Origin of the sequence: Phaeobacter sp. JH20_02, assembly GCF_048056915.1 — a bacterium.
GTDB classification, from domain to species: domain Bacteria; phylum Pseudomonadota; class Alphaproteobacteria; order Rhodobacterales; family Rhodobacteraceae; genus Phaeobacter; species Phaeobacter bryozoorum.
On record NZ_JAYMVP010000001.1, the window covers coordinates 1 to 55,881 of the forward strand.

General features: G+C 59.5%; 56 protein-coding genes. 26 read left to right on the top strand and 30 right to left on the bottom strand.

Features of this window, described 5'->3' with window-relative positions:
• Positions 1 to 93 precede the first annotated feature (93 nt).
• From xylF to VWY34_RS00020, 4 genes are all read left to right on the top strand, one after another.
• A complete protein-coding gene (gene xylF / locus VWY34_RS00005; RefSeq protein ID WP_340547579.1) occupies positions 94 to 1,119 on the top strand; it encodes a D-xylose ABC transporter substrate-binding protein in 1,026 nt (341 codons plus the stop codon).
• Between the two features lie 117 nt (positions 1,120 to 1,236).
• The gene (locus VWY34_RS00010) at positions 1,237 to 2,538 is read left to right on the top strand and encodes a sugar ABC transporter permease (RefSeq protein ID WP_340547580.1); all 1,302 of its coding nucleotides are present in this window, start codon (positions 1,237 to 1,239) and stop codon (positions 2,536 to 2,538) included.
• Positions 2,535 to 3,317 (top strand): ATP-binding cassette domain-containing protein, encoded by a 783-nt coding sequence (locus VWY34_RS00015; protein WP_416535398.1) that lies wholly within the window; start codon positions 2,535 to 2,537, stop codon positions 3,315 to 3,317. Before VWY34_RS00010 ends, VWY34_RS00015 begins: the two co-directional genes overlap by 4 nt.
• A gap of 123 nt (positions 3,318 to 3,440) precedes the next feature.
• The gene (locus VWY34_RS00020) at positions 3,441 to 3,869 is read left to right on the top strand and encodes a MerR family transcriptional regulator (protein WP_416548965.1); all 429 of its coding nucleotides are present in this window, start codon (positions 3,441 to 3,443) and stop codon (positions 3,867 to 3,869) included.
• On the opposite strand, the gene VWY34_RS00025 is transcribed toward VWY34_RS00020, so the two are convergent.
• The 5 genes from VWY34_RS00025 to VWY34_RS00045 all read right to left on the bottom strand — a co-directional run bounded on the left by VWY34_RS00025 (position 3,870) and on the right by VWY34_RS00045 (position 7,906).
• Positions 3,870 to 4,238: a type II toxin-antitoxin system RelE/ParE family toxin gene (locus VWY34_RS00025; protein ID WP_416535400.1), complete on the bottom strand. Its 369-nt coding sequence runs from the start codon at positions 4,236 to 4,238 to the stop codon at positions 3,870 to 3,872.
• The gene (locus VWY34_RS00030; protein WP_416548967.1) at positions 4,222 to 4,497 is read right to left on the bottom strand and encodes a ribbon-helix-helix domain-containing protein; all 276 of its coding nucleotides are present in this window, start codon (positions 4,495 to 4,497) and stop codon (positions 4,222 to 4,224) included. The genes VWY34_RS00025 and VWY34_RS00030 overlap by 17 nt, the downstream gene beginning before the upstream one ends.
• Positions 4,498 to 4,537: 40 nt before the next feature.
• Positions 4,538 to 5,260: a tryptophan-rich sensory protein gene (locus VWY34_RS00035; protein ID WP_416548969.1), complete on the bottom strand. Its 723-nt coding sequence runs from the start codon at positions 5,258 to 5,260 to the stop codon at positions 4,538 to 4,540.
• A 76-nt stretch (positions 5,261 to 5,336) separates the two neighbouring features.
• A complete protein-coding gene (locus VWY34_RS00040) occupies positions 5,337 to 6,893 on the bottom strand; it encodes a cisplatin damage response ATP-dependent DNA ligase (protein ID WP_416544916.1) in 1,557 nt (518 codons plus the stop codon).
• Positions 6,893 to 7,906 carry a ligase-associated DNA damage response exonuclease gene (locus VWY34_RS00045; RefSeq protein WP_416544918.1) on the bottom strand — a complete coding sequence of 338 codons (1,014 nt, stop codon included), beginning with the start codon at positions 7,904 to 7,906 and terminating at the stop codon, positions 6,893 to 6,895. The genes VWY34_RS00040 and VWY34_RS00045 overlap by 1 nt, the downstream gene beginning before the upstream one ends.
• A gap of 203 nt (positions 7,907 to 8,109) precedes the next feature.
• Here VWY34_RS00045 and VWY34_RS00050 point away from each other — a divergent pair, with 203 nt between their 5' ends.
• Positions 8,110 to 9,444, top strand: coding sequence for an MATE family efflux transporter (locus VWY34_RS00050; RefSeq protein WP_416548971.1), 1,335 nt, complete (start codon positions 8,110 to 8,112; stop codon positions 9,442 to 9,444).
• 11 nt (positions 9,445 to 9,455) lie between these two features.
• On the opposite strand, the gene VWY34_RS00055 is transcribed toward VWY34_RS00050, so the two are convergent.
• Together VWY34_RS00055 and VWY34_RS00060 are read right to left on the bottom strand one after the other, a co-directional pair.
• Positions 9,456 to 10,433 (bottom strand): DNA topoisomerase IB, encoded by a 978-nt coding sequence (locus tag VWY34_RS00055; protein ID WP_416544922.1) that lies wholly within the window; start codon positions 10,431 to 10,433, stop codon positions 9,456 to 9,458.
• Positions 10,434 to 10,509: 76 nt separating this feature from the next.
• On the bottom strand, positions 10,510 to 11,889 hold the full coding sequence (locus VWY34_RS00060; RefSeq protein ID WP_416544924.1) for an NAD-dependent succinate-semialdehyde dehydrogenase: 1,380 nt from the start codon (positions 11,887 to 11,889) through the stop codon (positions 10,510 to 10,512).
• Between the two features lie 188 nt (positions 11,890 to 12,077).
• Between VWY34_RS00060 and VWY34_RS00065 the strand changes: the two genes are divergently transcribed.
• On the top strand, positions 12,078 to 13,313 hold the full coding sequence (locus VWY34_RS00065; RefSeq protein WP_416544926.1) for a putative DNA modification/repair radical SAM protein: 1,236 nt from the start codon (positions 12,078 to 12,080) through the stop codon (positions 13,311 to 13,313).
• Positions 13,313 to 14,761 (top strand): UdgX family uracil-DNA binding protein, encoded by a 1,449-nt coding sequence (locus tag VWY34_RS00070; RefSeq protein WP_416544928.1) that lies wholly within the window; start codon positions 13,313 to 13,315, stop codon positions 14,759 to 14,761. The genes VWY34_RS00065 and VWY34_RS00070 overlap by 1 nt, the downstream gene beginning before the upstream one ends.
• Here VWY34_RS00070 and VWY34_RS00075 read toward each other — a convergent pair.
• The 4 genes from VWY34_RS00075 to VWY34_RS00090 are packed head-to-tail and all read right to left on the bottom strand — an operon-like array spanning position 14,758 to position 19,259.
• Positions 14,758 to 15,006 (bottom strand): hypothetical protein, encoded by a 249-nt coding sequence (locus tag VWY34_RS00075; RefSeq protein ID WP_416544930.1) that lies wholly within the window; start codon positions 15,004 to 15,006, stop codon positions 14,758 to 14,760. The two genes, VWY34_RS00070 and VWY34_RS00075, sit on opposite strands and share 4 nt — an antisense overlap.
• A 35-nt stretch (positions 15,007 to 15,041) precedes the next feature.
• On the bottom strand, positions 15,042 to 16,415 hold the full coding sequence (locus VWY34_RS00080; protein WP_416537948.1) for a polysaccharide biosynthesis/export family protein: 1,374 nt from the start codon (positions 16,413 to 16,415) through the stop codon (positions 15,042 to 15,044).
• 58 nt (positions 16,416 to 16,473) lie between these two features.
• Positions 16,474 to 17,133: a YjbF family lipoprotein gene (locus VWY34_RS00085; protein WP_416544932.1), complete on the bottom strand. Its 660-nt coding sequence runs from the start codon at positions 17,131 to 17,133 to the stop codon at positions 16,474 to 16,476.
• Positions 17,130 to 19,259 (bottom strand): YjbH domain-containing protein, encoded by a 2,130-nt coding sequence (locus VWY34_RS00090; protein ID WP_416544934.1) that lies wholly within the window; start codon positions 19,257 to 19,259, stop codon positions 17,130 to 17,132. Before VWY34_RS00090 ends, VWY34_RS00085 begins: the two co-directional genes overlap by 4 nt.
• Positions 19,260 to 19,386: 127 nt before the next feature.
• Here VWY34_RS00090 and VWY34_RS00095 point away from each other — a divergent pair, with 127 nt between their 5' ends.
• The 3 genes from VWY34_RS00095 (at position 19,387) to VWY34_RS00105 (ending at position 21,206) form a co-directional block, all read left to right on the top strand.
• On the top strand, positions 19,387 to 20,115 hold the full coding sequence (locus VWY34_RS00095) for a metallophosphoesterase (RefSeq protein ID WP_416545078.1): 729 nt from the start codon (positions 19,387 to 19,389) through the stop codon (positions 20,113 to 20,115).
• Between the two features lie 75 nt (positions 20,116 to 20,190).
• Complete coding sequence (locus VWY34_RS00100) at positions 20,191 to 20,538, top strand: DUF3140 domain-containing protein (protein WP_416544936.1); 348 nt, start codon at positions 20,191 to 20,193, stop codon at positions 20,536 to 20,538.
• Between the two features lie 14 nt (positions 20,539 to 20,552).
• The gene (locus VWY34_RS00105; RefSeq protein ID WP_340547599.1) at positions 20,553 to 21,206 is read left to right on the top strand and encodes an aspartate-semialdehyde dehydrogenase; all 654 of its coding nucleotides are present in this window, start codon (positions 20,553 to 20,555) and stop codon (positions 21,204 to 21,206) included.
• A gap of 35 nt (positions 21,207 to 21,241) precedes the next feature.
• Here the strand turns inward: VWY34_RS00105 and VWY34_RS00110 are convergent, their stop codons facing one another.
• Positions 21,242 to 22,423: a DUF418 domain-containing protein gene (locus tag VWY34_RS00110; RefSeq protein ID WP_416544938.1), complete on the bottom strand. Its 1,182-nt coding sequence runs from the start codon at positions 22,421 to 22,423 to the stop codon at positions 21,242 to 21,244.
• Positions 22,424 to 22,621: 198 nt separating this feature from the next.
• Between VWY34_RS00110 and VWY34_RS00115 the strand changes: the two genes are divergently transcribed.
• Positions 22,622 to 23,701 (top strand): calcium-binding protein, encoded by a 1,080-nt coding sequence (locus VWY34_RS00115; protein ID WP_416544940.1) that lies wholly within the window; start codon positions 22,622 to 22,624, stop codon positions 23,699 to 23,701.
• 87 nt (positions 23,702 to 23,788) lie between these two features.
• Here the strand turns inward: VWY34_RS00115 and VWY34_RS00120 are convergent, their stop codons facing one another.
• The 4 genes from VWY34_RS00120 to VWY34_RS00135 form a co-directional block, all read right to left on the bottom strand.
• The gene (locus VWY34_RS00120) at positions 23,789 to 24,937 is read right to left on the bottom strand and encodes a lytic murein transglycosylase (RefSeq protein ID WP_416544942.1); all 1,149 of its coding nucleotides are present in this window, start codon (positions 24,935 to 24,937) and stop codon (positions 23,789 to 23,791) included.
• A gap of 108 nt (positions 24,938 to 25,045) precedes the next feature.
• A complete protein-coding gene (locus VWY34_RS00125) occupies positions 25,046 to 25,813 on the bottom strand; it encodes an ATP-dependent Clp protease proteolytic subunit (RefSeq protein WP_416539551.1) in 768 nt (255 codons plus the stop codon).
• Positions 25,814 to 25,859: 46 nt separating this feature from the next.
• Positions 25,860 to 27,230 carry a hypothetical protein gene (locus VWY34_RS00130; RefSeq protein ID WP_416539552.1) on the bottom strand — a complete coding sequence of 457 codons (1,371 nt, stop codon included), beginning with the start codon at positions 27,228 to 27,230 and terminating at the stop codon, positions 25,860 to 25,862.
• Between the two features lie 115 nt (positions 27,231 to 27,345).
• Entirely contained in the window at positions 27,346 to 27,843 is a 498-nt protein-coding gene (locus tag VWY34_RS00135; protein ID WP_340547605.1) for an MgtC/SapB family protein, read from the bottom strand.
• Positions 27,844 to 28,059: 216 nt separating this feature from the next.
• On the opposite strand from VWY34_RS00135, the gene VWY34_RS00140 reads away from it, so the two are divergent.
• The 5 genes from VWY34_RS00140 to VWY34_RS00160 are packed head-to-tail and all read left to right on the top strand — an operon-like array spanning position 28,060 to position 31,881.
• Positions 28,060 to 28,935, top strand: coding sequence for an STAS domain-containing protein (locus VWY34_RS00140; protein WP_340547606.1), 876 nt, complete (start codon positions 28,060 to 28,062; stop codon positions 28,933 to 28,935).
• Between the two features lies 1 nt (position 28,936).
• The gene (locus VWY34_RS00145) at positions 28,937 to 29,299 is read left to right on the top strand and encodes an STAS domain-containing protein (RefSeq protein ID WP_416535420.1); all 363 of its coding nucleotides are present in this window, start codon (positions 28,937 to 28,939) and stop codon (positions 29,297 to 29,299) included.
• Entirely contained in the window at positions 29,296 to 29,703 is a 408-nt protein-coding gene (locus VWY34_RS00150) for an ATP-binding protein (RefSeq protein ID WP_416535421.1), read from the top strand. Before VWY34_RS00145 ends, VWY34_RS00150 begins: the two co-directional genes overlap by 4 nt.
• Positions 29,700 to 30,713 carry an ATP-binding protein gene (locus VWY34_RS00155; protein WP_416548975.1) on the top strand — a complete coding sequence of 338 codons (1,014 nt, stop codon included), beginning with the start codon at positions 29,700 to 29,702 and terminating at the stop codon, positions 30,711 to 30,713. Before VWY34_RS00150 ends, VWY34_RS00155 begins: the two co-directional genes overlap by 4 nt.
• 4 nt (positions 30,714 to 30,717) lie before the next feature.
• On the top strand, positions 30,718 to 31,881 hold the full coding sequence (locus VWY34_RS00160) for a sensor histidine kinase (protein WP_416544946.1): 1,164 nt from the start codon (positions 30,718 to 30,720) through the stop codon (positions 31,879 to 31,881).
• Here the strand turns inward: VWY34_RS00160 and VWY34_RS00165 are convergent.
• Both VWY34_RS00165 and VWY34_RS00170 read right to left on the bottom strand, forming a co-directional pair.
• Complete coding sequence (locus VWY34_RS00165; RefSeq protein WP_416544948.1) at positions 31,873 to 33,000, bottom strand: amidohydrolase; 1,128 nt, start codon at positions 32,998 to 33,000, stop codon at positions 31,873 to 31,875. The two genes, VWY34_RS00160 and VWY34_RS00165, sit on opposite strands and share 9 nt — an antisense overlap.
• The gene (locus VWY34_RS00170; RefSeq protein WP_416544950.1) at positions 32,993 to 34,018 is read right to left on the bottom strand and encodes a pyridoxal-phosphate dependent enzyme; all 1,026 of its coding nucleotides are present in this window, start codon (positions 34,016 to 34,018) and stop codon (positions 32,993 to 32,995) included. Before VWY34_RS00170 ends, VWY34_RS00165 begins: the two co-directional genes overlap by 8 nt.
• A gap of 84 nt (positions 34,019 to 34,102) precedes the next feature.
• On the opposite strand from VWY34_RS00170, the gene VWY34_RS00175 reads away from it, so the two are divergent.
• The gene (locus VWY34_RS00175) at positions 34,103 to 34,576 is read left to right on the top strand and encodes an Lrp/AsnC family transcriptional regulator (protein WP_340547613.1); all 474 of its coding nucleotides are present in this window, start codon (positions 34,103 to 34,105) and stop codon (positions 34,574 to 34,576) included.
• A gap of 94 nt (positions 34,577 to 34,670) precedes the next feature.
• Positions 34,671 to 35,912 (top strand): lytic murein transglycosylase, encoded by a 1,242-nt coding sequence (locus VWY34_RS00180; RefSeq protein ID WP_416544952.1) that lies wholly within the window; start codon positions 34,671 to 34,673, stop codon positions 35,910 to 35,912.
• A gap of 6 nt (positions 35,913 to 35,918) precedes the next feature.
• On the opposite strand, the gene VWY34_RS00185 is transcribed toward VWY34_RS00180, so the two are convergent.
• Complete coding sequence (locus VWY34_RS00185; RefSeq protein ID WP_416544954.1) at positions 35,919 to 37,028, bottom strand: NAD-dependent epimerase/dehydratase family protein; 1,110 nt, start codon at positions 37,026 to 37,028, stop codon at positions 35,919 to 35,921.
• A gap of 330 nt (positions 37,029 to 37,358) precedes the next feature.
• Between VWY34_RS00185 and paaZ the strand changes: the two genes are divergently transcribed.
• Together paaZ and VWY34_RS00195 are read left to right on the top strand one after the other, a co-directional pair.
• A complete protein-coding gene (gene paaZ / locus VWY34_RS00190; RefSeq protein WP_416544956.1) occupies positions 37,359 to 39,482 on the top strand; it encodes a phenylacetic acid degradation bifunctional protein PaaZ in 2,124 nt (707 codons plus the stop codon).
• Positions 39,483 to 39,513: 31 nt separating this feature from the next.
• On the top strand, positions 39,514 to 40,095 hold the full coding sequence (locus tag VWY34_RS00195; RefSeq protein WP_416544958.1) for a flavoprotein: 582 nt from the start codon (positions 39,514 to 39,516) through the stop codon (positions 40,093 to 40,095).
• 59 nt (positions 40,096 to 40,154) lie between these two features.
• Here VWY34_RS00195 and VWY34_RS00200 read toward each other — a convergent pair whose 3' ends face one another.
• The 4 genes from VWY34_RS00200 to VWY34_RS00215 form a co-directional block, all read right to left on the bottom strand.
• Entirely contained in the window at positions 40,155 to 40,595 is a 441-nt protein-coding gene (locus VWY34_RS00200; protein WP_416539561.1) for a hypothetical protein, read from the bottom strand.
• Positions 40,596 to 40,601: 6 nt separating this feature from the next.
• A complete protein-coding gene (locus VWY34_RS00205; RefSeq protein ID WP_416539562.1) occupies positions 40,602 to 41,660 on the bottom strand; it encodes a hypothetical protein in 1,059 nt (352 codons plus the stop codon).
• 93 nt (positions 41,661 to 41,753) lie between these two features.
• The gene (locus tag VWY34_RS00210; RefSeq protein ID WP_416544962.1) at positions 41,754 to 42,947 is read right to left on the bottom strand and encodes a vanadium-dependent haloperoxidase; all 1,194 of its coding nucleotides are present in this window, start codon (positions 42,945 to 42,947) and stop codon (positions 41,754 to 41,756) included.
• Positions 42,948 to 43,212: 265 nt separating this feature from the next.
• Positions 43,213 to 44,670 (bottom strand): SLC13 family permease, encoded by a 1,458-nt coding sequence (locus VWY34_RS00215; protein ID WP_416544964.1) that lies wholly within the window; start codon positions 44,668 to 44,670, stop codon positions 43,213 to 43,215.
• 90 nt (positions 44,671 to 44,760) lie between these two features.
• Here VWY34_RS00215 and tsaA point away from each other — a divergent pair, with 90 nt between their 5' ends.
• The 5 genes from tsaA to VWY34_RS00240 all read left to right on the top strand — a co-directional run bounded on the left by tsaA (position 44,761) and on the right by VWY34_RS00240 (position 50,415).
• Positions 44,761 to 45,426, top strand: a complete 666-nt coding sequence (tsaA, locus tag VWY34_RS00220) for a tRNA (N6-threonylcarbamoyladenosine(37)-N6)-methyltransferase TrmO (RefSeq protein WP_416544966.1) — start codon at positions 44,761 to 44,763, stop codon at positions 45,424 to 45,426.
• 207 nt (positions 45,427 to 45,633) lie between these two features.
• The gene (locus VWY34_RS00225; RefSeq protein ID WP_416544968.1) at positions 45,634 to 47,064 is read left to right on the top strand and encodes an ABC transporter substrate-binding protein; all 1,431 of its coding nucleotides are present in this window, start codon (positions 45,634 to 45,636) and stop codon (positions 47,062 to 47,064) included.
• Between the two features lie 4 nt (positions 47,065 to 47,068).
• On the top strand, positions 47,069 to 48,109 hold the full coding sequence (locus VWY34_RS00230; RefSeq protein ID WP_416544970.1) for an ABC transporter permease: 1,041 nt from the start codon (positions 47,069 to 47,071) through the stop codon (positions 48,107 to 48,109).
• Positions 48,110 to 48,919 (top strand): ABC transporter permease, encoded by an 810-nt coding sequence (locus VWY34_RS00235; RefSeq protein WP_416544972.1) that lies wholly within the window; start codon positions 48,110 to 48,112, stop codon positions 48,917 to 48,919.
• The gene (locus tag VWY34_RS00240) at positions 48,916 to 50,415 is read left to right on the top strand and encodes an ABC transporter ATP-binding protein (protein ID WP_416544974.1); all 1,500 of its coding nucleotides are present in this window, start codon (positions 48,916 to 48,918) and stop codon (positions 50,413 to 50,415) included. Before VWY34_RS00235 ends, VWY34_RS00240 begins: the two co-directional genes overlap by 4 nt.
• Here the strand turns inward: VWY34_RS00240 and VWY34_RS00245 are convergent.
• The 6 genes from VWY34_RS00245 to VWY34_RS00270 all read right to left on the bottom strand — a co-directional run bounded on the left by VWY34_RS00245 (position 50,412) and on the right by VWY34_RS00270 (position 54,634).
• A complete protein-coding gene (locus tag VWY34_RS00245) occupies positions 50,412 to 50,969 on the bottom strand; it encodes a gamma-glutamylcyclotransferase (RefSeq protein WP_416544976.1) in 558 nt (185 codons plus the stop codon). The two genes, VWY34_RS00240 and VWY34_RS00245, sit on opposite strands and share 4 nt — an antisense overlap.
• An 86-nt stretch (positions 50,970 to 51,055) precedes the next feature.
• On the bottom strand, positions 51,056 to 51,742 hold the full coding sequence (locus VWY34_RS00250) for a M23 family metallopeptidase (protein ID WP_416535437.1): 687 nt from the start codon (positions 51,740 to 51,742) through the stop codon (positions 51,056 to 51,058).
• Positions 51,739 to 52,320, bottom strand: a complete 582-nt coding sequence (locus tag VWY34_RS00255) for a hypothetical protein (protein WP_340547630.1) — start codon at positions 52,318 to 52,320, stop codon at positions 51,739 to 51,741. Before VWY34_RS00255 ends, VWY34_RS00250 begins: the two co-directional genes overlap by 4 nt.
• Positions 52,321 to 52,361: 41 nt before the next feature.
• On the bottom strand, positions 52,362 to 53,555 hold the full coding sequence (locus VWY34_RS00260) for an acyl-CoA dehydrogenase family protein (protein ID WP_416537978.1): 1,194 nt from the start codon (positions 53,553 to 53,555) through the stop codon (positions 52,362 to 52,364).
• A 23-nt stretch (positions 53,556 to 53,578) separates the two neighbouring features.
• A complete protein-coding gene (locus VWY34_RS00265; RefSeq protein ID WP_416535439.1) occupies positions 53,579 to 53,995 on the bottom strand; it encodes an acyl-CoA thioesterase in 417 nt (138 codons plus the stop codon).
• Between the two features lie 36 nt (positions 53,996 to 54,031).
• Positions 54,032 to 54,634, bottom strand: a complete 603-nt coding sequence (locus VWY34_RS00270) for a prephenate dehydratase (RefSeq protein WP_416535440.1) — start codon at positions 54,632 to 54,634, stop codon at positions 54,032 to 54,034.
• Positions 54,635 to 54,738: 104 nt separating this feature from the next.
• Between VWY34_RS00270 and VWY34_RS00275 the strand changes: the two genes are divergently transcribed.
• A complete protein-coding gene (locus tag VWY34_RS00275) occupies positions 54,739 to 54,909 on the top strand; it encodes a hypothetical protein (RefSeq protein ID WP_416537979.1) in 171 nt (56 codons plus the stop codon).
• A 253-nt stretch (positions 54,910 to 55,162) separates the two neighbouring features.
• Here the strand turns inward: VWY34_RS00275 and VWY34_RS00280 are convergent, their stop codons facing one another.
• Entirely contained in the window at positions 55,163 to 55,855 is a 693-nt protein-coding gene (locus VWY34_RS00280) for a glutathione S-transferase family protein (RefSeq protein ID WP_416544978.1), read from the bottom strand.
• Positions 55,856 to 55,881 lie beyond the last annotated feature (26 nt).

The window sequence follows — 55,881 nt, forward strand, 5'->3', positions numbered from 1 at the left end:
AAAAAAAATAATGTTAGGGATATCAGGACGGGCATGTGGCGTGGGGGGACCCGATTGCCGCAGCAGCCCGCAACGACCCGAGGGAGGAAAACAATGAAATTCTTGAGTGGAGTCTCCGCACTTGCCTTTGCCGCCACCGCGAGCATGGCCCTTGCCGAAGATGTGACCGTTGGCGTCAGCTGGTCGAACTTCCAGGAAGAGCGCTGGAAAACCGACGAAGCGGCGATCAAGGCTGCGCTGGAAGCGAAAGGTGCGACCTATGTATCGGCAGATGCACAGTCGTCGTCGGCCAAGCAGCTTGCGGACATTGAAAGCCTGATTGCACAGGGCGTGGATGCGCTGATCGTTCTGGCCCAGGACGCTCAGGCGATTGGCCCGGCTGTTCAGGCGGCGGCGGACGAAGGTATCCCCGTTGTTGCCTATGATCGCCTGATTGAAGACAGCCGTGCCTTCTATCTCACTTTCGACAATGTCGAAGTGGGGCGGATGCAGGCCCGGGCCGTGCTTGAGGCCCAGCCGAGCGGCAACTATGTGATGATCAAGGGCTCGCCCACCGATCCCAACGCGGATTTCCTGCGCGGTGGCCAGCAAGAGGTCATTCAGGCGGCAATCGATAGCGGCGATATCAAGATCGTTGGCGAAGCCTATACCGATGGCTGGCTGCCGGCCAACGCTCAGCGCAATATGGAACAGATCCTGACCGCAAATGACAACAAGGTCGATGCCGTTGTTGCCTCCAATGACGGCACCGCCGGTGGTGTTGTCGCCGCGCTGACCGCGCAGGGCATGGAAGGTATCGCGGTGTCCGGTCAGGATGGCGACCACGCTGCGCTGAACCGTGTTGCCAAAGGCACGCAGACCGTTTCCGTCTGGAAAGACGCTCGTGATCTGGGCAAGGCCGCCGCTGAAATCGCGGTGGAAATGGCCGAGGGCGCTGCCATGGGTGATGTCGCGGGCGGTGCCGCCTGGACGTCCCCAGCGGGCACCGAGCTGACGGCGCGGTTCCTGGAGCCGATCCCGGTGACCGCTGACAACCTGTCGGTTGTTGTCGATGCCGGCTGGATCACCAAGGAGGCGCTGTGCCAGGGTGTGACCAACGGTCCTGCGCCCTGCAACTAAGCAGCTGCTGAGAGTTTCTCGGCTACTTCTTTCTAAACCGGCGCGCGCCCTCAGAGGGTCCCGATTGGATCGGGCGCGCGTCCCCCTTTCACTACCGCTGATCACTGGAGTTCGGATATGACCGAAACCACGTCTCAGCCGATCCCCGAACAAAACAAGCGTGGCCTGTTCCAGCAATTGGAACTGGACGTCCGCCTATTGGGAATGATCGGTGCCTTTGTCATCTTGTGCATTGGATTCAACATCCTGACGGATGGACGTTTCTTGACGCCGCGCAATATTTTCAACCTCACCATCCAGACGGTCTCTGTGGCGATCATGGCCACGGGCATGGTCTTTGTGATCGTGACACGCCACATCGACCTGAGCGTCGGTGCGTTGCTGGCGACCTGCTCGGCCGTGATGGCTGTCGTGCAGACCGATGTGCTACCGGATATGCTGGGGCTTGGACTCAACCACCCGGCAACCTGGATCATAACCGTGGTGGTTGGCCTGACGATCGGCACCCTGATTGGGGCTTTTCAGGGATGGATGGTAGGTTTCCTGACCATTCCCGCCTTTATCGTGACCCTGGGTGGTTTTCTGGTCTGGCGTAACGTTGCCTGGTATCTGACCGACGGGCAGACCATTGGCCCGCTTGACAGCAGGTTCCTAATCTTCGGGGGCACCTCGGGCACGCTGGGCACTACGCTCAGCTGGGCCGTCGGAATCGTAGCCACGGCTCTGGCGTTGGTTGCCCTGTGGAACAGCCGCCGCGGCAAACAGGGCCATGGTTTCCCGGTGAAACCCGCCTGGGCGGAAGCGGTGATCGCAGGTGCGATTGCGGCGTCGATCCTTGGCTTTGTGGCCGTGCTGAATGCCTATCAGATCCCGGCGCGCCGTCTGGCGCGAATGATGGAAGCAGAAGGCGAAACCATGCCTGAGGGGCTGGTTGTCGGTTATGGCTTGCCAATCTCGGTGCTGATCCTGATTGCAACTGCCGTGATTATGACGATTATCGCCCGGCGCACCCGGTTTGGCCGCTATATCTTTGCCACCGGTGGCAACCCGGATGCCGCCGAGCTGTCCGGCATCAACACCCGTCTGCTGACGGTCAAGATCTTTGCCCTGATGGGATTTCTCTGTGCGCTTTCAGCGGTTGTGGCCTCGGCCCGTCTTGCCAATCACTCCAATGATATCGGGACTCTGGATGAGTTGCGCGTTATTGCGGCGGCCGTGATTGGCGGCACTGCACTGTCCGGTGGGTTTGGCACGATTTATGGCGCCATCCTTGGGGCGTTGATTATGCAGAGCCTGCAGTCGGGGATGGCCATGGTCGGTGTCGACGCACCGTTCCAGAACATCGTCGTGGGCACCGTGCTGGTTGCAGCCGTCTGGATCGATATTCTTTACCGCAAACGCGTGGGGGCCCGGATATGAGCACTGCAAAAGAGTTGCGCGCCGCAGGCGCCACGCCGCTGGTCGAGATGAAAGATATTTCGATCTCCTTTGGCGGGATCAAGGCTGTGGATCACGTCAGCGTTGATCTCTATCCCGGCGAAGTTGTTGGATTGCTCGGCCATAATGGTGCCGGGAAATCCACCTTGATCAAAGTGCTGTCGGGTGCCTACCAGATGGATTCCGGCGAAATCCGGGTCAATGGCGATAAGGTTGAGATCACCAATCCGCGTGATGCACGGTCGCATAACATCGAGACGATCTATCAGACATTGGCGCTGGCGGATAATCTGGATGCGGCCTCCAACCTGTTCCTGGGTCGCGAGCTGGTTACCCCGTTTGGTCTGGTGGACGATTCCGCCATGGAGGCCGAATGTCGCAAGATCATGAACCGGTTGAACCCGAATTTTCAAAAATTCTCGGAACCGGTTTCGGCTCTCTCGGGCGGTCAGCGTCAGTCGGTTGCCATCGCGCGGGCGGTCTATTTCAACGCCAAGATCCTGATCATGGATGAACCGACAGCTGCCCTTGGGCCGCATGAAACGCAGATGGTTGCCGAGTTGATCCAGCAGCTGAAGGCGCAGGGTATCGGTATTTTCCTCATTGATCACGATGTGAATGCGGTGATGGAGCTTTGCGACCGGGCTTCGGTCATGAAGAACGGTCAGCTGGTTGGCACCGTCGATATTGATGATGTCACCGATGATGACCTGCTGAGCATGATCATTCTGGGCAAGCGGCCCGGCGAAGCGGCGGCCTAAGTCGCGACGTCGATAATATCGGTTTGGAAGGGGCTGCCATTGGTGGCCCCTTTTCCATATCAGAATGGTTGCCCAGCCTATCGCAAAAACCTACATAAGATGTAGATTTTAGAAGGGTGATAGATGCTGACAATTGGGACATTGGGCAAGCGGACAGGCACGAAGGTGCAGACCATTCGCTACTACGAAGAGATTGGCCTTATGCCGGAGGCGGGGCGCACAGCAGGCGGGCAGCGTCGCTATGGCGAGAGTGATATGGACCGGCTTTCGTTCATCCGTCACGCGCGACAACTTGGCTTTGGTCTGGAGGCAATCCGGGAGTTACTGAACCTCGCGGATCATCCGGGTCAGTCCTGTTCTCATGCAGATTCCATTGCGCAGAGACAGCTGAAAGACGTCGCTGATCGGATTGCCCGGCTGGAGGCCTTGCAGACTGAACTACAGCGCATGATCCGTGAGTGTGCCGGGGGAACCGTTGCCGAGTGCCGGGTGCTGGAGGTTTTGCGGGATCATTCCGAGTGCCTGACAAATCATGATCAGATTGGCGCCTGATCAGGGCATCGGGTTCGTTTGCTCGTGGCCGAGCGCACGGAGCAACATCCGGCGTTGATGATCCTGACCCCCAAAGAACACCGCCAATACGCGTAGCTGCTGTTCGGCTTCGTTCAGGTCAAAATATAGAATGGCGCGCCCCTTTGTCACGCTGCGCAGTCCCGGAGCGATATCGCTGCGCAGGGTGCCCTGGTGCGGAGCGTTGCCCAGTGCCTCAATGGCCGCGTCAATCTCGTTCAGGCGGGCGGCTGCCCTGCTGAATGCGGTGTCCGGATCCTCGCCAAAGCCGATTGCCGCATCAAAGAGAAAGTCGAATATGGCGTCAAGATCCTGATCAATCGCCTCGGCGCGATCAACCCGAAAGACCATGTTCTGCCCGTTTGCGCGCCAGAAGATCGGCGGTCCTTCGACGCCCCTCAGTACCGCTGACAAAAGAGCCGTCGCGGCGCTCGGCGATCAATGCACGCAGGGCGGATGTCTCGGCGCGGCGGGCTTCCGTTTCTTCGCGTAGCAATTCCAGACCCTGCTGCAACACCGCGCTGAGGCTTGCATATCGCCCTTCTGCCACCAATGTGCGGGCAAAGTCGTCCTGTGCTTCGGTCAGGGAGATGGAGGCTTTTACACTCATTTGCGCACCTGAGGCTCTTGTGGGTGACTATGAGATTATACTACTCAGTAGTATTTATCAACCCGGCACCGGACAGGCCGCGCAGTGCAAGAGCGATCCAGCCGAGACCTGCCAAAGCAATAATGAGCCAATTATCGCTTCCCCATTGGTTAATGATAATCCCGCCGATGGCCCAGCAGATTGCGACGGTGTATGTCCAGGCTGAGGGGCTGTCTGCCTGGACCAAAAGCCCGACCGCCAGCGCCGCCGTCAGGCAGATTACGCCCGCCAATTGCGGGTTCATCAACCCATATCCTGGAAGAATGATACTGATGGATACCGCCGATGCTGCGGTCAGCCATCCGGCATAGAGCCCTACAGGACCGCGTTTCCAGACCCGATTGTTGCGGCCTGCGCGGCGCATAGCCAGGATCGCGGTGACTGTCATCGCGATGATCAGGATTGTGGCAAGGATGGGTGAGCTGTTCGCAACCCAAAGCCAGCACACCCCGATGGCCAGGCTGATAGAGAGGGGTTTTCGCATCTCATGCCATGTTGAGCCCTCCGGCGCGCGAAACGCGCCAAATCCGGCCCCAACGATCAGCCAGATGTAGATCACGATCCAGATTGAAAAGGCCGGACCGATGGGTTGAATGACCGGGTCGGGCTGTGGATAGGGCAGTTGATCAGCTGTATAGCCGGTAAACGGGTCGGTTATCAGCGGCGCGGCGGCAAAGGCTAGGGCAAGGGCCAGTGTAAGATAGGCCATGGACTGCTTGCTCATGATATCGAACTCGCTTTCGTATGTAGGCGCCAACTGAGGGCGGCATCTGTGGCTATTCCGATTTGCTTATCTAGTCTTAAAGAAAGCTCCGAAGCTCCTCCAATGTTCCCGCTTCTAACGCTGGTTTATCGGTCCGAATGCGATTGATACGGGGAAACCGCATGGCCAGACCACTTTTGTGACGGCTGGATTCATTTAGACCTTCAAAGGCCACTTCCAGGACCAATTCGGGCTTCACCGCGCGGACTGGGCCGAACCGGTCCGTCGTGTTGTTGCGCACGAAGCGGTCCAATTCCTTCAGCTCGGAATCGGTGAACCCGAAATAGGCTTTGCCGACGGGCACCAGCTTATCGCCGTCCCAGACGCCGAAGGTGAAATCGGAATAGTAGCCTGAGCGTTTGCCGTGGCCGCGCTGTGCATAGAGCATGACGGCATCGACCAGCATAGGATCGCGTTTCCATTTGAACCAGTTTCCGCGTTTGCGCCCCGCGATGTAGGCGCTGTCGCGCCGTTTGATCATGACGCCTTCGATTACGCCTTCGGGTGGGTTGGCGCGAAGAACTGCCAGATCCTCCCATGTGCCAAAGGTGAGCGGGTGAGAGATGTCGATACGCGGATCGTTCAGGTCCGCAACACAGCGATGCAGCCGGGCCTGGCGTTCATCCAATGTCCAAGATCGCAGATCTTCACCCTCCCAGAACAGCAGGTCGTAGGCGCGCAGCGCGGCGGGATGGCTTGCCAGCATGGTTTTGCCCACCTTCTTGCGACCAAGCCGTTTCTGTAAATCACCAAAGGGCGCGATGATGGTGTCGCGCTTAACCAGCAATTCGCCATCGAGCGTGCCGGTGAAGTTCAGCGCTTCAATGACGTCGGGAAAAGCGCCTGAGATATCCTCTCCGGTGCGTGAATAGAGCCGCCGGGTGCCGCCGTCATTCACGGCCTGCACGCGGATACCGTCCCATTTCCATTCTGCAATGAAGTCGCCGGGAGAGAGGCTGGAAAGGTCGTTCAGATCTGTACCTGTGGACAGCATAACCGGTCGGAACGGCGCGGCGGCAAGGCTTTTTGGTTTGTCACCCCCTTCGAGCCAGGAAAACAGTGGCAGGTAGGGCGGCGTCAGCCCATGCCAGAGCTCCTCGATTTCCGCGACATCGACCTCGCCATATTGTGCCAGGGCGTTGCGGGCCAGTCGGGCGGAGACGCCAACGCGCAGCCCGCCGGTGGCCAGCTTCAGGTAGGCATAGCGCTGCGACGGTGTCATCTGCGACAGGCGGCGGATGATCAGTGCCGGAAGCTGGGCCTTTGCGGTTTCGGACAGCTCCGTCACAGCCTCGGTCAAGGACAGATATGCCTCGCCGTCTGAGCGCGGCCAGATCAGGGCAACGGTCTCCGCCAGATCGCCCACGAAATCATAGGAGAGGCGGAAAAGTTCTGGGTCAGTCTCTTCCGCCACCAGACCGCGCAAAAGCGAAGGCGTCACATTGCGGAGTGATAGATCACCCGTAATCGCTGCGAGCGCATATCCCCGTTCAGGGTCCGGCATGGCTTGAAAGGCATGGAGCAGATGCGCCGTCTTACCGTTGCGAGACGGGGTAAAGGCGAGCTGCTCCAGAAGGTCTGCGAAGGCTTGCATCAATCTGCCTCCTCCTCATAGCCGACCAGCCGCAGGGGACGGGCGGCAATCTGGTTCAGCTCACACCAGCGAACCAAAGCATCCTCGCGGCCATGGGTCACCCAGACCTGTTTCGGGGCGAGTTCTCTGATGGTTCGGGTGAGATCCGGCCAGTCGACATGGTCGCTCAGTATCAATGGCAGCTCCACGCCGCGCTGCCGCGCGCGGGCGCGGACCTGCATCCAGCCACTGGCAAAGCAGATCACCGGATCAGGAAACCGCTGCGCCCAGGCCGCGGCAAAGGCCGAAGGAGGGCCGAGGATTATCTGCCCCTTAAAGGCGGCCTTGCCCTCCTTGGTGGTGGCCGGGCGCAATTCGCCGAGATCAATGCCCTGGGCGATGTGGTAGTCGCACAGGCGCTGAAGTGCGCCATGGATATAGATCGGCCGATCCCAGCCTGCCTGGCGCAACAACGCGATGACACGCTGTGCTTTGCCGAGCGCATAGGCACCCACAAGATGGCATCGCTCCGGCTGAGCAGCAACGGAGCGGAGCAGTTTTTCGATCTCGGACCGGGGGTCCGGGTGATTGAACACTGGCAGCCCAAAGGTGGCTTCGGTCACGAAAACATCGCATGGCGCGAGCTGAAACGGTGCACAGGCAGGGTTATCGACCCGCGCGTAGTCGCCGGAGACGGTAATGGCCGTGTTGCCGTCCTCCACGGTAACCTGACAGGAGCCAAGGACATGGCCGGCCGGTGTGAATGTCGCGCCGACACCCGCGATCGTCGTGCGATCATCGACTGGAACCGATGTGTCGCAAAACGCGTCGCCATAGCGGATCGCCATGATGTCCAATGTCTGCGGGCTGGCCCAGACCGTGCCATGCCCCGCGCGGGCATGGTCAGCATGGCCGTGAGTGATCAGCGCGCGGGGCACCGGGCGGACCGGATCAATGTAGAAATCACCAGCAGGACAATAAAGCCCATCGGGGCGCGGATGCAGCAGCTCTTCCGGTAGGCGTGGTGCATTCACGGCGCAGGATCCTTCATATTACTTCTAGGCGGTGTTCCAGGAAAGTTAAGCCAAACAGGGGTTTGGGCAAGGGGAGACCGTGCCGACGCTGGCGAGCCGACGTCTTGCCATCCAGTGTGGAACCATCAAGAGGCTCAGGCGTTTTGCCTGCTATGGCGCAGTTTCCTGCGCTGCCGCTATTACCCAACCCGAGGAGAAGGCCCGTGGCGCAGAAGGATTTAACACAGGGCACTGTTTCGCGCGCTCTTGCTGCGGTCTCCGCTCCAATGTCCTTGGGGATTTTGGGCGTGTTGAGCGTTGGACTGGCAGACGCGTATTTCCTCGGGCAGCTGGGGGAGGCTCCGCTGGCGGCCGTCGGGTTCATTTACCCGGTGACCACGGCGGTGACGTCTTTGTCCATCGGCCTGTCCGCTGGAGCCAATGCGGCGATTTCCCAGAGCCTGGGCCGGGGCGACAGCGAGGCAGAGACCAACAGGCTCTCGGTGCATGCGATTGTTCTGGGTATGGTTGTGGCGGTGCTGGTCGCGATCCTGTTTTATCTTGGTGCTGCCTCGCTGTTCTCTCTCATGGGAGCAGGGGGCGCCGTCTTGGACGAGGCGCAATCCTATGTGCCATTCTGGGCCCTGTCGTTTCCTTTTCTGGTCGGCATGGCGCTGTTGAATGCGGTGTTTCGGGCCCATGGCGACGGGGCAACCTCGGCGGTGATCATGCTGGTTGCTGTGGTGCTCAATATCGCGCTGGACCCGATCCTGATCTACGGGCTCGGTCCTGTGCCTGAGATGTCCACGGCGGGCGCGGCGCTTGCGACGGCTCTGGCGCGCGTCCTGACCTTGGTGGGAGCCTTCACTTATGCGCTGCGGATTGGCGTTATTCGTCCTCCGCAGGAATTCGCCGATGGCATTGTCAGCTCAATACGCGAAGTCGTCAGGGTCGGACTGCCGGCGGCCTTCTCCAATGCGATCAACCCCGCCGGTATGGCGATGGTCACCGCAGCTGCTGCCACGCTGGGCGATACGGTTGTGGCTGGGCTGGGGGCGGCTCAGCGTGTGCAGTCGGTCGCGCTGGTACCCTTGCTGGCCCTTTCTGCGGGCATCGGACCGGTCGTCGGTCAGAACTGGGGTGCAGATGAACGGGATCGTGCGCGGCTGGCGGTCTGGCGGTCCTGGCAATTCTGTATCGGTTACGGCTTGGCTGTCGCGCTTCTCCTGACGGTTCTGGCGCCTTCAATCGCCGGGCTGATCGCCTCGGACGATGGAGCGGCGCAGAAGACCGCGCAATATCTCCGCGTCGTCAGCTGGAGTTTTCTGGGCTACGGCGTCCTGGTGACAGCAAATGCCGCGATGAATGCCCGGTCCAAGGCGCTCTGGTCCATGGGGCTGAGCTTGATGCGGATCTTTGCGGTCTATGTGCCGCTGGCCTGGCTGGGGGTCTGGCTGTTCGGCTATGCCGGAATTCTGGGCGCTGCGGTCATTGCGAATCTGGCGGCTGTGGCGGGCGCTTATTATGTCGGCCGCAAGACGGGGCTGGTGGGTCAGTGAGGGCAGCCCGATCAGTTTGTCGTCAGTAGTTCGAGTAGTCTGCCTTCACCCATGCGAAGTCCGTCGATACTATGCCGGGTGAGCGATTTGAGCCGTGCGGTGCGCGTGTCGTCGGGCAGTTCGGCCAATGCGATGACCTTTGGGTGAATGTAGCTGTTGCGCGCCATGGTCGGTGTATTGTGCAGCCGCTCCGCCGCTGCCTCCGCCATGGCTGAAATCGTGAGCCTGGGGGCACGCAGCGCCGTGCGAAAGGCTGCATGGGTACCGTTCCAAGTGCGCAGCGTTTTGGCGGAGACGCCGTCACCGCAGAGGTTGGTCAGAACCTCCTGTACCTGCTCTGACCGGACGGCGCGTACGCTGCCGCCATCATCGAGCCAAGAGATGAGTTCGCGTCCGGGCAGGTCCTGTGAACGCTCCAATATGCGTTGCAGGGCCGCGCCCCGGATCGACTTCTCAACTGTCTTGCCGCCTTTTGCGGTATAGCGCAGATGTATCGACTGACCGGAGAACTCGATGTGCCGTTGGCGCAGGGTCGTGGCGCCGTAACTGCCGTTGTCCTCTGTGTACTGCGGGTTCCCAATCCTGAGTGAGCCGCGATCCATCAGGGCAAGGACAGCAGCGACCGCCGTTTCCTCTTCGCCTATGGTGCCGCTCAGCCTGTCGCTGATCCACCTGCGCAACTGCGGCAGGCTCTCGGCGAAACTGACCAAATTGTCGAATTTCTGTTCTGCCCGCAACAACTGCCACGCGGGATGGTAGCGATATTGCTTGCGATTGCGCGCGTCGCGCCCGGTGGCCTGCAGGTGACCATTTGCCAATGGGCAGAGCCAGACATCGGTATAAGCAGGGGGCACGCCAAGCCCGTTGAGCCGGTCCACTTCGGTACGGTCCCCGATGTGGCTGCCATCAGGCATATGATAGGAAAACCCGCGACCGCGACGTCGGCGCGAGATCCCGGGCTGATCATCCTTGCAATAGACCAGTTTCATCAGGTCGATCCACGTTTGGCGGGACTTCGGACTCGCAATGTGCGGGCCGCCTGTCGAGCAGGCGGCCCGAGTGGCGTCAGCTCATCACCATGACGGATTTTACATTCACAAATTCCTTCATGCCAAAGCCTCCATGTTCGCGGCCATAGCCGGAGTCCTTGACGCCGCCGAAAGGCATGTTGGGGATTGCCAGGCCAAATCCGTTGATGAAGATCATGCCGGTGTCGAAATGATCGCGGGCGAGGGCAATCGCCTTGTCCGTATCTTTTGTCATGATGCCACCGCCGAGACCAAATCGGCTGTCGTTGGCAATGCGCATCGCATCCTCTGCGTCCTCGGCGCGGATCAATGCGGCCACCGGGCCGAAGAGCTCGTCGTCATAGGCAGGCTGGCCCGGGGTCACGTTTTCCAGAACGGTCGCCGGATAGTAGAAACCTTTGCCCTCTGGCATTTCGCCGCCGCAGAGGATCTTGGCACCACCTGCGACACTGTCCTTGACCTGCTGATGGAGGTCATCGCGCAGATCTTTCCGTGCCATCGGTCCAATGTCGGCATCGTCACCCATCGGGTCGCCCGGGGTCACGTCTTTCATGGCGGCAACATAGGCGTCGCGGAATTCGTCGTAAATTGCGTCGACGACGACGAAGCGCTTGGCAGCAATACAGGTTTCGCCATTGTTATAGGTCCGCCCCTGTACGCAGGTCTGGACAGCTGCGTCGATGTCCGCATCTTTCAGGACGATGTAGGCATCGTTGGATCCTAGTTCCAGCACGGTCTTTTTCACCGCTTCGGCCGCCTTTGCGCCCACTTTGCGGCCGGCGCCATCGCTGCCGGTCAGTGTCACGCCGCGCACCAGGTTGTGGCTGATCAGCGCGTCCGACTGATCGTGGGAAATCACCAGAGCCTGGAACAGGCCCTTTGGCAGGCCCGCGCTTTCGTAGATCTCCTGCAGCATCTGGCCCGAGCCGGTTACGTTGGAGGCGTGTTTCAGAAGTACGCCGTTACCGGCGATCAAGCTCGCGATTGAGTAGCGCACCACCTGGTAGGCTGGAAAATTCCAGGGCTGGATGCCGTAGACGACACCAATGGGGGAATAGAAGATATGCCCTGTCTCGCCACCTTGGATATCGCGCTCTTCGGGGGCGAATGCCGAGGGGGCCTCTCCTGCACTGTAGTCGCAGATGGCCGCGCAGAGCTCGACTTCCTGATGGCTCTGTTTCAGCAGCTTGCCCATTTCTTTTGTCATCAGTTCGGCAAGCTCATCCTTGCGCTCACGCAGGGCGGCCCCGATGGCTTTGATGACCTTCGCGCGCTCTTCTACCGGGGTCTGGCGCCAGCTGAGAAAGGCCTCATGGCAGCTTTGTACTGCAGTTTCCATCGCCTCGTCGCTCAGCAGGGAATAGCTGTTGAGGGTTTCTCCAGTGGTTGGGTTCACGGTTTGAATGGTGTCGGACATGGTTGACCTTTCTCTCTGGCGGCAGGAGGGGAGTTCTTTGCCTATGGCTTGCAAGATCAACGTGGCTTGGTGGTTTGGGTTCCCGTCAATCGCCAGGACGTGAGGTCGCGGTTGTCTTTTGCTGGTTTGACCTAAGGTGCGCTGCTGGTTGGATTGCCTTCTTTGTGGTGGGAACATATATAGAACATATGACTCGACAAACGCTGGATCAAAAGCTCGCTATCCTCAGCGACGCCGCAAAATATGATGCGTCCTGTGCGTCTTCGGGATCGACAAAACGTGACTCCCGCGATGGGAAGGGCTTGGGCTCGAATGAGGGTACGGGCATCTGCCATGCCTACACGCCGGATGGTCGCTGCATCAGCCTGCTGAAGATCCTGATGACCAACTTTTGCATTTACGACTGCACCTACTGCGTGAACCGGGTGTCGTCCAATGTGCCGCGCGCGCGGTTTTCTGTCGATGAGGTTGTAAAGCTGACGATAGAATTCTACCGACGCAACTATATCGAAGGTCTGTTTCTGTCCTCCGGTATCATCCGGTCCCCGGATGCGACGATGTCAGATATGGTGCAGATCGCGCGAAAGCTGCGGCATGAGGAGAATTTTCGCGGATATATTCATCTCAAGACCATTCCCGATGCTGCCCCTGAATTGATTGCCGAAGCTGGGCTTCTGGCGGATCGGCTGTCGATCAATGTCGAGATGCCAAGCGATGCCGCCGTGCGTGAACATGCGCCGGAGAAAGATCCCGGCCAGATCCGCAAGGCGATGGGAGACGTCCGGATGCGCGCTGATGCAGCCAGGGAGGCGAGCTATACGGGCAGGCGTCCGCCGCGATTTGCGCCCGCAGGTCAGTCGACGCAGATGATCATAGGGGCGGATGGGTCAAATGATGCGACGGTGCTGGGGCAATCGACCCGGCTTTATGCAAGCTACAAATTGAAGCGCGTGTATTATTCCGCGTTTTCGCCCATCCCCGACAGTTCGGCCAAGCTGCCGCTGATCTCGCCACCGTTGCAGCGTGAACACCGGCTGTATCAGGCCGATTGGCTGCTGCGGTTTTATGATTTTCAGCTCGATGAGATCACATCGGCTACGTCGGATGGAAATCTGGATTTGCAGGTCGATCCCAAGCTGGCCTGGGCGCTGGCACATCGCGAGATCTTTCCGGTGGATGTGAACCGGGCCAGCCGGGAACTGCTGCTGCGGGTTCCGGGGTTCGGGGTCAAAACGGTCACGCGGATCCTCAGCACGCGACGGCATCGGATGCTGCGATACGAAGAACTGGTTCGTATCGGGGCCTCGATGAAGAAGGCGCGTGCCTTTGTCGTTGCTGGCGGGTGGACACCGGGCGGTTTGACCGACAGCGCGGATTTGCGGGCCCGGTTTCTGCCGCCGCCGGAACAATTGGCCCTGTTTTGATGTATCATGCCGAGATGCCCCTGATCGGGACGGCAGAGGCCTGGCGTCGGGCAGCGCGAGGGTTTCTGGCGCAGAATATCCCACCTGACGCCATCCTGTGGAACAATGAATGCGCCGCGCCGGGTCTATTCGCCTCAGAGGCGCGACCGCCTTCAGGCGGAGAGGTCCAAGTCCCGCGCAGCTTTGTTACCCTCGCCGATAAGGTTGTCTGGCATAGTGATCCAAACCGGTTTGCCTGGCTCTACGGGTTTCTCTGGCGCCTGCGCAGTGAACGCGGGTTGATGAGCGATCGGGCTGACGCGGATCTGGCGCGATTGCGCCAGATGGAAAAATCGGTGTCGCGCTGTCAGCACAAGATGAAGGCCTTTGTGCGGTTTCGGGAGTTGGGTGCCGCTGACGCGCTGCGCCGATCTTTTGCGGCGTGGTTTGAGCCGACACATCACACGGTGGAGCCGACCGCTACATTCTTTGCCCGCCGCTTTGCCGATATGGACTGGCGTATTCTGACACCTGACGTGTCGGCCATATTCGAGGGTGGGCAACTCAGGTTTGAACCGGGGCAGCCAAGGCCCGACCTGCCGGAGGATGCGAGCGAGGCGCTGTGGATCACTTATTTCCGCAATATATTCAATCCGGCACGGTTGAAGGTGCAGGCGATGCAATCGGAAATGCCCAAGAAGTATTGGCAGAACATGCCGGAGGCCGTCGCTATTCCTGACCTGATCGCCTCGGCCCCGGCGCGGGCGCGGGCGATGGCTGAGGCGGCGCCAACTCTGCCACCGTTGCGGGCTGTGCGGGTACAGGCCCGACTACCTGCGGCCAACCCTGTCTGGCAAGGAGCAGCTGGGGGTCTGCCGGAGGCCATCAACAGCTGCACGCGCTGCCCGCTCCACCGGTCGGCCACGCAGGCGGTGCCCGGTGAAGGGCCGACAGATGCCGCGTTGATGATCGTCGGCGAACAGCCCGGTGATCACGAGGATCTGGCGGGGCGTCCATTTGTTGGCCCCGCTGGGCAACTGTTCGACCAATTGGCCGCGGAGGCCGGTTTCCCGCGACAGGCAGCCTACGTCACCAATGCGGTCAAACATTTCAAATTCACGCCAAGTGGGCGCAGGCGGATACATCAGCGGCCCGATGGATCGGAGATCCAGCACTGCAAGATCTGGCTCCGGGCCGAGCTGGAACAGGTCCGGCCGCGGTTGGTCCTCGCGCTCGGTGCCACCGCGACGCAGGCTCTGTTGGGATCAGGTGCGGACATTCTGCGGCGGCGTGGCACCATCGAACATCGCGCCGACGGCACGCCGGTATTGATCACCTTGCATCCATCGTATCTGTTGCGGAGCCCAGATCCTGAGCAGCGCAGCCGTGACACCGAGAGCCTACGCGCGGACCTTCGCCTGGCTGCTGATTGGTTGCGCATAGATGCGGTGAAGCATCGGCGCGACTAATCCGTACTGGTCGTGCTGGTCGAGCCGGAGGCCGCAAGTCCCGCCACCAAGGCAAGCCCCAGCAGGCCCATAGCAGGTGCGATCATTGGGGCAAACTGGCCCACGACCGGCTCAACGAGCAGCAGACATTCGTCCTCTTCCGCATCCCGTTCATCCTCGCACTTCAGCTGATCATCGTCCTGCTGAACGGTCTGAGCAGAACCGGGTGCCCCGAGCAAAGACAGGACCATCAAAGTGATGATCATGAGGCGGGTGACCGGTCCTGTCGATGTCAGGCCGGTCAATTGACTGCTGCCGCAACAGGTGTGGTGATCAGCGACGGGGTGATCTGGCGCAGGGTGCGACCCCATTTTGTGACCGGGTTTTCGGCCACAAAGATCACGTCATCGGGGCGCAGCTGAAATTTCGTCGCGAGTGTCAGATTGGCGGCGCTGCTGGCATTCAGATGCCAGGCGGTAACCGCGCCGAACTCGCGCGGATCGCTGGAGGCGCGCAGCACATAGACCTGCGAGACGTCACCGGTTTCGCGGGCTATTCCACCGCCCGCATCATAGAGTGCATCGGCCAGTGTGGCCTGACGCTCATACGGCAGGGGGTATCGTGTCTGATTGTCGACCTCCCCGGCCAGATAGACGTAATCGCGACCATTGGCACCCAGAGCCTCGCGGGCTTCGAAGGTGCTGCGTTGCTCAGCATTATCATTGCGGCGGAGGGTGATCGCGGTGTTCAGCTCGCTCAGCTCCTGCGCGCGGGCAGCCAGAGTTGTCTGCTTCAGGCGAATTTGCTGTTCAAAGAAGCGTTCGGCCCGGTTTAGGTTGAAGTCCGTGTCGACAAATACCGCATCGCCGGAGACAAGACGCGTGTTCTGCAGGTCGGGGCTGGCATAGAAATCCGTCAGCGGGATCTGGTAGAGGTCGCCGTCGCGGTAAATCCTCACCGAGCTGACATCAATATCTGGGACGGACACGCTGCCTGCGGCGGCAAGGGCTTCGCTGAGGTAGAGCGGCGTCAATGTGATCGGCAACACGCCAGGTTTGCCGACGGCACCGCCAACCGAAACGCGGCGTGAATTGAACTCGGCGATCTCAAGGCTGAATGTCGGATCGAATTGCGCTTCGACCAGTTTCTGAAACAGCAGCTCTTCGGCATCTTCGATGGTCAGCCCGCCGATGCGGATGCGGCCGACGTCGGGTATGTTGACAGAGCCATCATCCTGCACGGTATAACCGTTGCGGCTGTTTTGCGCGGCAAGCAGGCCGGTGAGCTGCTCAAGCGTGTTGCGCGTGGACGGTGTCGCCAGCATCACGACATCACCAACCCCGATCTGATAGGGCATCTGCGGTACGGAAGGGGGGGGCTTCAGGGCGAGGCGTTGATTACGCGCACCTTCCTGAGTTGAGGGTGCCTCAGGCAGGCGGCCCGCCCCGCGGCCAACCAGGCCCGCGCCGGTTCCCGCTGATCGTGCATAGGCATCCGGAAGGGATTGCGGCGCATAAGGCGCGCGGTTGGCCTGGATCACGGTTTCGCCATTCAGCGGAACCACACGCACCTGCGTGCCATCCCCGGCGCCGGGGATGACGTCAGAGCTGCGGTAGATGGTCGAGCATCCTGCCAGCGCAATCGTGGCGCAGCAGATCATAGAAATCAGGCGCAAGGTCTTTCCTCCGGTCGGGGTGGGGTAGTGTTGGTCAGATGCGATAGGGGTGTGCGGATCATGGTGTCACTCGCAGTCGCGTTGTCATATTGCCGATAAACGGCCCGGTCCACTGGCGGCTTTGGATCAACCTGTTGTCTGATGACCGCAGCCAATAGAGGTTCAGGAACCGCTGCTCAGGGTTTTGGCAGTTTTCGACCATCAGACGGCTTGCGATCTGCTGGTCGCCAATGGTCAGGGTGCGGGGGCCGCGATCCTTGATTTCGCAGTGATATGTCCTGGTCTCAATCCGGTCGTTTCCGGTCAGATAGCTGTGAAAGCGCAGCGCCGGACCTTCTGCATGTGCAAAAATCCGTCCACGGGATTGATCCTGTTCAACGGCCATAAGACCGATACCGAAGCCACGGGTTGCGTGCAGCAGACCCCGGTCGGTTTGCAGGCTGGCACCGTCCGAGGACAGCCAGGTCACCAGACCCGCCCGCTCCGTCTCCCGAAGCATCACGCCGCTTCTTCCTGTCTGGAGAAATCCAACCTGCATCTGTTCTGCGCCAGCCTCGGCCAGCTCCGCGACGTGAGGTATGGCAGAGGAGAGACCGCCCTGCCGCAGCTGCTGAAGGGTCAGGATCTCACGCTCGTCATTTGTGCAGGCTGCGAGGATCAGGCAGCCAATAGCAGCGCTGCTGATGACCAGGTGGTGGAGCTGTCGGGTGATCGTCATCTGGAGTAACGCCCCCATTGTGCGGCAAGCGCGCGCCCACGGCTGTCGCGCACTTTTTCATAGAGACGTGTCTGCAGGTTGAGCCGCGCGCCGCCATCGCGCAGCACGGGGCGGATAACCTGCGTGATACTCTGCCGCGACGGTTTGCCGGTGAGCCAGGCAACGGGCACCTCAACACGGATGCCCTTGTCAAAGGAGCCTTCGCCGAAATCCTCGGAGGATGTATCGGTCAGCGTTGCAAAGGCCCCAACCTTGAAACCGTTGTTGAACTCACGGTCGATGGTGACGGTGGTGCCCCAGTCACCAGCCAGATACCGGCCCATATCGACCTGAACATGATAGTCGCCGCGCGTTTTGTAATAGACCGAGGCATGACCGGTCACGACGTCGTAGTCCTGAAATCCGAACTGGACGTCGAAATCGCGTTGCCGGACATAATTAAGCTCGGCTCCTAACGCCAGGCTGCTGCCAACGGGGAACCACAACACCTCTGCCGATATGCCGCCAAACATCTGCTCGAGATAGCCTGCAGTGACGCGCGCAAACAGATCCTGGTGCGGGCGCCAGACGTAATCGGCTGTCAGATGGCTGAGGCGCAGATCGGATTCCGACGCATAGCGGGCCCAGTCCGAGCGGACCCGCGGCAAGACCGAATTTGACGGGCGGGCGGAGGCGTCGAGATTGCCGATCACCGGTTGGCGCAGCTGTCCGGCAAAGGTCAGGCCGGGCGCAGGTTGATAGGCGGCTCGCAGTTCCGCCCCGACTTCGTAGCGCAGCGGCTCATCTGGATCAAAGAAAGACAGCTGCGTGTAAGGCCCGAAGCGATAGGTGAACCGAGGGAAGGCGTCGATGCCAGCGCTGTTGGGGATCGGCTCTGGGGCGTCTTCGATATCGGCGCGGGCAAGGCTGCGCCAGGCGCCATCCAGATCGCCTTCCAGCTCGTAGAGGTCGTTCCGCTGCGTGGTGACGCGGGTCGTGGGCAGGCCGTTCTCGGCGAGCGTGACCTCAAACTGTTGCAGATGCGGAGGCAGGGTATTTGCCATAACGCGATTGGTCCGACCGACAGCCTGCGCGGAGGCGCCGTAGCGCATGTTCTCCACCGTGATCCGCGCTTGGCTGCCCACGCGTTCGAAGCCGAGCAGCCGGATGCCCTCGGACTCAAGCTGGGATTGCAGCACGCCGTAGAGCCGGGCAGGCTCGGCGGATCCGGTTTCGCCCTGGGCGAGGTTCCAGCTGGCCAGGGCGACCTGTTCTTCCGGTTTCAGCGCAGGCGCGGCGGCTCCCTGACCGCCGGGAGCAGCGGCGCGGCGCGGATCAAACGCATAGCTCAGCTGAACGGCGAGGGCCGATCCGTTGAGATAAGAGCCGCCCAAAGTGACTCCGTTGTCGAAGCGGTAGGATGCGCCGATGTTGACAGGTGAACGGATGTCATTCAGCCCACGCTGAGCTTCGGCTGAATAGGTGTCGGAGGAATATTCGGCGGTCAGCGACCAATGCGGAGTTACATCCCAGCGCAGACCGCCAAACAATGCGGCGTCGCCGCGGAACCAATTGCCAAAGTCCAGTTGTCCGGTTGTGGATATGCCGCCGGCGTTTGAATCTTGTCGTGTATCAAACCGCCCATCGAGTGCCGTCAGTGGATTGCGCTGCCCGCCGCGCCCGGCAAGCCGACCCCAGCCAATCCCGCCGGTGACGGTCAGATCGGGAGTGACATGTTTTGTCGCCACGAGGTATTCGCTGGCGTAGACGCCGGTCCCACCGAAATCCCGCAGGCCAAGGGCGATAGCCGGTCCCGCCGCTGTTTCATCGCGCAGTTGAAAATGGATATCAAAGCTGCGGTCATACCGGCTAAGGTCGACGCCGGCGTCGAAACCGCGCAGAAAGCTATAGCGAAAACTGCCGTAGATATTCGGCAACATCTGAAACGTCAGGGTGTTGCGGCTGGTGTTATCGAAGTTTGAGGTGGTCAGCGCGATGGTTCCGTCGGGCAAAACCTCTGCGGTCGGCATATCGACCAATCCGGGCGTTCCATATGTCGATAGTGTCTGGGCCGGAGCCTGAATGGCACCCAGCGGGCCGCTGAGCGTACCCAGGCAGCCAATCATAAGAATTGCGTGTCCCCGCATTCCCACCCAGCCTCGTCGTGCCCACCTTTTTCGGCGGTGCTTCTTCACACTGCTCCCAACCCCGCCTAACACTAGACCAGCAGATTTGCCGGTTATGACAGCATCAGGCCCCCAGGGAGCAGCGATTATGTTCAAAAGGTTAATTACCGGAATTCGGCGAAAACCACAAGATTTTGCAGCTCTCAATCCAGAATTGCGTTTTTATGTTATCGGCGATGTTCACGGATGCGACGATCTGCTGGCCCGCCTTCTGGAGCGGCTTGATCCGGCGCTGCCTCTGGTCTGCCTGGGCGATTACATCGACCGCGGCGAACAGAGCGCCGCAGTTCTGCGCCGTCTCATGAACCGGCCGGATACAACTGCCCTGATGGGAAACCATGAAGCCATGCTGCTGGATTTTCTGATCGACCCGGTTGCACATGCCGCAATCTGGCTACGCAATGGCGGGCTGCAAACGCTTGCGAGTTTTGGTGTCACCGGCATATCGGAGCATTCATCGGCCGCCAGTTTGGAGCAGGGAGCGGCTGCGCTGCGCGCAGCGATGGGTCCAGAGATGATCGCTTGGGTAGAGGGTCTGCCCACCTGTTGCCAATCCGGTAATATATTCATGGCCCATGCCGGTGCGGATCCGGGCGCTCCGGTGTCAGAACAATTCCGGCAACAGCTGCTATGGGGTTGCCCAGATGCCCGCAAGGGACGCCGCAAGGATGATATTTGGGTTGTTCATGGCCATTGGATCGTCACTGAGCCTACTGTTGCCGACGGTCGGATCGCCTTGGATACTGGTGCCTTCGCAACCGGGCGGCTGACAGCTGCTGAAATCGATCTCGGCACAGTCAGGTTTATCTCCACCTGAGGCGGGCTGTATCGGCCATCGGAACGAAACCGGCTCTTGCGCGTTTCTCATCGAGCGGATCTGGGAGAATGGGTCATGTCATCCAAAAGCAAAGCCGAAATCTGGGACCAGTGGAAAACAGCCGTCAATATGGCGCCTGCTGAATTGGAGAGCTGGCTGGAGACGGAAGAGAGCAAATCGGTTGGCGACAGTGACAACGGCGAGTCGACGGGACATGCGTCTGGACGTCGGATCGTCAAGATCAAACGCACGAACAAGGATGACCTGAGTCAGGAAGACTATGAACACATGGCTAAGGTTGTTGGCTATGTTAGGCGACATTGCGCCCAGGGCGGACCCGAGGACGACATTGAAAACAGCCGGTGGCGATACTCGCTGATGAACTGGGGGCATGATCCGTTGAAATCCGATGGGTGTTCCTGACATAGGAGAGGCCAATGACCACAGCGAAGAAAAACGACCCTGAACTCTGGGAAGAAGTGAAAGAAGACCTCACCAAAAGCGGCAAGGGCGGCGAACCGGGGGAATGGTCGGCCCGCAAGGCACAGCTGGCCGTCCAGGAATACAAGCGCCGTGGTGGTACCTATGCCGAAGATGGTCCCGATCAGGAAGATACTGACCTCAATCAATGGAGCGAGGAGGACTGGGGGACCAAATCCGGGGCCGATAGCAGCGAGACCGGAGAGCGGTATCTGCCAAAAGAGGTGAGGATGATCCTGACCGAAAAAGAATACCGGCGCTCGACCCGAAAGAAGCAGAGCGATACCCGCGATGGCCAGGAACAATTCTCCGACCAACCAGAGGATGTGCAGGAGAAGGTAGCGCGTATCAAGGAAAGTGGCCCAACCTATGACATGCTCTATGAGCGGGCACAGGATCTTGATATCGCAGGTCGCTCGGATATGGACAAGGATGCCTTGATGATGGCGATCCGCAAGGCAACGGATGAGAACGGGCGCGCCAAGGGCAGCAAGGCTGCCTTGAACGCCCATACGAAGGCGGAGCTTTATGAACGGGCGCAGGATCAGGGGATCTCGGGGCGCTCCGACATGTCCAAAGCCGATCTGGTCGATGCGCTTGCCAAATCGTAGGCGCTGCTTCTGGCAGGCGTTGTTGGTATCATCGGCTACCCGGCCAATCTGCGCATAGCCATCTCGACCGGGCCATGTTTGGCGTAGCGTGACCAGAGATATGCGTAAACCGTCGCGGCAGCGCAAAAAACAAGGGCTGCTGACACGGCCGTTTCGGGGGATTGGCCGCCCAATAGCCCCATCTCTTCCAGGATGCCCATACCGATCAGAATATGAGCCAGATAGAGCGTCAGTGTCTGGCGCCCAGCGGGCGCAAGTGCCTGCATCACGCCAATGCGGGTTAGAATTGGTGCAAGCAGGAGACAGCCACCGATCACCACACATGCGGTGGAAAGACCAGCAACCATATAGAGCGGCATAGGAGGAATTGGCAGTGTCGTCGCCAAATCGGCCAGGTCAGGGTCGACTTGGCGCAGGCTTTGGACGGCGATGGCGCTCGTTTTTTCAACTGCGGCATAGGTGATGGCTCCGAAGAAGACCAGATAGATCTGGAACCGCCGGTTTTGCAGCGGCATTCTGGACAGAAGAACGCCAGCCAGGAGAAACGCCAGCCACGGTACGACGGGGTGCCAGCCGTTGAAAAACAAATGGCGCAGGAAACCACGGATCGTCCAGAGATCGGCATAGGAGTAGAGCTGCCAGTCCCAGCCGGTGTCGTAGTCCAGGACGAGGATCATTGCCGGAAACATCAGGATCAGCATCACGATGAGCCAGGCGAGGCGCACTGTGGACGCACCGAGTAAGACCGCTCCGAAAAAGAAATATACAGCATAATAGTGCAGGATATCTGCCTCAAAGATCAGCATGTTCACCATCCCCAAGCTAAGCAGAAATGCAGCACGCCTTAACGTCGTCACAGTGATGCTGGCGGTTGCTCTCCTTGCCGCCAGACCAAGCCCGACACCGGCAAGAACGACAAAGCAGGCCGCCGCGCGCCCTTCAAGCGCCGTACTGAGCAGCGCAACGAGGCCGCTGCCCCCCTCAGCCCCCATGGCAATCTTGAAATTCACGATGACCATTCCGACAAAGGCAAAATAGCGCGCAAGATCTAGGCCTTGCAGACGGGCGGTGGATGAAGGTTGCATTCCAAGACCGTAATTGAATGAACGTACGTTCACTAACTGGGCCGTGCGAGCCACGCTTTCAACCCCGGCAGGCAATTCTTCACTGATTAGCTCAGATGAGGTATCAGAATTGCTTCGCCCGGGATCGGTCACCACAGGCGGTAGGCCGGATAGATGCGATGCCCGAAAGGATACGATGAGCGCGATACGAGTGAAACGCGCGTATATCGATCCTTGACTAGAATTTTCGAGGCATCTTATCATGTGAACCATCGCGAACTTATGCTGAGTTTGCGATATATTGACCGGTTGGGGTCGCGTTTTTTTGCGATACTGGAGTGATGAGTAAAGATGCCGAACGCAGTATTGAATGATATTCTGGAACTGGAAGAGTGGCTCGAGTACGTTGGTGGTACGCTCGCCTATAGTGGTAATGCCGATTTGCTTGCAGCATTCAACGCGAGCAATGTGACGCAGCTGACTGTTGGAGAATTTCTGATTATCATCGACGCGGCCGAGCAGGCGATTTTGTCGATCAACTGGCAGGATCTGATCAATCAGATCGCGGAGCTGCTAAACACGCCATTTATCTCTGACCAGCTTACGGCCGCAGAAAAACAGGCCATTCTTGACGCTGTGGCGATGATTGAACCCTCGGATATTACCGAGGGGTTTGACCTGTTGCGCGCCGAGTTTGCAGGCATCAATAGCGGGACTCTTGTTGTAGATGCTATGAATATCGCGGGCGGTGAAACGCCCGTTGGAACTGAAGCCGATGATATCCTCACCGGTACTATCGGCAGCGATGAGGTCGCTCTGTCGGCTGGCGATGATGTCTTCATCGCGGGGCAGGGAGATGTCGGTGACGACACTATCCGTGGCGGGTCTGGCGATGATACGATCAACGGAGGGTCCGGCCAGGATGTTCTATTCGGTGGTAGCGGAGCAGATCTGCTGCGCGGTGGTTGGGGGTCGGACCTGCTTAAGGGCGGACGTCAGGCGGATGTTCTGAACGGTGCGCAAGGCCATGATACGATATACGGTGAAGGCGGTGCCGACAGGCTGGATGGTGGATCGGGTAACGATCGGCTGGTAGGCGGTTCTGGCCATGATACCATATTGGGTGGAGCAGGTATCGATCGGTTGTTCGGCGGCAATGGAAACGATCTTTTGATCGGTGGCGCGCAAGCGGATTACTTCATTTTCCGTGGTAATTTTGGCGATGATACGGTCCGTGATTTTGCTGCGGGAAGTGATGCAGAAAAAATTGATCTGCGAGCTGTCGCCGAAATTTCGGATCTCTCGGATCTTCGTGACAACCATCTGACGCAGGACGGCAATAACGCCGTGATTGCGGATGGTCTTGGGAACACGATCACCCTTCTCGGGGTCGATATCGGCGACCTCGGTGCCGGTGATTTTATATTCTGACAATATGCGGCTTCGGCGGTGCATCTACGTTCTGCCGCCGAAGCACATCCCGACTGGCTGTGCACATGCCTGCGAGCTGGCGATATCCTAACCCAAATCGCGCAGCAGTGCCTGGGATGGGGTGCCGTCCGCTGGCAGGCCGCGGCTGCGTTGGTAGGCACGAATGGCTTCTTCGCTGTTCGGTCCGATGACACCATCTGCACCGCCTGTGTCAAAGCCCTTTGCCGTGAGGCGCTTCTGCAGCTGGATGCGATCATCCTTGGTCAGACCATTGGCATCGGGCGGAAAGCTGCTGCGCAACGGCCCCGCACCGCCGATACGATCAGCGAGGTGGCCGACGCCAATCGCGTAGGCGTCAGAGTTGTTATAACGCTTGATCGCGCGGAAGTTGCTGGTGACGGCAAATCTTGGACCGCCTGCCTGCGGCTGGATGACGGTGCCAATGGTTGGCGCAGAACCGACCACCTCCCGGCCCCAACGCTGACCCCGTGTCCAGCCGTTGCGGGCCAGATAGGCCGCTGTTGAGGCCAGAGCATCGCTGGGGTCATCCGACCAGATGTCGCGGCGGCCGTCGCCGGTGAAATCGACGGCAAAGGCCTGATAGGATGTGGGAATGAACTGTGTATGCCCCATGGCACCAGCCCAGCTGCCGGTCATGCGGGCTGCCGAGATGTCACCATTCTGCAAGATTCTCAGGGCAGCGATCAGCTGTTTCTCAAAAAACGCTCCGCGCCGACCGTCGAATGCCAGGGTTGATGTTGCTGAGATGACCGGCACGTCGCCCCGGCGCTCTCCGAAGAAGCTCTCCAGACCCCAGATTGCGGCAATGATTTCGGCATCGACGCCATAGGTCTGCTCCAGCGCGTTGAGCGTATTGCGGTGGCGTGCATAGGCCGCGCGTCCTTTGTTTACCCGTTCGTCCGAGGCGGCAATCGAGAGATAGTCTTCGAGGCTGCGCTTGAACTCGGTCTGGTTGCGGTCGCGTTTGATGACACCTGGCAGATAGCCTGCGCTGCGAAAGGCGGTGCTGAGCGTGCTGTTGCTGATCCCTGAAGCCGCAGCGCGTTGGCGGAACTCTGCGACCCAGGCGTCGTAGGCTGCGTTTGGTACCGGGCGAAGATCGTCAGGCAGACCGCTGGCCCTGCCTGACGTCACGCTACTGGTCGTGCCACCGCTGCAAGCCCCGAGGCCAAGCGCCATCAGTCCAATTCCGAAACCGCGTCGTGAAATGCTCATCTGCCTGCCTGCTGGTTATTCATTTGGGACAACACTAGCGGATCATCGACGCCCTGCAAGGTTTCGACGGCGATAATTTGCCAGCCCATCCGCTGGAAAAAGGCATGCCTACCCTTGGCTTTCAGGCTCGCTCGCGAGCCGGTAGGTCGCGCGCTCGGCGGGGGTCAGCAGATAGATTTCATCCCATGGCGTCACCAGGGCATGGCGCATGATCAATGGATCCACCCCCATGTCCTGAAGGTACTCCATGACCTCACCTTGGCCGCGCTGGATCTGCTCCACCGCGACAAACGCCGGGAGCACCGTGTTCTGCCCAAAATAATGCTGATGTACACCGATCATCGCATCCGGATCAGCATGTCGCGTGACACCTGCGGCCAGAATATAGGGGCAGGCCGAGAGGCATATGTCGCTGGCGGTCATCACGGTGGCGATCTCGCGCGCACGCAATGCGCGACCGATTTCAAGCGCGTCGTAAACTGACCCGCCGGGGCTGTTGAGGTACGTCTCTGTCGGGAGGCGTTCCAGAGCGTCGAGATAGGCAACGACCCGTGCGGCGTCGCCTTCGGCGATCCGCCCTGTAAGTGTCAATACCGGCTCACCCTCCCATTCTGGGGTTGCGATGTCCAATCGGTCCGGCATGTCCCGGGTGTCGGGTAGCGGTCTGCTGCCAGGCGCTGGGGCGCGATCCGGCAGTTGATCGGGCGTATACCGCCGGGTTTGGTCGCCCGGACCAATCGGTGCTGTCAGGGCGGGTGCCGATGATGGCCACGCCAGCTGCGGGACGATCTTTGCGAGATCTGTGCCCAGCAATACGGCAGCGAACCCAAATTGCGCCGCCAGCACCCAGCGCAGCACACGCCAGGTTTCCGGCAACCGTCTGCGCCTTGTCGCTGCCAGGTCCTGCTGATGGTCTGCCCGGTCAGTCGGCACGGCGTTTATCGTCCAGATTGGCTATATCCGATGCTGAGCTGCCAGAGGTCACATCTGGGGCCGGAGTGGGGTGGGCAGGGGTGATTGATGCAGCCCGGTCGAGAGAGGTGTCGATATCGCGGATGGCTGCAACGGCGGCCCGCAACTCGGCCAGCGTCATGGTGTCTTCGGTTGCTGCGCCTTCGCGTCCGGCGCGGATAGCAGCTTGTGTGATGGCGATAATCAGAACCAGGACGGCCGGAAGCAGATCAATCGCGATAGCGCCGGCCCAGGAAGGCACAAAGTTCCCCGCATATAGGATAACCGCATCAGCTGCGGAGACCGGAGTATATGTGGTATCGCGCGGGGGCGTCATGCCCAATACGGCGGCAGCAGCAGCGCCCAGCCCGTCGGCGCGCTGCGCCAGCACACGTCGGACGCTGTCGATGGTGGCTTGCTGGCCCTGCCGCGTGGCGGCATCCGATCCGTCCAGCTCGGGGGTGACGACGCTATCGGAGAGATCCCGCGCCGCGCGCTGCACCAGAGGGGCAACCGATAGCTGTCGCAACTGGGTGATCACATTTGCCAGACGAACCGCTTCCTCGGAAAACTGCACCGACCGTTGCGCGACCGGCCCCTGTTCCACCGTCAGGGCACGCATACGCGACAGGATTGCGTTGCCTTCATCAAAGGCGGATTCGACCAGCGGTTGCTGGCTGGTGATCTGGGTTTCTAGCGCTGCAAGCTCATCTGATTTCTGACGGAGCAACCGGAAGACCGCGCCCTGACCGGCAAAACCGGACAATTGACCGGTTGCTTCCTGCTCGGACAGGTCGACGAAGGTCTGGCGCACCCGCGCGACGTCACGGGCAAGGCTCTGGCCGCTCTGGGTGATTTCATCCGCACGTTCCAGGGCTGTCTGGTAGTCCTGAACAGTTACTGCCAGATGCTGTTCAACTGCGGCTGCACCGGCGAGCGCTGCGGCGTTGAGCCAGGACGACATGGCGATTATCGCGAGCGAACCGAGCGCCATTGACAGCACAAGGCCAATGCGGGCGGCCGCCGTGCGTACGGTTGGAACTAGCCGCATCATATAGGACCAGAACACGAAAATCCCGACCGAGACCGCAACCGAATAGGCGAGCGCCGCAATCACCGAGAACGCGCCGGTATCATCCAGCAACGAAGAAACCCCAAGATAGGTGTAGATCCCCGAGGCGACAGCCAGCACGCCAAGAGCGGTGCCGGTGATGCTGTCGAGCCAGCTGAGGTGATTTTCGAGATCGCGAGCATTTTGCGCGGCGCGTGCCTCGCTGCGGCTCAGCCCGGAGGTATGGCCGCTTGTGCGGTCCGAGGGCTGACCGGGGTGCCGAGTGGTCATTCGCAGTGCTCCCTTTTGCTTGCTTCAAGATATGGTGCAGGGGAGAAGATGCAATTGCTGCTCGCGTCAGATCGGTGATTTGGTGCAGTATTTGCGCCAGCCCAGTCGGCGGTGGTCAGTTGTCGTCCTGCGAGTCATCCTTGGCATTGTCGAGATCTGGCCGGTGCTGTTGCGCCCAATCCACGATCGTCAGGATGAGAAACGACAGCACCGCAACCGCTGTGGCTTCGGCAAGGAAGCCAAAACCAACCGCAATCCCCACGACGCCGACAACCCATATTGCGGCACCGCTCCCTACACCGCGAAGTCTGCCCGCTTCTGTCGTAGACATAACGGCACCAGCACCAAGAAACCCGATGCCGCCGACGATACCCTGAATGGTTCGTGACGGATCAATGGCTGCGGTCCCCTCTTCAGCGGCTGCGGCGAGGTTAAGCGTCAGTATGGTCAATGCACAGCAGCCCAGGCAGATCAGCATATAGGCTCGCGCGCCCAGAGGTTTGTGCTTTATCTCGCGGTCCAGTCCGATCAGCAGCCCCAGAGCGACGGCAAGACAACAGCGCAGAAGAAAGCTGTCGAAGGCGATCATAGCGGCTGTTTGCGGCGCGGACATGTTTTGCCTTTTTTGTGGAGCGACAGATCATGGGGTGTGTCGGGATATGATCATAGTCTTCTATCCTCACAGAAAAAAAGGAAAATTTCCACTGCCGTCTCAGTTATTGCAAAATATCTATGTTTACAGACCGGGGAAGGGAGCGCTATCAATCGACCAATTCAGCGGAGCTTCCGGGTCGTCAGATACCGGGTCCCCAGCCCAAACGAGGTAGAGATGACCGAAACCGCTACTGAAACTGTACTCACAATCTTGCAGCATGATTTTGAAGAGATTGTCAGCGCCTGGATCACGACCCAGAGCGATGAAGGTGTGCAGCGGACCGATCTATTCAGCCATAAAGAGGGGCGCGAGCAGACCAGTGGCCTGATGCGCGCGTTGATCTCGGGGATCGAAAACGGTGCGACCGGTGATCGATTTGATCTCTCCAGCGACGCCTGGGCAGAGCTGCGCAGCGTGCTGGTCGAAGTCACCCAGGAGCGCAGTTCACGGGGTGTGACGCCCAGTGATATGGCCTCCTTTGTGCTGGCGCTCAAAGCGCCGATTTTTTACCGGTTGAAAGATAAACTCGCCGATTTTCCCAGCCAGCTTGTCGAAGAAATCTGGTTCATCAGCCGGGTGATTGATGCCTTTGCGGTCTATTGCGCCGAAGTGTTTATCGCCGAGCGGGATCGTATCATCGAACAGCAGCGCGACCAGATGCAGGAGCTGTCCACGCCTGTGGTCGAACTATGGGACAAGGTGCTGACGCTGCCTCTGATCGGGACGATGGATTCAGCGCGCGCGCAGGAGGTGATGGAGAACCTGCTGGAAACCATTTTACGTCGTGAGGCGGAAGTGGTGATCGTTGATCTGACCGGCGTGCAGACCGTCGATACCCAGGTGGCTCAGCATATGCTGCGTATGGCAGCGGCTGTGCGGCTGATGGGCGCGCAATGTATTATCAGCGGCATCAGCCCGACCATTGCCCAGACGATGGTGCAGCTGGGCGTTGATGTCGGTGAAGTGACCACCCGCTCGACCATTCGCAACGGGTTGGCAGATGCGTTGGATCGGGTCGGCTACGCGATCGTCAAAAAGAAGGACCACTGACATGTCTGCGGCATCGGCCATCTACTTTGTCGAAGGTGTGCTGCTGGTGGCAATCCAGGAAGATATTTCGGATACCGATATTCTGGATCTGCAGGAAGCGCTCTCCGAACGTGTGGTGGCTGATGCGGCTCGGGCTGTTGTGATGGACATCAGCGCATTGGAGATTGTCGATACATTTGTTGGCCGTATTCTGGCGCAGCTGGCCGGTGTCTCCAAGCTGCTGGATGCGCAGACTTATGTCGTGGGTATGCGCCCGGCGGTCGCGATGACGCTGGTTGAGCTGGGTATGGATCTTTCTGAAAGCAAGACCGCGCTGAGCCTCACACATGCCCTGCGTGATCTGCGGGCGCAGAGCCGGGGATGATGCCCACGGATGGTGTTCTGGTTGGCGTATGTGCGCTGATTAGGGACCGTGACGTTATTCATGTGCGTCGAATGGCTGGCCGAGAGATGGAACGACGCGGTGCACGCGCGGGTCAGAAAACCCGATTTGTCACAGCGGTCAGCGAGATTGCAAGAAATGTTATCATGCACGGTGGCGGCGGCGAAGCGCGTATCTATATGCACAGTGACCCCACCGCAATCAGCGTGGTGTGCATCGACAATGGACCTGGTATCGCTGATCTGGACGCGGCGCTCAGGGACGGGTTCAGCACCGCAGGCAGTATGGGACGCGGTCTTGGCGGTGCGCAGCGTTTGACTGATGTGTTCGACGTCGTGACCGAATATGGTAGAGGAACACGCGTGACAATGATGGCTCGCATATGACCCACTGGCTGCCCCTTGCCGATCCGAGCGATGTTTCGGTCTGTCGTCGCACGGCACGTCAGCTGGCGCAGACGGCCGGGTTTCCACGCGCCCGGATTGAGGAAATCGCAATTGTTGCCAGCGAGGCGGCGACCAATGTTTTGCGCTATGCCAAGCGCGGTCGCTGCCTGATGCAGGTCATGCCGGGGGTCGAGGGCCCGCGTCTGGCGCTGATCGTTGTCGATCAGGGGCCGGGGATCGATAGTCTGGAAAAGATGATGCGGGACGGTATCAGCAGCGAGGATTCGGCGGGGCTTGGTCTTGGCGCCATGCAGCGCCTGTCGGACCATTTCGATATCTATTCGACCCGCGACGAAGGCACGGTGGTCGCCTGTGAGTTCCGGCAGACACCCTATCGACCTGCCGCGATGGAGGTTGCGGGGCTTTTGGTGACACATCCGGCGGAAACGCGCTGCGGGGACGGCTGGGATCTGGCCTGTGTACGTCACAATGCGCGGTCGGACGGGCGGCTGGATCTGATCCTCTGTGATGGTCTAGGCCATGGACATCGCGCTGCTGACGCCGCCGATGCCGTAGTGCATGGGTTTGCCCAGAGGCGAGGCCGGACCCCTGCGACAACGCTGACAGATATTTCAGATGAAATCGCCGCCACACGCGGGGCGGTTGCGGCCTGTGTCGCCGTGGCTGCGGACGGTCGGCGCATGTCCTACGCCGCCGTTGGAAATATCGCGACAATCCGCGCCCGACTGGGCGAAACCAAGCGATTTGCGACCCGTGACGGTCGTCTTGCTGCCGGTCCGGTTGCGCCGTTTTCGGACGAGATCGACCTGTTGCCCGGTGATACGGTTATCTTGCACAGTGACGGTCTTCTGACTTTACGAGACCTGCACGAAAAACCCGCTTTGCTGATGCGTTCAGCCTTGCTGATTGCGGGGAAACTTATGGCTGAGAACTTCCGTGGACGCGACGACGCGGGTCTGGCGGTCATCAAAATCGCGAAAGAGAGCTAACCTCGTGTCTACAGCATTGATAACGGTGAAAATCGACACGGAACAGGATGTTCTGAGGCTGCGATTTATTGCGATGGCGATTACCAAAGCGCTGCATTTCGGCACGTTTGCCCAAACGCGGGCGGTAACGGCCCTGCTTGAGGCTGCGCGCAACGCACAGCAGCATGCCAGCGGCGGGCGGGTTCGGCTCGGCCTGAGGGACGAAAGCAACAAGGTGGCGCTACGGGCCACCATCACGGATCAGGGGCCGGGCATAGAGGGACTTGATGATATCATGCGCGGACGGCGCGCCGCAGCAGCGTCAGCCCGGGCGGGTCTGGGGCTGGGGTTGCGCGGTCTGTCACGCCTCGCGGATCATCATTCGGTGCGCAGCAACCCGGAGGGTACGGAGATAGAGCTGCTGTTTCTCAGCCCGTTGAGAAGCAATGAGATGAGCGAGGCGACGCAGGCCGCGACAGAGGCCATCAGCAAGATACGCGGCGCAGATCCGACCGCAGAATTGGCGGAGCAGAACCGTATGTTGCTTGAGGCACTGACGGAGCGTGATCTCCTGATGAAGGAAGTGCATCACCGCACCGGCAACAATCTGGCCTTGATCGGTGCCCTTATCCGAATGAGTCGACGTGGGGCCGAGTCTGAGGAGACGATTTCTGTGCTGTCCGATCTGGAGGCACGTGTTCAATCCGTCATCCGGGTGCATGAGCAGTTGCAGCGCTCCGCGCGGGTCGATCACTTGCAGGCATTGCCTTTCCTGCGGGAGGTTGCGGCCAATGCCGAAGGGGCGTTCAACTCAGAGGCCCTGAAGGTGGCGGTCGCAGTTCGCGGCGATGACATCGAAATCCCGAGCTCGATGGCGATTGACCTGGGCCTTCTGGCGGGCGAGTTGCTGACAAATGCCTACAAGCACGCTTTTGTCGGGCGGGATCATGGGGAAATCCTGATCGAACTGACAGAGCAGGACGAGGCATTGCAGCTGGTGATTGCTGATGATGGGCATGGTTTGGCTGAGGGTGATGCCAGGCCCGAGCGGTCCGGGTCGCTCGGTTGGCGGATGATCCGCAGCATGGTTGGGAAATATGCGGGCACGACGGAGGTGGATGGCTCCAATGGCATGCGGGTTGTGTTTACCTTGCCGTTTGAGCCGAGCAATAGCAGCGGATTATCCTGAGCAGGCCAAGTCGCACCAATAGGAGACGCCCCCGTCGATGGCATCATCGTTGAAATCATACCCGGGATTGTGCAACGGCATGGCGTGAGGGCCCTCCGTGCCATTGCCCATCAGGACAAATGCCCCGGGCCGATGTTGCAGGAACGCGGCGAAATCCTCCGAAAACCCGACACGCCCGTAAGCGGGGTCAACGCTGCCGACCCGTCCAGCCGCAGCCACGGCACGCGCTGTGGCCTCCGGCTCATTGACCAGAGGCTGAAACGACGTGGAGTAGTCCGCTTCGCAGATGGCCCCATGTGCCATGGAGATCCCTTTGGCAATGGCCCGCATCCTCTCTTCGATCCTGGCAGAGACATCTGCCTCAAAACCACGACAATCCCCTGATATTACGACGTTACTCGCCAGAATATTGCGCGCACCATCGGTTTCAAAATCCGTGACGGAGACAACGCAATGATCCCGGGCAGAAACGGAGCGCGAAGTAATGGTCTGCAGCTGGGTCACGATTGCGGCCCCGGTCACAATCGGATCAATCGCTTTCTCAGGCATCGAGGCGTGGCCGCCGCGCCCAGTAATCCTAATTTCAAAGTTATCTTCAAAGGCACAGAAAGGGCCGGCCTGGGTTGCGAACTGGCCGATTGGCAGCCCCGGCATATTGTGCAGTCCGTAGATCCGGCTGATGTCAAAGCGGTCGAACAGACCATCGGCAATCATCGCGGCCGCGCCTGTGCCGTTCTCCTCATCTGGTTGAAACAGAAAATGGACGGTGCGGTCGAATGTTGGGTCAGCTGCAAGGCGAAGGGCAGCGCCCAGGAGCATCGTGCTATGCCCGTCATGACCGCAGCCATGAAATCGCCCGGGCGTTCGCGAGCGATAGGAGAGGTTCGTGGCTTCCTCAATCGGGAGCGAATCCATATCAGCACGCAGTGCAACCCCCGTGGTGTCCCCGCCGCGTCGGAGCGTGGCTACAACCCCCGTCCCGCCTATCCCGCGAGTGACCTGCAATCCTGCCGTTTCCAGCACCTTCGCAATCGCATCGGAGGTGCGGTTCAGGTCAAACCCGGTCTCCGGGTGCATATGGAGATCGCGACGAAAGGCGACAAGATCCAGATCAGGCATCTTCGACCCTGCCTTCTGATAGGATCACCAATGGGCGCATCTCAGGGTATGTGCCAACCTTGATGTCATGCAAAAGGGCGGTTAGGCCGGCGGTTCCCGACGGGGTGCTGGGGATTCCGAGGTCTGCGGCGGCATCAACGCCGCTGAGAGCGGCCCTATCGGAAATAGTGGAATAGCGATCAGCGGTCTTTGACAGAATCTCATAGGCAAGCATTGAGGGTGTCTTGCAGTCGAGCCGCCCCATATTGGAGACCGGACCCTCAACCGTCACCATCTCGCCCGCCCGCGCGCTATGCTGAAGACAGGGCGCGGCATCCGGCTCAACAACGATGATTTCAGGCTGAACTTCCCAGTTTGCACGGATCATATAAGCCATAGCACCGGCCAGACCGCCGACGCCGGCCTGCAAATAGACATGGGTCGGCCATTGAGCAGAGCGCGCAAAACTGTCGCGCATTTCCTGTGCAATGACCGTATAGCCCTCCATCACCAGTCGGGGTGGCTCGGTGTAGCCGGGCCAGGAACCATCTGCGAGATGAACTGCGCCGCTTTCTGCGGCATCCTTGATAGCCGCTGCAATGCTCTCTTCGTAGGTGGCGCCGGAGCGTATCACCTCAGACCCTTTTGCTCGGAGCCGCTGCACGAAATCCTCAGGTACAGTCTTGGCCAGGTGGATCCGGCATTTAGCGCCAAAAAGACGTGCCCCGGCGGCGACGGCCATGCCATGGTTCCCGGCACTGGCGCAGACGAAGGTGACCCCTGAAGCAGCGGCCCGCCCGCGATCACTGGCCAGATCCGCCGCTGTCAGACCGGTTTCGCGTATCAGCAGCTGCGCTACCGCATAGACACCGCCCATCGCCTTGAAGGCCCCAAGACCCATTCTGTTGGTTTCATCCTTGATCCACACCTGCTGACCGTCGACCTCGTGCTGGAGAAGCGGCGAGGGGCGATAGGCCGGGCAGGCGGTCAGCATCTGCTGGGGCTGGGCGGGGTCGAGCGTGACATTGATCTTGTTCATGGGGCCAGTCTAGGAAAGGTTGTTGCTGTATTCCGATCAAATTTGGGTACATTACGAGAAATTCTTGCATCATGAGGGGCAAGTATGGGGGAAAGACTCGACAAGGCTGATGTGACCCTGCTGACACTCCTGCAGCGCAATACACGGCTTGGGCTGGAATCACTTGCGGTTCAGGCAGGGTTGTCTGCGGCCTCGGTTCAGCGGCGGCTGAAATCACTGCGCGAGCGCAGGGTGATCACCGGTGAGATCGCGCTTGTCGATCCAGCCAAGGTTGGTATGCCCATGACATTTGTGGTGATGGTCGAGCTGGAGCGTGAGCGCCTCGATCAGATCGACGCGTTCACCCGCCGGGCCGGATCCGAACCGATGGTCCAGCAGTGCTACTATCTGACCGGCGAAGCGGACTTCTGTTTGATTTGCACCGCATCTGATATGGAGGCCTTTGAAGAACTGACCAAGCGATTGTTTTTCGAAGACTCAAATGTGCGACGGTTCCGGACCTCGGTTGTAATGGGGCGCAAGAAAGTCAGCCTTGAAGTTCCGGTCTCCGCCGGATGAAATGACCACTGGCGGCTGCGGGCGTCTGACGAGTTCCGACGGCAATAGGGCAGCCTGTTGCGCGTTCATTTTGCGATTGGCGGGAGGGTTGAGCGTGGTGGCTCGTTTACTGTGTTTTCTGTTTTGTTGCGTGCTCCCCTTGGGGGCCGCATCGGCTCTGGATCGTGCAGAGGTTGAGGGCCAGTTTCAGCGCTGGCTGCTGCATGAGATATGGCCCGAGGCACAGGCTGCCGACGTTCGACGGACGACCTTCGATACTGCGTTTTCCGGTGTGAAACTGAACTGGGATCTGCCGGATCTGGTCCCCCCGGGCACTAAGGCCAACCCTCCCCGTCGCCAGCGTCAGGCGGAATTTGGCGCGCCGGGGCGCTACTTCAATCGCGGCTCCGTTGACGGTGCGACGTCGGTCGGACGCCGGATGGCGAAGCGACATGCAGCTGCCCTGCAACAGACCGAACGCCGTACCGGAGTACCGGGGCGGATTATTCTGGCGATCTGGGGGCGCGAGAGCGGCTATGGTCAGGTGAAGATCCCTCACAATGTGTTTGAGGTGTTGGGCACCAAGGGCTTCATGAGCCGCCGCGCTCCCTATTTTCGCCAGGAATTGATTGCAGCCCTGCAGATCGCCGAGGCCGGGCATGCGCCGGGCAATGTGATGAAGAGCAGCTGGGCTGGCGCATTGGGCCAGCCTCAGTTCATGCCTTCCAGTTTTCTCAAGTTTGCCGAAGACGGCGACGGCGATGGTCGTGCTGATATTTGGCGTTCCGAGGCAGATACAATTGCGTCTATCGGTGGTTATCTGGCGCGCCATGGCTGGGACAAATCGCGAGACTGGGGGTTTGAGGTTTCCCTACCGGATGCGGTTTCATGTGCCCTAGAAGGCCCGGATCAGGGGCAAACCATCCGTGACTGGGAAGCGCTGGGTGTCCGGCGTAGTTCTGGACGGCCCTTTCCGCAGCATGAACAAGACGGCGTTGCCTTTCTGATGCTGCCCGCTGGGCGGAATGGTCCCGCGTTTCTGGTCACCCCGAACTTTTATGTGCTGAAAGACTACAACAAGAGCGACCTCTATGCGCTATTTGTGGGGCATGTCGGTGACCGCATTCAGTTTGGTGTCGGAGATTTCCAAGGTCAATGGCGACAGGTCGACAACATGTTGCGATCTGACGTCGCGGCGATGCAGCGCGGGCTGGAGCGGCTTGGCCATGACGTCGGCGGTGCCGACGGGCTCGCGGGGTTCAAGACCCGTCGTTCGATCGGCCGCTGGCAAGAGGCGGCTGGGCGGCGGGCCACATGTTTCCCGACCTCAGCGATGCGGTCTGATCTTGCCCGGTGATAGCCGCTACCGGTTGGTAGCCCCTGTCGGATGCGCGCCGGCGGTAACCTTGCCGAAGTCTGGATGGTCATGACGATCCAACCAGTGAAAGAAGCTGGCGATCATAGCTGCCAACCCGTGCCGTGGCACTGCAAGACTGTCGCGTCTGGTGAAGTCAAACTGCGTTGGCGGCACGGGATCTGTCCCCTTGGGGACAGCGGTTGGCAAGGCACCTACTGGAACAAATTTGGCGATTTCGCTGTAGATTTCGGTCCATTGCCAACTTCTGGCGACTGCGAAATAACGTCCCTCGGACCCCGGTTTTTGCAAGGCGGCCAGACAGAGCGCCGCCAGATCGGACGGATGGATCAGCGACATGGACCCCTTTGGCGTCTGATGATGCCAAGGATGCGCCCCGACCGCCATCTCACGGAGGCGCCCCAGAATATGCCCTTGATCATGGCAGGGCAGAACACCGGGTCCGACGATCATACCTGACAGCAAGATGATCAGACGCAAATCCCGGTCCTGTGCAAGGCGCGCCGCCGCAACTTCCATTGCCGTTTTCTGTGCGGCGATGAATTTCCGCTGCTGGATTTGAAGCTCGAAATCGGAGTGGTGTCGCAGTTCATTTTTGATCTGGGGCGCGCTCGCTGGCTCGGCGGATGCCGTGCTCGACAGTAGGACGATATCGGAAATACCGCTCAGATGTGCTGCTTCGATCAGATTGTGACAGGCTGATTGTGCGGGTATTACGCAATGCTCCAGGCCCGTTTCCCGATCCAGGTCACCCGCAGCAGTCCCATCAGGCGCCTTGCGGATGGAGGGCAGGCACGCGATCACCAATGCGTCGGCACCATCAAGCGCGGGGGCAAAACTCTCAGGATCAGCAGAATTTGCTGAGACTAGTCGGAGCCGCTCCTTGGCACCGGGCAGGGCCATCAGGTGAATGGTTTTTGAGCTGTCCGTCGCATCTCGCAGTGTACCGGTCACGCGCCAACCGAGTGCAAGGGCTGCGCGGGTAATATGCGCGCCTGCAAGACCGGAGGCGCCTGCGACACAGATATGCCGGGGACCCGTCGGCCTGCTGGGGATGGTTCTCTCCTGCGTGTATCGAGAGGCTCCGGTTCCGGTCATTGCCTGTTCCCTCGGATTGATAGGTAGATTATGGCGGCGCTTGTTTAAGCCTGCGCAGGCTGGCAGCGGGCGGTCGAAATTGCACATCGAAAATCCTGAGGCTTCCCCTCGGCGCGTTTTGGAACCCCGTTGATCAAGCCAGCTGCGCAGGTCTGCCTCAGAAATCCTGAGGCGCTGTTTTCAAACTTTCGATTGGATGTGGCACCGGCTTTGGCTGAGACCTTAGGACGGAATGACCGGACTTTCCTGATGCAGATCGGATGAGCCATGTGGCGTCCTGCTGTCAGGTAGCCGGAAACTCCCGCGATGCAGCAGCAAGAGGGCTTTGACTTGACAGATCATGTAGAACGACCCCGTTTTCTTCAAAGTCTGGTTGCGGATAATTGGGAGCATCGCCCGGGTGAGACACTGAGCCTTGCCAATGCCGCGACCGATCGACCGAATGCGATCCTGTCCTTCAGTGCTGATGACGGGCGAGAGGCGGTCGACTATGCACGTGCGATTGGCGGGCCGGCGCTGCGCGCCATGGGATTCCACGATCGCGCGCAACGGCTGCGGTCTCTAGCACGGGTTCTGAACGACAGCCGCGCAGGGCTATATCGTGAGAGCCTGACGATCGGCGCGACGCGGCACGATTGCCTGCTGGACGTCGACGCTGGCATTGCGCGTCTTGCGGCGCTGGCAGGTCAGGCGCTGAAATCCCTGCCCAATGCCCCTGTGCTGCATCTTGAAGATGCTATCGGACCGGCCGGCGCAACCGGTCGACAACAGATATTGGCCCCGCTTGCTGGCGTTGCCGTGCATATCACCGCGTTGGATAGCCCCGTATCGGGGCTGCTGGAGCAGATCGCGCCCGCGCTGATCGCCGGTGTGCCGTGCATCATCTGCCCTGATCCCGCCACCGCCTGTGTGAGCGAACGTCTGGTAAAACTGATCCATCAGAGCCAAACGCTGCCAACTGGCGCAGTGCAGTTGCTCTATTGTCCGCCCCTCGGGGTGTTGGAGTATCTGGCCGCAGGTGATGCGGTCAGCTTTGCCGGAGGGCGCGACGTCGCCCGGAAGTTGCGACAGCACCCAGGGATTGCCGCAGGTCTGGTACGCTTTCAATCCTGTGAGACAGGTCTGTCTGCGGCGATTCTAGGCAGTGATGTCGCACCCGGGAGCCCGGAATTTGAGTTCTTCCTCCGCGAGATCCGCAGCGAATTGATCCTGCGGGCGGGTCAACGGCGTCACGCGGTGCGTCGCATTCTGCTGCCGCGCTACCGCGAGGATGAAGTGGTGGAGCGTTTGGTCGAAACCCTATCCGAGATCGCTATTGGACAGCCGGATGACCCCGCTACGCAGATGGGCCCATTGGTGTCGCGGGCGCATCTGAAGACGGCTCAGAACGCGCTTGCCGAGCTGCGCCGCGCCGCCGATGTGGTATCCAGGCCTATCCTCGCGGCGGCACCGGGAGGGGGGGCATTTCTCGCACCAGTGCTGCTGCATTGTCGCCAGCCTGCCCAGTCCTCTGTCATCCACGAGACCTTTGTGCAGGGGCCGGTTGCAACCATGATGGCCTATGATAGCCTATGTGATGCGATTGCCCTGGCCAATCTGGCGCCCTGTTCGCGGTTCTCGACCGTCTTCACCAATGACAGTCCGCTGGCGCAGGAGGCTGCCGCCTGTCTGACCTCCGCAGAAGGCCAGGTCAGAATTTGCGGCAGCGAAATGGCGCGTCAGGCATTGGAGCTGTCAACCGATCCAACCGTTCCGCGCCTCTTTTCCGCTACGCATCACAGTCAGGTCTGCGGTGCCGAGGATATTCGCCGCGCAGTTGCGGCCTATATGATGCGGACAGAAATTCACGCACCGCCGCAGTTGCTGACGGCGTTGACGGGGCGTTGGGTCGAGGGCGCTGAAACCAGACGCAATGGTCACCCGTTCCGCAAGTCACTGGAAACACTGCGCATCGGCGACCAGCTAATCACCGAGACAAGAAAGATCACCGAACAGGATGTTGAGCAGTTTGCCCATTTTACCGGTGATGTCTTCTACGCTCATATGGACCGGGAGGCCGCGCGTGCGCATCCGTTTTTTGACGACCGTGTGGCGCATGGCCAGCTGGTCGTTTCCTTTGCGAATGGGCTGCTTGTCGATCCGGCACCGGGCCCGGTCTTGGCCAATATTGGTTCCGACAATCTGCGCTTTCATGCGCCGGTATATTTTGGCGACTGCCTGCATGTTCGCGTGACCTGCAAGGAGATCACGCCGCGTGCCTCTGCGCCTTTTGGCGATGTGCGATGGGATTGCTGTGTGCTGAATGCCTGCGGTGCGGTCGTGGCGCGCTTTGATCTGCTGACGCTGGTGATGAAGACCTGGCCGCCTGTTCCGCAGGAGAGGACCGGCACCGCGGCGGTGGCTGTTGTCGCATCGGATAGGCCAGAGGCGTCTGTCACACAGCCCGCTGAATAATCAGACATTCAACTGAGATAGGATATTTTCGATGACGAACACCGAGATCGACACCCCGTCACGCCCGCGCATTCTGATTGGCGTTACCGGCTCTCTGGATGCCACAATGCTGCCGCTCTATCTGCGAGCAATCAAAAATGAGATCGACTGTGAACTGAGCGCGCTGTTCACTCCGACAGCGACGAAATTTGTAAACATGGACGCGGTTGCACTGTTCCTTGATCGGGTGATCAGCGGCGATAACCCGAAGGACTGGCCGACAGACAAGCCGGGGCGTATTGTAGCGGATCATGACATTCTCGCCATCCTGCCGACTACAGCGAACACGCTTTCGGCGATTGCGCACGGGTCCTCGCAGAACCGGCTAACCACCGTTGTCCTTGCGGCGACTTTCCCGGTTCTGCTCTTTCCTGTGATGGGTGGCCCCATGTGGGAAAAACCCGCAGTCCGCCGGAACGTGATGCAATTGCGCGAGGACGGTTATGAGGTTTTTGAGCCGGTATGGCGCGAGAACTACGATCCCTTGCTAAAGATCCAGCATGGGCATCATTCGCTCCCTGATCCGGAGCAGGTGGTGCAGATTCTGCAAAGCCGTTTGCCTTCGGCTGGTTAGCCCGCAGCATGTAATCTGAGGTGATACGGTGCAGCACCTGCTGCGCCGTTTGATGCCTGTCAGGGAGCTTTGATCAACAGCGTTTTGACAAACATGCCTCCCCCCGGTCGCCCCAGAACGCGATGGTCCTGCGCCCGCAGCGAGACGGTGATCTCATGCGTCCCGCTTGGCAGATGCCCGATCACGATATGAGGCTGGTAGGCGGTTACGATCTTCTCAGCACCCAGATGGACATGGGCATGGCCGCGGGCCAAAGCCTTGGCCTCGCTGATGCAAAGATCGGTAAACACGAAATTCTCAACCTCGATTTTCAGATGCCAGCCATCGACTGGCGTGTAGCTCGCTGTAACATCAAGCTCGGGTAGCGGGTGATCGTCTGGCAGGGTGGCGAAGAGTGCTGCCGGCAGCTCGTCGATCATCGCCACAAGAGGCAGACCGGCGCAAATGGCAATCAGCGGGGCCGAGGCGAGCATGCTGACGCTGAAGACGAATTTCAACATCTATTCTCATACCGTCTGGGGTGCACCAAGGCGATGCGGCCGTCTCAATAGGTCGACAGGCGCCCCACCGTGCAGCAGGAAAAACAGGAAGACGCCGTAAAGATTGCCGTGCAGCAGCGGAGATTCTGCCAGGCTGACGGCAAAGAAGGTGAAGGCGAACAGAAGGAATACTGCGATTGGCCGGATGAGCTGCCCCAGCGCCAACAGCACACCGGCGACCAGCTCGATTGCCATCATGATCAGCGCGACAAACGGCAGCGGCAGTCCAAAGAACCATATGTTGCCGTGCTCGAGTATGGCGATCAGCAGCGTCGGTTGAAGGAATTTCACTAGGATGGCAATGGTTGCAAAAGTTCCGCCCATGGTGACTTGAACCAGACACCAGACCAAACCGGGGGCATTGGGCAGAAGTGCAGGGAAACCTGGCGGCAAGTAATAATCGACGCTAAGTGACCCGCCGCCAAAATGCAGCAGCAACAGCGCGGGGGCGGCGAAATGGAAGCCGTAGTAGGCGATGAAATCGAGCGAGAAGAGGAGACTGCCAAGGGCGACAAGACATAAGATGCCGAAGGCGGCGAACCGTGTGCCGAGACCGAGCACCAGAAAGACCGATGAAATCAGTGCAGGCAGGGCCAGCCAGTCCCAACCTGGGATCAGAGCCAACTGCATGTCTGGCACGAAGAGCGTTGGCGTGCTCCACATCTCGGTTCCGTGGCGCGGCAAACCTCCAAGCGCGTTCAGACCGACCGTCGTTCCCAGTCCGATCCGCAGACATAAGGTCCCCCAATCGGCGCTGCATTTCTGCAGGGGCTTACAGATGCGGTCCTCCCATGGGCGCAGGATTTGCCCGGCAAGGACCATCGCAAAGATGGCGGTTGCGGCAAGACACGCAAAGCCGATCAGCAGGATCGGACTGCGAAACAGGTCCGGTACCGTCGCTTGAGAAAGCGAGAGAACTTCGTCAGGCGTAAGCAGCCAGGGTTCATGGGCGATGGCTGGATCGCCGATCAGGACCAGCCCAAGGCTCAAGAAAGCGGCCATCTGTGCAGAATTAGGCTGCGCCATGGTCTGGCTCCTTGGCTGGATACGTGCGGTGACCGGATCAAGCACCGCGGCCGTAGCCCCGCAGCAGGCAGATTACTTGCTGCGGGGGAGGGATTATTGCGACAATTTGGTTGAGAGGATACCGGCGCAATCGGCACCGCCCCCGCCGCTCACGGCCTGTGCGGAGGCTACGGGTGACAGAAACTCAGCGCTGATATAGCTGCCGATCTGATAACCCAGCATGTCGCCGACCGTGTTGGAGCGTCGATAATGAACCCCTCCGATGACCCGCGATTCTGCTTCTTCCTCCGCAAATTGGGCAAAGGTTTGATAGCTGCGGCTATAGCCATCCTTGCCTTCAAAGCTAAAGGTGAACTCATCGGCGCCGAATACCGCTTCCATCACCTGCTGGGCAGCGCTGCCACTGGTGCAATGCTGACAGGGGTATTCCGGGTGCATCGGCGCCGCCACCAGCGGCGCCCAGCCGTCCATGGTGTCGAGCTGCGGATGATCGTACCCGTTGCCAACCGCGGCCAGCGCGGTTTCCGGCCGCCAGAACTGGTAGGTGTATTTGGCATCGAACCCGGCAACCAGAGCGTCGGTCAATGCGATATTCAACAGCGCCAGGGTTCGCGCTTCCTCCACCAGTGGCAGGGCGCAGGCGCGGCTGCTGTCACGGGCGATCTGGTTCCAGGCGCCTGATCCAGACCCGGCGTGAAGCTTCGCGATTGCGATAAGATCAGGATCGGTTTGCGAGGTGGAGCCGCCGAGTTGCGCGACTTCTGCCAGATCACGCTGGAATTGCATGCTGTCGAGCTGTGGCGGTGGCGGGACATCAAACTGCTTTGCGGAGGTGAGTGCAAAGGGCTGCATGTGTCGAATTTTCGGAGCAACCATCGGACGTTCGGAGGTAGGCTGATAGATGCCATTTTCGCCTGGTCCGGGGGTGAAGTCGTTTGCGAAATCAGCGCCGTCGGCGGCGCGTTTGTCCAACACCGCCTGCGCAGCTGCGGTACCGAGCCGGATCCCCGCTGCGCGGGCGGTTGAATCTGTCACCTCGGCGAGGACAGTCTCAGCCGCCATTGCCAGATCTGCTGCGCGCTCGGGTATCAGCTGCTGCATTACGGTCAGGGCCGCTTGCGTTACCGCTGCGCGTCTGTCCGCAGTCGGATCCTGCGCACCGTCGTAGGCATAGGCATTGTATGCGCCATCAACGGCGTTTGCAGCGTCAAACATGGCGGCATGCAGCAGCGCCAGCGTGCGCTGGCGCTGCGCGCCGGGCCATTTTTCCTCAACGACGAAACGCATCGCGGTTTCTTGCCAATCGGCAGCCAGCTCAGCCTGCGCCGGTCCGCTAACAGAGAAAAGAGCGGCTGTTGCCAAACTTGCGATAGAGGCATGAGAGAGCAACTGGTGGCGCCAAGGGGTCAGGGTCAACATCGGAGTACCTCGTCCGTGATAAGTGCAGCTATAGGTAGAAATGCTTTGGCCGCTCGTACAAATCGAAAGTCCCGAAGGCGCCCCTCAGGTTTTCTTCTGGGGGCGCCTTCTACGCGGTCAGGTGGCCAGCAACTCAGAGCATGCCCAATAGGTGCCACCACAGAAGATCCAGCGGGGCAAGCAGCAGAAGGCTGATGAAGAACAGGCTGAGACAAAGACGGATTATTGCTTTGGCTGGAAGGTTTCCGGCCTGAATGGCAGCGACCAGCGGCGGCGCCTGAAAGGGTAGGAAGACATTTGAGAAAGCCACAACCTGCGTCATCAGAACGGTTTCCAACGGCAGGCCGGTGGCTTCTGACAGCTCACCGGCGAGCGGAGTCATTACGGCCGGGACACCGGGCAGATTGGTAATCATCGCGACCAGTGTCGACAGCCCGATCAGGATAGATGTGTTCCAGACCGGCCAATCCGCGGCAAAGGCAACCGTTCCAGTGACCGCACCAACCACGGCTTCGCCCAGACCCGCCGACGAAATGACGGCGCCCAGCCCCATGATGCCGGCGACAAACAGCAAGGCCCCATAGCTCAGATCGGTGTTGATGCACCCCTTGCGTGTGAGATTTGCACCAGGCAGCAGGCAGATCAGTGCAGCTGCCATACCCACCCATGCGGGTGACACCATATGGATCTGGTCCGTGAGCCACAGCAACAGGCAAAGCGCCAGTACCAGGCTCAGCGCCCGCTCCTGCCGGCTGAATGGTTCAGATGTGGTTGTCGGCGCGACGCTATGGGGCGGTATCCGGTCGGGGAACATCATCAGCGCAAGCCCGACCAAGACTGCCGATTTCACAACGCCAAGCACCGGAAAATGCAGCAGGAGATAATCGAAATAGGAGATATTGAGTCCGTAAATGGTTTCCGCCATCCCGACGAGGATCATGTTCGGAGCATTTGCAGGCAGGATGGTGAAGGCCGGAGCAAAGGTGCCGAATGTAGCAACCGCCAGCATCCCGGTCCGGCCATTTGATGCCGGACCAAAACCGACGCGCTCAGCCAAGGCGGAGATTATCGGAAGAAGGATCATGATCCGCCCAATCGAGGATGGCATGACAAAGGCCAGCGCGACCGAGAAGACGACAATGCCACTCAGCAGGCCGCCATAGCTGCGCAGGGGCAACAGGGCCAGCACGCTGGCGGCCCGCTTGTCGAGGGCCGTGTGCTTGATCGCGGCACCGAGGACCAGGCCACTGAAGAGCAACCAGAACGTAGAAGAGTGAAAGCCCGAGAATATCGTCTCAGGTGCAGCAACTCCCAATACGACGGCGACGAGAAAGAACGCCAGAGCGGTCCAATATTCAGGGACGAGGCCAGTCGCCCACAAACCGATTGCGCTCACCGCGAGTGCCGCGACGATGGCCAGGTCCGGGGCGAGGTGGACCCAGGTCGCGAGCGCCGCGAGTCCGGCACAGGCGAAGATCAGCAGCAATGTCCACAGTGATCGCCCCGTACGAAGCAGCTGCGGTAGCGTGTGGCTTGTCGGCGGCATTGGCGGTGTGGATTTCGGGGCTGCGGGGTGGCTTTGATCGGTCATGCGTCTGAGGGTCCTATGGTCGCTTATCAGGACACGATATGCCGCCGGATCAGGGTGCGAAGCCAATCGTTTTATCGGAGACGGGGTCTCATGAATTCCAAAGGCTCCGCTGACCTCAAGGTTCCACAACAACTAGAGCGTGCCCTCAGAAAAATGGAGGTCACGCATCCGATATTTCGATTTTACGATGCCCGGACTGCGTCATATCAGAAAGAAACCGTTCGACGGTGGCCCGCCCAGACCTGTGCTTTCAGGTCCGCCAGCCCTTTCCCTCCCCAAGACCGATTGCGAGACGCCATGACTGATGTGATGCAATTACTGACTGTGCCATCCGACACGTTTCAAATCAGACCGATCGGTGTGATCCGCACTGGATTTGCAGAGGTCAAAGAATGCCCGATGTCAGGACGTCGCAACCCGGCAACCAGCCGGATTGAAGTGGCGCCCGAGTATCAGGCTGCATTGCATAACATCGAGCTCGCCTCTCATCTTTGGGTTCTCTACTGGCTGCATAAGTCCGACCGCAGCGCTTTGGTACGCCAGGCGCGAGGCAGTCAGGTCGCAAGGGGCATCTTTGCCAGCCGCGCGCCAAACCGGCCAAATCCCATTGGATTGAGCGCGGTGCAACTGCTGGATCAGTCCGATGGCGTGCTGACGATCAGCGGACTGGACTGCATCGACGGAACCCCGGTTATCGACCTGAAACCTGTTGTTCCCGAAGAAGATGCCCGCCCAGACGCGACCATCGGCTGGTAGCGCGTCTCCTGCGAGTGTTTCGGTAACGAAGAAAGTGATGCCATGTTTTCAGTCTACCGAATTGTACGCCATCGTTGCCCTGCTCGTATTGCCGCGATCGGGCTCGCGCTCGCATGTTGGTCTACACTTGTCGCGGGAGAGCTGAAGGCCACGGAGCCGGAGCGGCTTGGGCACCTGGTCATCACTGACAGTAAAGGTGATCGCGGTATGCTGGCGCCTTATGTTCATCGAAAAAATGGCATCGGCTATCTCTATACCAGCTACATCTTCGATACGCTGATCGGGCAAGACACGGACGGAAATCCGGCTCCGGGCCTCGCCAGAGCCTGGAGCCGATCCGAAGATGGATTAAGCTATCATTTCGACCTCCAGCGGGACGCGGCATGGCACGATGGCACCACGGTCACAGCTGAGGATGTTGCGTTTACTTTCCGCTATATGGCTGAACATCCTTATATATTTGGATCGGTCAAATCCGTTGACCGGGTCGACGTTAGCGGACCGCACGACCTGCGGGTGCACGTCAAACGCGCAGAATACGGTCTGATTGAGGGCCTGTTTTCCGCAGTGCCGATCCTGCCCAAGCATATCTATGAAGGCGTCGCGGATCCTTTCCGGTTTGCAGCGCCAGAGGCTGCGATCGGAAGCGGCCCCTATCGCCTGACAGGTTATGACAAGGCGCAGGGGCGTTACCTGCTTGAGGCGACCGGAGAGCATCCTCTTGGTAAGCCCCGGTTTTCGCAGATCCGGATCGTCCGAATGGGGCCAGATGCCGCGCTGCAGGCGATGGGTGCCGGTGAAGTTGACGTGATCTCATACCTGCCTCCCGAGAGGGTCGCCGAGGCGACAACTGCTGGCTTCCATGTCGCAACAGCCCCCAGCCATCATGTGCTGCGGCTGGGTTTCAATCATCGCGGCCGGTTTGTATCCAAGGACCTGCGTCAGGCGATTGCCTATGCGCTTGACCGTAACGCGCTGCTCGCCATCGCATATCCGGGCGGCGCGGAACTTGCTGATACGGGATACTTCCAATCCGGCTCCAGGTGGCACAGCGATGATACCACCGCTGCCTACACCTATGATCCGGCTCTGGCCCGCAAGATGCTGACGGCGGCGGGATGGATCCGGAACGGTGCAGGCAGGTGGCTGGCTCAGGGGGATGAAATTCGCCTGCGACTGATCACTGATGGGCGCGAGGTGAAACCGGCCAGAGTGATTGCCGAACAGCTGGAAGCTTTTGGGTTTTCAGTCGATTTGCGGGTTATGGAGGTTGCCTCTTTGCACAGCCTCGTTGCTGACGGGGACTATGACCTGACGGTGTTCTCGTCCAGTACGCTGGGAGATCCCGGCAATATCAAGCGCCGCGTCTTTGGTCGGGGCTGGAACAGCGACCGCTTTGCGGCGGATCCTGAAATGGCGGCATTGATCAAGGCGCAAGCCGTAGCACAGAGTCAGGATGAACGCCGCAAAGTGCTGGCCAAGTTCCAGCAACTCTACGCCGATAATCTTCCCTCTTACATGCTGGTGAACCCGCTGATGGCAACTGTTTTTAATGACAAACTGTCTGCGCCATTCATGCCCGGCGGTGTGGCAATCGGGATTCCGTCGGCTTTGCATAAGTCCATATTCCTGGAGTGATCAGGTGGCCAATGTCTTTTCCATGCCGCTGGAGTTGGCACCGGCAGAGTCGTTGGATGCCGGACCGTCGGCCGCCGGAATAATCACGCGGCTTCTGAGCGGGCTTCTGCTGCGATTTCTGATTTTCTGCGTTGTCTTGGTATTATGCGCGATCCTGACGCGGATGTTGCCCGGCGATACGCTGGAGGTCATGCTGTCAACGGATCTGGCACGCGGTCTTGGGTCGGGCGAACTGGACCGATTGCAGGGGCGCATGGGTCTGACCGGAGATATCGCCTCCCAGGTCTGGCGTTATGCAAAGGGCCTTTGGGCTGGTGATCTGGGCTACTCAATTCCCCATGCGGCTCCGGTTCTGCAACTTCTGCTCACGGCACTGCCCTGGACCGGATTGCTGATCCTCGGAGCAACTCCGATCTTCGTTATCGGGGGTGTCCTGACGGGGATCGAAGCGGGTCGGTTGCCGGGTGGTACTGTTGATCGGTGGGTCACACCGGTGGTCACGCTATTGGCGAGCCTGCCGCCGTTCACCGGTGCGGTCCTGCTCCTCCTGGCCTTTGGCATCCTCTGGCCGGTTCTGCCAACCGCCGGGGCTGAGCCGCTGCTTCCTGCTGCCGGACCTGTGGGCGGCGCTCTGGACATTATGCGCCACGCCATCCTTCCGACGCTTGCGCTGGCCCTGCATGAACTGGCACGGTTCTATTTCTTAGCTCGGGCCGAAACGCTGACGCTGGCGCAACGGGATTTCGTGCTGAATGCGCGTGCGCGGGGCATTTCACCATGGAGGCTGAGATGGGCCTATATTGGCCTCAGCCTGATACCTGCGTGTCTCTCACGGTTGAGCGACACGCTGACCGGGTTGATCACAGCTGTGTTTTTTGTGGAAATCGTCTTCTCCTATCCCGGTACAGGTTATCTCATCTACAGTGCGATCTTGGACCGTGACTATGATCTGCTGCAGGGCGCAGTCGTTTTCATGGCGGCTTTCGTGCTTCTGGCGAATTGGATTGTCGATGGTCTGGTGATCCATCTCGCGAGGCGTGGCTGAATGCCGTTGGTCCTTCGGCAATGGTGGTTACCCGCCAGCGTCATGGTGGTTTGCCTTGGCATCTGGTTTGCTGGGCAGGCAGGACTTCTTGATTATCGCAGCAGCCGTGATGTTCTGATTGCTCCCGGATCAGCGCATTGGCTGGGTACGAACGAGCTCGGGCAGGATGTACTGACCGGGCTGATACTCGCCACACCAACGACTCTCGTTCTAGCTGTGGCAACAGCCATGGCTACCTCCACTGTTGCGATTGGTGCAGCAAGCCTTGTGGTGTTTTCCGGGCAGTTTCTGTCTGGAATGGTGCTACGGATCGTTGATGCGGTGCAGGTCGTGCCGACAATGCTGGTTCTTCTGCTCTTCGCAGCCTTGTTAAACCCTGGGTTTTTATCTCTTTTTTTGATTTTGGTTATAACGGGCTGGAGCGATGACGTGCGTGTCGCCGCTGCGGTCTTGCGCAGGGAGCGACAGCGCGAAAACATTCAATATGCGCGCGCTATGGGGGCAGGGTGGCTCTATTGCTGGCGCTGGCATCTGTTTGCCGCGCTGCGTCCCTTATGCGGGGTATTGATGGTCCAGAACATAAGGCAGGCGGCACTAAAATCGTCCGGGTTGGCGTTCCTCGGTCTCACGGATCCGCGATTGTTAACCTGGGGCAGCATGATGCAATCGGCTATGGACCAACTTTATAGTGGCGCCTGGGTCTGGCTTCTGTTGCCGCCGGCCGCACTCCTGTCGCTGCTGCTGCATGTCACGCTGACCATGGGCGACAGGAGTCTACGCTCCGCTGCTGTGCCGGAGTTTTCCTTGTGATACGGGTCGAAAATCTCTGCCTCTGGCACGATGGTCGGGAAATCCTCAAGGGTGTCTCTTTTGAGGTGCCACGCGGACGTACGCTTGCGCTTCTGGGGGCTTCTGGCAGCGGCAAGACCTGTCTGGCGCGGCTGCTGGTGGGGATCCTTCCAGGGTGTCACGTCGAGCAGGCCGTCCGCAACAGCAACGGATTTCGTTGGTCGGGACGGGCTGAAGTCCTGGGCGTCGATATGCTGCGGGCGACGGTGGCCGAGCGGCGTCGGCTGCGCCAGACAGACATAGGCCTCATTGTGCAGGCGCTGTCTGACGCGCTGAACCCTCATCAGACAGTTTTGCAACATGTTGCGGAGCTGCTGCCGCGTTCTCGCGATCGGAGATCGCTGGCGATAAGGTTTTGTAAGCGCTTCAATATTCCTCAGCGTCTCTTACATCGTTATCCGGCCAATCTCAGCGGCGGAGAGATTCAGCGCGTGCTGACAGTGCTTGCGCTGGCTCGCGATCCATCGGTTCTGATCCTCGATGAGCCTACAGCGGCCTTGGATCATGGCAATCTGGGGTTGGCCGTAGCCTTGCTGGAGCAGGGCAGACCGCGACGAAGCCAATTGCTCATAACCCATGACCTGTATCTGGCCGACAGAATGGCAGACCGGACGGTGACGCTGCAAAATGGCAAATTGCGTGATCAGGACAGGGTGATTATTGGATCCAAGGTCGGCGGAGGGCGGCGTAATCTGGCCTCTGTTCCACGACGGCCTGAGGGTCGAGGAGTTGCTCCGTTGGTCCCACGTCCTCAGGCGCTTCCAGCGGATCCATCGGGCTTGGTCGTGCAGGACCTGTCCTACTGGCGCAACGGAACGCCTCTGTTGCGCGGCATCTCTACTCTGGTCAGACCGGGTCATTGTCTGGCTGTCTCAGGTCCGAGCGGTTGTGGCAAATCCACATTGGCGCGTCTGATTTCTGGCTATGAGCCGCTGCAGGCGGGTCGCGTCATGTGGCGCGAGGCAAACGCCGCGCAGCCCAGAGCGTGCCGGATGTGTGAACTGGCGTTGGTGTCGCAGCATCCCCATCGGGCGCTGGCCCGCCACATGACTGTTGATCAGGTCATGCAAGACGCCGTCCGGCTCTATCTGCGGACCAGACCAGTTGGCGACCGGTACGATGTGCAGGCTCTGCTCGATAAGGTCGGCCTTCCGCACAGCGATCGATTTCTGTCGCAGCGCGCAGCGGATTTGTCCGGAGGTGAGGCACAGCGCCTGGTCATTGCACGCGCGCTTCTGGCGCGGCCGCTCTGTCTGATTGCCGATGAACCCACTGCCTTCTTGGACAGCGGTAGCCGCGACACTATCCTGCGCCTGTTTCGAAGTCTGATGGTGACCGAAAGGCTTGCGTTGGTCGTGTTTACGCATGATCCCAAGGTGGCGGCAGCCCTGAGTCACGACATTCGGTTTCTATCGGAGGGTCAGCTGCGGATCAGCCCTATGGGAGCGGTGGCTTAGAGCAGGTGGCTGCCGGCGCTCTGTGCTTGCAGGGTCTTGACCTCGGCTGACAGCCAGTCGAGGTGTTCATCGGCAATACCAAGCGCGCGCAAATGATCGGCAGTGTTCCACAGGTAGTCGCAGTTGGGGCCGCGTTCCCCGGCTGCCTGAGCAATGATTTCGGCCTGGCGGGCCAAGCTGTGATTGTCATATTGCTCGTGGTCACGATTGACGACATAGGTGAGCGCTTCAACCACGCGGCCGTCGACGAGTGTCAGCGGGGCCGTAATCTCGCGATACGCGGGGTTGAACAGCTCACGTGCGCGAAGGTCCTTCAGAACCTCGGTTTCCTGGCCAGATTGCACCGCGAGAGCGACGCCGTTGCAGATCGCATCATCCGCGGCGTCCAATGCGAGGACCAGACCCGGTCGTGCAAAAGTCCCGCGATATCTCAGAGAGTTCAGGCAGAACCGTCTTTGATATCCGGCCAGCTGTGCCGGCAGTTGCTCGGCAGGTTCAAATCCGGGGTCCCAGATCAGCGATCCATAGGCAAAGACCCAAAGTGTATCGGACATTTTCTTATTCCTTGAAGCGGTCGCGCTGACACCCCCGAATTGGAAACGGCGGAAGAGGTCAGGGGCCCCCTCTTCCGCCAGGCAGATCAGTCTGTCAGTTGGCGATACGAGGTCACCAGACTGCTGTAAGGGGGGACAAAGACTGAACGCGTTTCATCGCCGATCTTTACGGTGTCCTTGACGTCGAAATGCAGGTGGATCGGCAAATCCGAAATCCAGGCATTCGACACTTTTCCAAGGCGATCTCCTTTGGAAACTTTGTCCAGCGGGGCCACGGCAAGATCGTCCATATTCATGTGGACATAGCGATAGAGAGTGCCGGATGGGGTTTGCAGGGTCAGGGCAAACCGCCCGACATGGGCGATCACACCATCTTCAACCGCAACAGCCCAATGGGTGTCGGCCTGACAGCTGGCAGGACGAATGTCCTGGCCCTGATGACCGCCTGACGCACAGACCGGCAGATTTGACCGGCGCAGTTCACAGAAATTGTCGCGCCAGGGATAGCTGTAGTTGACAGTGTCGCACTGGCTTCCGCCGTTGCCCTTGAAACCACCGGGTGCGTAGACATGGGAGTTGGCATAGGCCGGGCCATCCTCCAGCGGGAAACGCATCTCTGGATAAAGAACGGCACCAATTGACAGGCCAACCCCGGTATCCTTGATCAGGTCGCCCGGCGCCTTGAACCGATCGTCCGCCTGTGCCTGTGAAACGGCGGCAAGCATTGCAATGGCGAAGGCGGCAGCCGCCAGCCTATTTGCGCGAAGCATCATTGTACCGCCCCCTTCACAACAGTGACGGTCTGCGCCAGTTCGGCGAGATAACCGGGTTCAATACAGCGCACATCTTCGGTTGGGGCATCACAGGTGATCCGCAAGGTATAGAAACCGCCAAATCGGCTGAACATATGATCTGCACCGTCGCCGGTGGACTCATATGTACGGGCCTCATGTTTGAATGACAGGCCCGGAACCTCTGCCAGAAGTGTACGAGCGCCCATCACACTGAGCTGGGCGCCATCCAGCCGATAGTAGGCGCTATAGGCATTTTCCTGGCCGCGAAACGCGGGCAGTTCAACCTTTGCATCGGTACCGAGGATAAGGACGGGCAAGGTCACATCGTCCAGTCCGGCAGGAGCGGTGTCGATAAATGCGGCGATCAATCGCTGGTCGCTCTTGCTTGCATCCGCTTGCGCGGTATTGGCCGCGCCCCAATCAATGGTATTGACGACGCGGTTTACGGCCTGCTCCTGCGGTTTATCAACCGCTACGGCTGGTAGAGACATCAGGACCAGGGCAAGGGCGGCAGAAGGGAACACGCGCAGGCCGGTCGCGCAGGTGGATGAGGGCATCATCTCTCTCCAAGTAGTGTGCATTGAATAGTCACCCGCAGCTATGCGGGCTCTAGAGTTTTCGACGTCGTAGACTCTGCGACTTTCCGGGCTTTTGCATGCAGCCGCGTCATCTGGCCAAATATGTTGCGACGGTGCATTTCCTCGGTGCCGCCAACGCTGCAAAAGGCCAGTGCGTCCCGCAGGAATGTGGTCACCTGGCCCTCGTGGTAGCCTTTGCTGCCATAGAGCTTCATCAACTCCATTGCGCCTTCCACGATCGTATCTGCACCGACCAGTTTCGAGATCGAGCAGGTCATCGCGGCCTCAGGCGCACCGCTCAGCAGCTGGTGCAGGGCGGCGTAGGACACCCATTTTGCACTTTCCGTGCCGATACGGATATCCGTCAGTTTCTTCTGGATGTATTGATGTTCGATAATCGGCACGTCGAAGGTCTTGCGTTTCTTAGAGAAATCAAATGCTTCGGCAAGCATCGGTTCGATGAGCCAGGCCGCCACCAACCCGTAGTAGAGGCGCCCCATCGAGACGATATTGACCAGATTGCGAAGCCCGGCTCCCGGTTCTCCCAGAAGATGGCCGTAGTGCAGCGGAACATCGTCAAAAGTCATCTGACCGGTCGGCAGGTCCAGATTGCCAAGCTTGCGATCCTGTGCGCCAATTTTGAGGCCGGGGCTGTCGGCATCCAGCAGGACCAATGAGATACCTTCACGGCCGTGATCACTCAGCTTGCAGACCACAAGAATGAAACTTGCGACCGGCGCATGTGCGATATTGTATTTTGCCCCGCTCAGACGGAATGTCTCATTCGGGCCGGGGGTCAGCAAGGAGGAAGTCGCACGTACATCGGTGCCAGTATCCGGATCAGCAATCGCGGTAGCGCTCAGCTCTCCATTGAGGATACGGCCCAGATATTCGCGCTTTTGGCTGTCGCTGCCGTAAAGATCGAGCGCCCGGACCATGCCTGCCTGGGCGATCACCGAAAGCAACATGCCAGGGGTGCGCAGAGTGGCGGCAAGCCCCTCCAACGCAGCGGTGAAGCCCCACCAGTCCCGGCCATCGCCACCATATTCGCGTGGTACGATCATCCGCCACAGACCTGCGGCGGTCAGCCGATCCCAGGTCCGCTGGTCAAACGCACGGCGGCCAAGGTGCAGTTCGTCCCGGTCGGCCATTTTGCCGATCGCGGCAAAGGCAGTTCGGGTCTGCTGCTGTTCGGCTGTCCATTCCAAATTCATATCATCGTCCTCAATACAGGGGGTCAGGCGCTTTCCTGAAACGTAGCAACAGCTTCTTTGAAAGCATCCGGCACGGGGTAGGTGGCCTGCTTGCCGTAGTCGAACATGACATGAACAGACTTGGCATTGGCGACCACGCGACGATCTGCATCATCAATGTGCATCACATGCTCCATCTCGAAGCTCTTGCCGCCGAAGCTGACCACACGGCTGCAAACCACCAGATTGTCACCGTAGAGCGCCTGCGAGATGTAATCGCAGGATGTCTTGACCATGATATGCGGCAGCTTTTCGGATTTGGGCAGCTCTAGGAGGTCGTGCATGTATTCCAGATATGCCGACTGCATGTAGTCATAATAGACGGGGCTGCTGACGTGACCCATCGAGTCGGTATCGCGGTAACGAATTTCTACGGGTGTTTCGAAGGCTTTGTTGGACATGGGGTCTCTCCTATTGGGGTTCGATGTAGCGAGGGTTCAGGCGTGTTGGGTGCAATCCTGGCAGGCCCGCTTTTCCAGCGGTCCGTGGATTGTGAAGCCCATCGGGACGGGGCCGAATTTCCGCAGGATGGAAAGGCCGAATTTCTCGGCCGCGCAAAGCGTGGTGATGCAGCCGTCGACATTGCCAGCCGCGCAGTCGCGTGCCGCGATGACATTGCTGGAGACAAAGCGTCGCTCGACCGTGGCCGGGAGCAGTTTTTCGGGCGCAGGATGGGTCGCGCAGGTCATTGGCTCAGCCCCGGTGCGGGAGGCCAGAACCATGTTGTCGGTATTCATGATAAATACATCCAGCAATTTCATTTTCTGGATGTGTGCGTAGATGATGGAGTGGAGATGGGGGTAGGCGACAACCCCGACCAATACAGCTCCGTCCTGGCAGGCTACACTCTCAGCGGCCTGTTCCATCGTCCGGTGCAATTTAACCGAGGCGCCGTGACACCGACGTAATGCCCAGGAAATAGCTGCTCGCTCACAATTCGTTCCGGTAGGGCCAAGCGTATGGATCTGTTTAACCCAACCAAAGGTTTCAGATTGCGGAATATAATCAGCGTTAACGCTGTTTTCGATTTGGAGATCCATTGCGTATCTTTTCCGCTATGTGTCGATGCTAACTTTGCAATGACCAAATTTCATCCATTTGCTCAAATAAGTATTTGAACATCTACTCGAACTATATTTTATATGTGACTTTGATTTTTGCCTTTTATCGCGGCAACTCTACTTCATATGCGCTCGCCGAATCTCATTTCACTGACATCATCGAAGCGGCAATGGCTTCGCCGAACAATTCGAAAAAACTGATGCTGTTCCTCAGCTATGGTGAGGAACAGTCCATAACTCGAATAATGACATGAAAAGCAGGAAACTGGTCGCTCAGCTCACGCGGTTATAGCTGAGGCTCGATCACCTACAGGCGGAAATCTTCCAGACAGGCCTGACCAGTAAGGTGGTGCATAAAAACCGAAGCAGCCCGCCTCCATCCCACGGTCTGGAAACAGGCTGTAGCTGCGCGCCATATCTCGCACGCCGGGCGAGCTTCCCGACGTGCAGGCGGTATCATAGCGGTGACGGTCGTCGATGAGAGGAAGCCGACAGCCGGTTGCGGTCTCAGCTGGACCGGGTCGGGTCGCGACCAATCCCGCCGAAGAGGTCGAGACAGCGCTCAAACCAGCTGCCAACGATATCATCACGCTCGAGCAACGGGTTAGATGTGCAGACGCTACACCATTGCAGTGTTCCAAAGAGCGTGTAGTCGGCGTAGGCAGGCGTTGTGCCTGACAACCAATCCTGCGTGCCGAGCAAGTCACGGACAGGCGCTAGTTTCTCTGGCAGCGCTGCGCGTTCGCCGTCGGCGCCTTCGGCCATGGCTTCCAGTGGCATGCCAAACCTGCGCTCACGGGCAGCGCGGAAATAGGCTTGGTCATCGGGCGACATCAGGTTGTGCATATCCATGACAGCAATCGTGGCAAGGCTGGGATGAAGGACCGTTTTGCAGTAGCTTTCGACAAAACGGGTCAAGGCGATCGCTCCCTTGCCATCAAAAAGATTGGGAGTATCGGTATAGGTTTCATCCAGATACCGAGCGATATCAAAACTTTCTCCCAGCACCGTTTCTCCATCACGCAAGACGGGCACACTGGTAAAGCGACCATCCTCAATAGCAGTGATGTCGCCAAATGAAACAGGGACAAGATTATATTTCAAATTCTTGTGCTCTAAAGCCATGATGACTTTCCAGACATGTGGCGAATAGTGACGTTTACGATCTTCGCCACAAAGGCTATAGAGTTTGCGGTCCACTGAGGTTCTCCTGTCTGAGAAGTTAG

Coding starts and splice junctions, on each gene's coding strand:
- VWY34_RS00095 (WP_416545078.1), top strand. CDS start 19,387: ATGTTCAAAAGGTTAATTACCGGAATTCGGCGAAAACCACAAGATTTT.
- VWY34_RS00185 (WP_416544954.1), bottom strand. CDS start 37,028: ATGACCGGAACCGGAGCCTCTCGATACACGCAGGAGAGAACCATCCCC.
- VWY34_RS00085 (WP_416544932.1), bottom strand. CDS start 17,133: ATGACGATCACCCGACAGCTCCACCACCTGGTCATCAGCAGCGCTGCT.
- VWY34_RS00215 (WP_416544964.1), bottom strand. CDS start 44,670: ATGACCGATCAAAGCCACCCCGCAGCCCCGAAATCCACACCGCCAATG.
- VWY34_RS00210 (WP_416544962.1), bottom strand. CDS start 42,947: ATGCGTTTCGTCGTTGAGGAAAAATGGCCCGGCGCGCAGCGCCAGCGC.
- VWY34_RS00225 (WP_416544968.1), top strand. CDS start 45,634: ATGCTGGCGCCTTATGTTCATCGAAAAAATGGCATCGGCTATCTCTAT.
- VWY34_RS00140 (WP_340547606.1), top strand. CDS start 28,060: ATGACCGAAACCGCTACTGAAACTGTACTCACAATCTTGCAGCATGAT.
- VWY34_RS00020 (WP_416548965.1), top strand. CDS start 3,441: ATGCTGACAATTGGGACATTGGGCAAGCGGACAGGCACGAAGGTGCAG.
- VWY34_RS00195 (WP_416544958.1), top strand. CDS start 39,514: ATGACGAACACCGAGATCGACACCCCGTCACGCCCGCGCATTCTGATT.
- VWY34_RS00070 (WP_416544928.1), top strand. CDS start 13,313: ATGTATCATGCCGAGATGCCCCTGATCGGGACGGCAGAGGCCTGGCGT.
- VWY34_RS00090 (WP_416544934.1), bottom strand. CDS start 19,259: ATGCGGGGACACGCAATTCTTATGATTGGCTGCCTGGGTACGCTCAGC.
- VWY34_RS00235 (WP_416544972.1), top strand. CDS start 48,110: ATGCCGTTGGTCCTTCGGCAATGGTGGTTACCCGCCAGCGTCATGGTG.
- VWY34_RS00165 (WP_416544948.1), bottom strand. CDS start 33,000: ATGCCTGATCTGGATCTTGTCGCCTTTCGTCGCGATCTCCATATGCAC.
- VWY34_RS00105 (WP_340547599.1), top strand. CDS start 20,553: ATGACCACAGCGAAGAAAAACGACCCTGAACTCTGGGAAGAAGTGAAA.
- VWY34_RS00035 (WP_416548969.1), bottom strand. CDS start 5,260: ATGAGCAAGCAGTCCATGGCCTATCTTACACTGGCCCTTGCCCTAGCC.
- VWY34_RS00015 (WP_416535398.1), top strand. CDS start 2,535: ATGAGCACTGCAAAAGAGTTGCGCGCCGCAGGCGCCACGCCGCTGGTC.
- tsaA (WP_416544966.1), top strand. CDS start 44,761: ATGAATTCCAAAGGCTCCGCTGACCTCAAGGTTCCACAACAACTAGAG.
- VWY34_RS00150 (WP_416535421.1), top strand. CDS start 29,296: ATGATGCCCACGGATGGTGTTCTGGTTGGCGTATGTGCGCTGATTAGG.
- VWY34_RS00040 (WP_416544916.1), bottom strand. CDS start 6,893: ATGCAAGCCTTCGCAGACCTTCTGGAGCAGCTCGCCTTTACCCCGTCT.
- VWY34_RS00175 (WP_340547613.1), top strand. CDS start 34,103: ATGGGGGAAAGACTCGACAAGGCTGATGTGACCCTGCTGACACTCCTG.
- VWY34_RS00120 (WP_416544942.1), bottom strand. CDS start 24,937: ATGAGCATTTCACGACGCGGTTTCGGAATTGGACTGATGGCGCTTGGC.
- VWY34_RS00255 (WP_340547630.1), bottom strand. CDS start 52,320: ATGCCCTCATCCACCTGCGCGACCGGCCTGCGCGTGTTCCCTTCTGCC.
- VWY34_RS00060 (WP_416544924.1), bottom strand. CDS start 11,889: ATGTCCGACACCATTCAAACCGTGAACCCAACCACTGGAGAAACCCTC.
- VWY34_RS00145 (WP_416535420.1), top strand. CDS start 28,937: ATGTCTGCGGCATCGGCCATCTACTTTGTCGAAGGTGTGCTGCTGGTG.
- VWY34_RS00010 (WP_340547580.1), top strand. CDS start 1,237: ATGACCGAAACCACGTCTCAGCCGATCCCCGAACAAAACAAGCGTGGC.
- VWY34_RS00025 (WP_416535400.1), bottom strand. CDS start 4,238: ATGGTCTTTCGGGTTGATCGCGCCGAGGCGATTGATCAGGATCTTGAC.
- VWY34_RS00270 (WP_416535440.1), bottom strand. CDS start 54,634: ATGGATCTCCAAATCGAAAACAGCGTTAACGCTGATTATATTCCGCAA.
- VWY34_RS00265 (WP_416535439.1), bottom strand. CDS start 53,995: ATGTCCAACAAAGCCTTCGAAACACCCGTAGAAATTCGTTACCGCGAT.
- VWY34_RS00170 (WP_416544950.1), bottom strand. CDS start 34,018: ATGAACAAGATCAATGTCACGCTCGACCCCGCCCAGCCCCAGCAGATG.
- VWY34_RS00055 (WP_416544922.1), bottom strand. CDS start 10,433: ATGAAACTGGTCTATTGCAAGGATGATCAGCCCGGGATCTCGCGCCGA.
- VWY34_RS00245 (WP_416544976.1), bottom strand. CDS start 50,969: ATGTCCGATACACTTTGGGTCTTTGCCTATGGATCGCTGATCTGGGAC.
- VWY34_RS00100 (WP_416544936.1), top strand. CDS start 20,191: ATGTCATCCAAAAGCAAAGCCGAAATCTGGGACCAGTGGAAAACAGCC.
- VWY34_RS00250 (WP_416535437.1), bottom strand. CDS start 51,742: ATGATGCTTCGCGCAAATAGGCTGGCGGCTGCCGCCTTCGCCATTGCA.
- xylF (WP_340547579.1), top strand. CDS start 94: ATGAAATTCTTGAGTGGAGTCTCCGCACTTGCCTTTGCCGCCACCGCG.
- VWY34_RS00135 (WP_340547605.1), bottom strand. CDS start 27,843: ATGTCCGCGCCGCAAACAGCCGCTATGATCGCCTTCGACAGCTTTCTT.
- VWY34_RS00205 (WP_416539562.1), bottom strand. CDS start 41,660: ATGGCGCAGCCTAATTCTGCACAGATGGCCGCTTTCTTGAGCCTTGGG.
- VWY34_RS00260 (WP_416537978.1), bottom strand. CDS start 53,555: ATGAATTTGGAATGGACAGCCGAACAGCAGCAGACCCGAACTGCCTTT.
- VWY34_RS00130 (WP_416539552.1), bottom strand. CDS start 27,230: ATGACCACTCGGCACCCCGGTCAGCCCTCGGACCGCACAAGCGGCCAT.
- VWY34_RS00065 (WP_416544926.1), top strand. CDS start 12,078: ATGACTCGACAAACGCTGGATCAAAAGCTCGCTATCCTCAGCGACGCC.
- VWY34_RS00115 (WP_416544940.1), top strand. CDS start 22,622: ATGCCGAACGCAGTATTGAATGATATTCTGGAACTGGAAGAGTGGCTC.
- VWY34_RS00030 (WP_416548967.1), bottom strand. CDS start 4,497: ATGAGTGTAAAAGCCTCCATCTCCCTGACCGAAGCACAGGACGACTTT.
- VWY34_RS00155 (WP_416548975.1), top strand. CDS start 29,700: ATGACCCACTGGCTGCCCCTTGCCGATCCGAGCGATGTTTCGGTCTGT.
- VWY34_RS00200 (WP_416539561.1), bottom strand. CDS start 40,595: ATGTTGAAATTCGTCTTCAGCGTCAGCATGCTCGCCTCGGCCCCGCTG.
- VWY34_RS00075 (WP_416544930.1), bottom strand. CDS start 15,006: ATGATCATCACTTTGATGGTCCTGTCTTTGCTCGGGGCACCCGGTTCT.